The sequence below is a fragment of the Mesorhizobium yinganensis genome (assembly GCF_040081985.1).
GTDB classification, from domain to species: Bacteria; Pseudomonadota; Alphaproteobacteria; order Rhizobiales; family Rhizobiaceae; genus Kumtagia; species Kumtagia yinganensis.
Genome location: NZ_JBEBMH010000004.1, coordinates 226,325 through 283,995, shown reverse-complemented (window position 1 = coordinate 283,995; position 57,671 = coordinate 226,325). Strand labels below are relative to the sequence as shown.

At 64.0% G+C, this 57,671-nt stretch carries 44 protein-coding genes (2 of these 44 running past the window's edge); 26 read left to right on the top strand and 18 right to left on the bottom strand.

Features of this window, described 5'->3' with window-relative positions; genetic code table 11:
* The 4 genes from ABMA59_RS11400 to ABMA59_RS11385 form a co-directional block, all read left to right on the top strand.
* A protein-coding gene (locus ABMA59_RS11400; protein WP_349005465.1) for a Gfo/Idh/MocA family protein crosses the window boundary here: on the top strand, positions 1-182 show its 3' portion. The gene continues 886 nt to the left of window position 1, outside the view; 182 of the gene's 1,068 nt are visible here — the last part of the coding sequence; its start codon lies beyond the left edge, outside the window; it ends in the stop codon at positions 180-182.
* Between the two features lies 1 nt (position 183).
* Positions 184-648 carry a MaoC/PaaZ C-terminal domain-containing protein gene (locus ABMA59_RS11395; RefSeq protein WP_349005464.1) on the top strand — a complete coding sequence of 155 codons (465 nt, stop codon included), beginning with the start codon at positions 184-186 and terminating at the stop codon, positions 646-648.
* A gap of 147 nt (positions 649-795) precedes the next feature.
* Complete coding sequence (locus tag ABMA59_RS11390; RefSeq protein ID WP_349005463.1) at positions 796-1,527, top strand: SDR family oxidoreductase; 732 nt, start codon at positions 796-798, stop codon at positions 1,525-1,527.
* Positions 1,528-1,566: 39 nt separating this feature from the next.
* Positions 1,567-2,850 carry an L-fuconate dehydratase gene (locus ABMA59_RS11385; RefSeq protein ID WP_349005462.1) on the top strand — a complete coding sequence of 428 codons (1,284 nt, stop codon included), beginning with the start codon at positions 1,567-1,569 and terminating at the stop codon, positions 2,848-2,850.
* 322 nt (positions 2,851-3,172) lie between these two features.
* On the opposite strand, the gene ABMA59_RS11380 is transcribed toward ABMA59_RS11385, so the two are convergent.
* The gene (locus ABMA59_RS11380; RefSeq protein ID WP_349005461.1) at positions 3,173-4,330 is read right to left on the bottom strand and encodes a fumarylacetoacetate hydrolase family protein; all 1,158 of its coding nucleotides are present in this window, start codon (positions 4,328-4,330) and stop codon (positions 3,173-3,175) included.
* A gap of 329 nt (positions 4,331-4,659) precedes the next feature.
* Here ABMA59_RS11380 and ABMA59_RS11375 point away from each other — a divergent pair, with 329 nt between their 5' ends.
* The 8 genes from ABMA59_RS11375 (at position 4,660) to ABMA59_RS11340 (ending at position 14,762) form a co-directional block, all read left to right on the top strand.
* Positions 4,660-6,321, top strand: a complete 1,662-nt coding sequence (locus ABMA59_RS11375) for a N,N-dimethylformamidase beta subunit family domain-containing protein (protein WP_349005460.1) — start codon at positions 4,660-4,662, stop codon at positions 6,319-6,321.
* 19 nt (positions 6,322-6,340) lie between these two features.
* Positions 6,341-7,966 carry an aminotransferase family protein gene (locus ABMA59_RS11370; RefSeq protein WP_349005459.1) on the top strand — a complete coding sequence of 542 codons (1,626 nt, stop codon included), beginning with the start codon at positions 6,341-6,343 and terminating at the stop codon, positions 7,964-7,966.
* Positions 7,967-7,973: 7 nt separating this feature from the next.
* Positions 7,974-8,909, top strand: a complete 936-nt coding sequence (gene kce, locus ABMA59_RS11365) for a 3,5-dioxohexanoate:acetyl-CoA acetone transferase (RefSeq protein ID WP_349005458.1) — start codon at positions 7,974-7,976, stop codon at positions 8,907-8,909.
* A 234-nt stretch (positions 8,910-9,143) separates the two neighbouring features.
* On the top strand, positions 9,144-9,674 hold the full coding sequence (locus ABMA59_RS11360) for a GNAT family N-acetyltransferase (protein ID WP_349005457.1): 531 nt from the start codon (positions 9,144-9,146) through the stop codon (positions 9,672-9,674).
* A complete protein-coding gene (locus ABMA59_RS11355; protein WP_349005456.1) occupies positions 9,674-10,693 on the top strand; it encodes a histone deacetylase family protein in 1,020 nt (339 codons plus the stop codon). The genes ABMA59_RS11360 and ABMA59_RS11355 overlap by 1 nt, the downstream gene beginning before the upstream one ends.
* Positions 10,694-11,027: 334 nt before the next feature.
* On the top strand, positions 11,028-11,480 hold the full coding sequence (gene derI, locus ABMA59_RS11350; protein WP_349005455.1) for a D-erythrulose-4-phosphate isomerase: 453 nt from the start codon (positions 11,028-11,030) through the stop codon (positions 11,478-11,480).
* A 146-nt stretch (positions 11,481-11,626) separates the two neighbouring features.
* On the top strand, positions 11,627-14,272 hold the full coding sequence (locus tag ABMA59_RS11345) for a caspase family protein (protein ID WP_349005454.1): 2,646 nt from the start codon (positions 11,627-11,629) through the stop codon (positions 14,270-14,272).
* Between the two features lie 301 nt (positions 14,273-14,573).
* The gene (locus ABMA59_RS11340; protein WP_349005453.1) at positions 14,574-14,762 is read left to right on the top strand and encodes a hypothetical protein; all 189 of its coding nucleotides are present in this window, start codon (positions 14,574-14,576) and stop codon (positions 14,760-14,762) included.
* A 456-nt stretch (positions 14,763-15,218) separates the two neighbouring features.
* Here ABMA59_RS11340 and ABMA59_RS11335 read toward each other — a convergent pair whose 3' ends face one another.
* On the bottom strand, positions 15,219-16,676 hold the full coding sequence (locus ABMA59_RS11335; RefSeq protein ID WP_349005452.1) for a caspase family protein: 1,458 nt from the start codon (positions 16,674-16,676) through the stop codon (positions 15,219-15,221).
* A 410-nt stretch (positions 16,677-17,086) separates the two neighbouring features.
* On the opposite strand from ABMA59_RS11335, the gene ABMA59_RS11330 reads away from it, so the two are divergent.
* The 9 genes from ABMA59_RS11330 to ABMA59_RS11290 are packed head-to-tail and all read left to right on the top strand — an operon-like array spanning position 17,087 to position 34,993.
* The gene (locus ABMA59_RS11330) at positions 17,087-23,968 is read left to right on the top strand and encodes a hypothetical protein (RefSeq protein WP_349005451.1); all 6,882 of its coding nucleotides are present in this window, start codon (positions 17,087-17,089) and stop codon (positions 23,966-23,968) included.
* Positions 23,969-23,970: 2 nt separating this feature from the next.
* Positions 23,971-24,489, top strand: coding sequence for an invasion associated locus B family protein (locus tag ABMA59_RS11325; RefSeq protein ID WP_349005450.1), 519 nt, complete (start codon positions 23,971-23,973; stop codon positions 24,487-24,489).
* A 20-nt stretch (positions 24,490-24,509) separates the two neighbouring features.
* Positions 24,510-24,698, top strand: a complete 189-nt coding sequence (locus ABMA59_RS11320) for a hypothetical protein (protein WP_349005449.1) — start codon at positions 24,510-24,512, stop codon at positions 24,696-24,698.
* Positions 24,699-24,725: 27 nt separating this feature from the next.
* The gene (tssK, locus tag ABMA59_RS11315) at positions 24,726-26,057 is read left to right on the top strand and encodes a type VI secretion system baseplate subunit TssK (RefSeq protein WP_349005448.1); all 1,332 of its coding nucleotides are present in this window, start codon (positions 24,726-24,728) and stop codon (positions 26,055-26,057) included.
* A complete protein-coding gene (tssL, locus tag ABMA59_RS11310) occupies positions 26,054-27,700 on the top strand; it encodes a type VI secretion system protein TssL, long form (RefSeq protein ID WP_349005447.1) in 1,647 nt (548 codons plus the stop codon). The genes tssK and tssL overlap by 4 nt, the downstream gene beginning before the upstream one ends.
* A 37-nt stretch (positions 27,701-27,737) precedes the next feature.
* On the top strand, positions 27,738-31,340 hold the full coding sequence (gene tssM, locus ABMA59_RS11305) for a type VI secretion system membrane subunit TssM (RefSeq protein WP_349005446.1): 3,603 nt from the start codon (positions 27,738-27,740) through the stop codon (positions 31,338-31,340).
* Between the two features lie 6 nt (positions 31,341-31,346).
* The gene (gene tagF / locus ABMA59_RS11300) at positions 31,347-32,018 is read left to right on the top strand and encodes a type VI secretion system-associated protein TagF (protein WP_349005445.1); all 672 of its coding nucleotides are present in this window, start codon (positions 31,347-31,349) and stop codon (positions 32,016-32,018) included.
* A gap of 46 nt (positions 32,019-32,064) precedes the next feature.
* Positions 32,065-32,862 (top strand): PP2C family protein-serine/threonine phosphatase, encoded by a 798-nt coding sequence (locus ABMA59_RS11295; protein ID WP_349005444.1) that lies wholly within the window; start codon positions 32,065-32,067, stop codon positions 32,860-32,862.
* Positions 32,852-34,993, top strand: coding sequence for a serine/threonine-protein kinase (locus tag ABMA59_RS11290; protein ID WP_349005443.1), 2,142 nt, complete (start codon positions 32,852-32,854; stop codon positions 34,991-34,993). The genes ABMA59_RS11295 and ABMA59_RS11290 overlap by 11 nt, the downstream gene beginning before the upstream one ends.
* Here ABMA59_RS11290 and ABMA59_RS11285 read toward each other — a convergent pair whose 3' ends face one another.
* Genes ABMA59_RS11285 through ABMA59_RS11265 form a run of 5 tightly spaced genes read right to left on the bottom strand, consistent with a single transcriptional unit; the run spans position 34,994 to position 38,820 of the window.
* Complete coding sequence (locus ABMA59_RS11285; protein WP_349005442.1) at positions 34,994-36,754, bottom strand: hypothetical protein; 1,761 nt, start codon at positions 36,752-36,754, stop codon at positions 34,994-34,996.
* Positions 36,751-37,128, bottom strand: a complete 378-nt coding sequence (locus tag ABMA59_RS11280; protein ID WP_349005441.1) for a biopolymer transporter ExbD — start codon at positions 37,126-37,128, stop codon at positions 36,751-36,753. The genes ABMA59_RS11285 and ABMA59_RS11280 overlap by 4 nt, the downstream gene beginning before the upstream one ends.
* 50 nt (positions 37,129-37,178) lie before the next feature.
* A complete protein-coding gene (locus ABMA59_RS11275) occupies positions 37,179-37,622 on the bottom strand; it encodes an ExbD/TolR family protein (protein WP_349005440.1) in 444 nt (147 codons plus the stop codon).
* A 3-nt stretch (positions 37,623-37,625) separates the two neighbouring features.
* Positions 37,626-38,333 (bottom strand): MotA/TolQ/ExbB proton channel family protein, encoded by a 708-nt coding sequence (locus ABMA59_RS11270; RefSeq protein ID WP_349005439.1) that lies wholly within the window; start codon positions 38,331-38,333, stop codon positions 37,626-37,628.
* Positions 38,334-38,370: 37 nt separating this feature from the next.
* Entirely contained in the window at positions 38,371-38,820 is a 450-nt protein-coding gene (locus tag ABMA59_RS11265) for a hypothetical protein (RefSeq protein WP_349005438.1), read from the bottom strand.
* Between the two features lie 191 nt (positions 38,821-39,011).
* On the opposite strand from ABMA59_RS11265, the gene ABMA59_RS11260 reads away from it, so the two are divergent.
* Both ABMA59_RS11260 and ABMA59_RS11255 read left to right on the top strand, forming a co-directional pair.
* Positions 39,012-39,464 (top strand): DUF1036 domain-containing protein, encoded by a 453-nt coding sequence (locus ABMA59_RS11260; RefSeq protein ID WP_425475897.1) that lies wholly within the window; start codon positions 39,012-39,014, stop codon positions 39,462-39,464.
* Positions 39,465-39,497: 33 nt separating this feature from the next.
* Positions 39,498-41,858, top strand: a complete 2,361-nt coding sequence (locus tag ABMA59_RS11255; RefSeq protein ID WP_349005437.1) for a peptidoglycan DD-metalloendopeptidase family protein — start codon at positions 39,498-39,500, stop codon at positions 41,856-41,858.
* A 269-nt stretch (positions 41,859-42,127) separates the two neighbouring features.
* Here the strand turns inward: ABMA59_RS11255 and ABMA59_RS11250 are convergent, their stop codons facing one another.
* From ABMA59_RS11250 to ABMA59_RS11200, 11 genes are all read right to left on the bottom strand, one after another.
* On the bottom strand, positions 42,128-42,823 hold the full coding sequence (locus ABMA59_RS11250) for a LysM peptidoglycan-binding domain-containing protein (protein WP_349005436.1): 696 nt from the start codon (positions 42,821-42,823) through the stop codon (positions 42,128-42,130).
* 115 nt (positions 42,824-42,938) lie between these two features.
* The gene (locus tag ABMA59_RS11245; RefSeq protein WP_349005435.1) at positions 42,939-43,256 is read right to left on the bottom strand and encodes a hypothetical protein; all 318 of its coding nucleotides are present in this window, start codon (positions 43,254-43,256) and stop codon (positions 42,939-42,941) included.
* A gap of 201 nt (positions 43,257-43,457) precedes the next feature.
* Complete coding sequence (gene tssH, locus ABMA59_RS11240) at positions 43,458-46,181, bottom strand: type VI secretion system ATPase TssH (RefSeq protein ID WP_349005434.1); 2,724 nt, start codon at positions 46,179-46,181, stop codon at positions 43,458-43,460.
* Positions 46,182-46,207: 26 nt separating this feature from the next.
* Positions 46,208-47,245: a type VI secretion system baseplate subunit TssG gene (gene tssG, locus ABMA59_RS11235; protein ID WP_349005433.1), complete on the bottom strand. Its 1,038-nt coding sequence runs from the start codon at positions 47,243-47,245 to the stop codon at positions 46,208-46,210.
* Complete coding sequence (gene tssF / locus ABMA59_RS11230; RefSeq protein WP_349005432.1) at positions 47,242-49,194, bottom strand: type VI secretion system baseplate subunit TssF; 1,953 nt, start codon at positions 49,192-49,194, stop codon at positions 47,242-47,244. The genes tssG and tssF overlap by 4 nt, the downstream gene beginning before the upstream one ends.
* Before the next feature lie 19 nt (positions 49,195-49,213).
* Positions 49,214-49,762 carry a type VI secretion system baseplate subunit TssE gene (gene tssE, locus ABMA59_RS11225; RefSeq protein ID WP_349005431.1) on the bottom strand — a complete coding sequence of 183 codons (549 nt, stop codon included), beginning with the start codon at positions 49,760-49,762 and terminating at the stop codon, positions 49,214-49,216.
* A 150-nt stretch (positions 49,763-49,912) separates the two neighbouring features.
* Complete coding sequence (locus tag ABMA59_RS11220) at positions 49,913-50,395, bottom strand: Hcp family type VI secretion system effector (RefSeq protein ID WP_349005430.1); 483 nt, start codon at positions 50,393-50,395, stop codon at positions 49,913-49,915.
* An 83-nt stretch (positions 50,396-50,478) separates the two neighbouring features.
* Positions 50,479-51,975 carry a type VI secretion system contractile sheath large subunit gene (gene tssC, locus ABMA59_RS11215; protein ID WP_349005429.1) on the bottom strand — a complete coding sequence of 499 codons (1,497 nt, stop codon included), beginning with the start codon at positions 51,973-51,975 and terminating at the stop codon, positions 50,479-50,481.
* A gap of 41 nt (positions 51,976-52,016) precedes the next feature.
* The gene (gene tssB / locus ABMA59_RS11210) at positions 52,017-52,556 is read right to left on the bottom strand and encodes a type VI secretion system contractile sheath small subunit (protein WP_349005428.1); all 540 of its coding nucleotides are present in this window, start codon (positions 52,554-52,556) and stop codon (positions 52,017-52,019) included.
* A gap of 77 nt (positions 52,557-52,633) precedes the next feature.
* On the bottom strand, positions 52,634-53,971 hold the full coding sequence (locus ABMA59_RS11205) for a type VI secretion system protein TssA (RefSeq protein WP_349005427.1): 1,338 nt from the start codon (positions 53,969-53,971) through the stop codon (positions 52,634-52,636).
* Positions 53,972-54,073: 102 nt separating this feature from the next.
* On the bottom strand, positions 54,074-54,598 hold the full coding sequence (locus tag ABMA59_RS11200; protein ID WP_349005426.1) for an OmpA family protein: 525 nt from the start codon (positions 54,596-54,598) through the stop codon (positions 54,074-54,076).
* Between the two features lie 312 nt (positions 54,599-54,910).
* On the opposite strand from ABMA59_RS11200, the gene ABMA59_RS11195 reads away from it, so the two are divergent.
* The 3 genes from ABMA59_RS11195 to tagH form a co-directional block, all read left to right on the top strand.
* Positions 54,911-56,710: a type VI secretion system Vgr family protein gene (locus tag ABMA59_RS11195; protein WP_349005425.1), complete on the top strand. Its 1,800-nt coding sequence runs from the start codon at positions 54,911-54,913 to the stop codon at positions 56,708-56,710.
* A 16-nt stretch (positions 56,711-56,726) separates the two neighbouring features.
* Positions 56,727-57,275: a DUF6931 family protein gene (locus tag ABMA59_RS11190; RefSeq protein ID WP_349005424.1), complete on the top strand. Its 549-nt coding sequence runs from the start codon at positions 56,727-56,729 to the stop codon at positions 57,273-57,275.
* 138 nt (positions 57,276-57,413) lie between these two features.
* Positions 57,414-57,671, top strand: the 5' portion of a protein-coding gene (gene tagH / locus ABMA59_RS11185) for a type VI secretion system-associated FHA domain protein TagH (protein ID WP_349005423.1). It continues 1,152 nt past the right edge of the window; only the first 258 of its 1,410 coding nucleotides appear in the window; it begins with the start codon at positions 57,414-57,416; its stop codon lies off the right edge, out of view.

Genomic DNA, 57,671 nt, shown 5'->3' with positions numbered 1-57,671 from the left:
TGAAGGGCACATGGTTCCCGGATGGTTTTGTCGGCCGCATGGCCAATCTGCAGCGTTTTGTGGCCGGCGAAGATTCTGAATTGGTGAGTTCGGTCGAGGACGCCTGGAACACCATGGCGCTTGTCGAGGCGGCGTACCAGTCGAGTGCCGACCCGGCAACGCCCCTAGCTGAAAGGCCCTGAAATGGAGCAGGTCACCTATTTCGAGGACTATGAGATCGGTTTCTCGCGCACGACGCTGGGGCGGACGATCACCGAGACCGATTTTATCGTGCATGCGGGCCACACCGGCGACTTCTTCCCGCACCACATGGACGCCGAATACATGAAGACGACGCCGTTCGGGCAGCGCATCGCCCACGGCACCATGGTGTTTTCGATCGGCGTCGGCCTGACGGCGAGCGTCATCAACCCGGTCGCCTTTTCCTACGGCTACGACCGGCTGCGCTTCATCCGGCCGGTCTTCATCGGCGATACGATCAAGACGCGCGCCACCATCACCGCCAAGGAGGACGATCCGAAGCGCTCGGACGCCGGCCGCGTGATCGAACGCAACGAGGTCATCAACCAGCGCGGCGAGGTCGTGCTGGCCGCGGACCATATCTATGTCGTCGAGAGGCGGGAAAAGCGAATAGAAAGTAGCGAATAGCGAATAGGGAGTAGCGAGTAGGGACATAAGACTCGCGATTGTTGTCGCGCCTCAAGCATCCGTTACTTACTATTCGCTATTCGCTATTCGCTATTCGCTATTCGCTATTCGCTCACTACAACCCAAGACCACAGGAAGCTATTCCGCATGACAGACCTCACTGGAAAGATCGTCCTCATCACCGCCGCCGCGCAGGGCATCGGCCGCGCCTCGGCGCTCGCGTTCGCCCGCGCCGGTGCCACGGTGCACGCCACCGACATCAATGACCAGGCGCTGGCCGAGCTCGCGGGCGAGAAGAACATTTTTGCCCGCAAACTCAATGTGCTGGACGACGCCGCGGTCAAGGCGGCGGTCGCCGAGATTGGCCGCGTCGACGTGCTATTCAACTGCGCCGGCTTCGTCCATGCCGGTTCGATCCTGGAGATGCCGGACGCCGACCTCGATTTCGCCTTCGACCTCAACGTCCGCGCCATGGTCCGCACCATCCGTGCCGTGCTGCCCGGCATGCTGGAGCGCGGCGACGGCGCCATCGTCAACATGGCTTCGGTCGCTTCCAGCATGAAGGGCGTCCCCAACCGCTTCGCCTACGGCGTCACAAAGGCGGCCGTCATCGGGCTGACCAAATCGGTGGCTGCCGACTATGTCGGAAAGGGCATCCGCTGCAACGCCATCTGCCCCGGCACGGTCGAGAGTCCGTCGCTGCAGGACCGCCTGCGCGCCCAAGGCGACTATGACGCGGCGCGCGCCGCCTTCATTTCACGCCAGCCGATCGGCCGCATCGGCGCACCAGAGGAAATTGCCGACCTCGCCGTTTATTTAGCCGGCGCGACCTACACGACCGGCCAGGCCTGTGCCATCGATGGCGGCTGGACCATCTGAGCCCTTTCGACGATTCCCGGGCAGACTAAGGGACAAAAGATGACCCGCATAACCGGCCTGCGCACCCACGATCTCCGTTTCCCGACCTCGCAGAGCCTGGACGGGTCGGATGCCATGAATCCCGATCCGGATTATTCCGCCGCCTATGTCGTGCTGGAAACCGACGACGGATTCGAGGGCCACGGCCTGACCTTCACCATCGGCCGCGGCAACGACATCTGCTGCATGGCCATCAAGGCGATGACGCATCTGGTGGTCGGGCTCGAACTGGACTGGATCCGCGAGGACCCCGGCCGCTTCTGGCGGCATGTGACCGGTGACAGCCAATTGCGCTGGATCGGCCCGGACAAGGGCGCCATGCATCTGGCGACCGGCGCTGTGGTCAATGCGGTCTGGGACCTGCTCGCAAAACAGTCCGGCAAGCCGGTGTGGCGGCTGGTCGCCGATATGAGCCCGGAAGAGATTCTTAAGATCGTCGACTTCCGCTACCTGACCGACGCGATCACGCCGGACGAGGCGCTAGAAATCCTGCGTCGCGCAGAGCCCGGCAAGGCGGAACGCATCGCCATCCTCGAGCGCGAGGGTTACGCCTGCTACACCACGTCGGCCGGCTGGCTGGGTTACGACGACGCCAAGCTGCGCCGGCTCTGCCAGGAGGCGGTCGATGCAGGTTTCAACCATGTGAAAATGAAGGTCGGCCGCGATTTGCAAGACGATATTCGCCGGCTAACGATCGCTCGCGAGGTGCTCGGCCCCGACCGTTTCATGATGATCGACGCCAACCAGGTATGGGAAGTCGGGCAGGCGGTCGATTGGGGGAAGAAGCTTTCTTTCGCAAAACCCTATTTCATCGAGGAACCGACCAGCCCTGATGACGTTGCCGGCCACAAGGCCATCCGCGAGGCGGTCGCTCCTGTGAAGGTCGCTACCGGCGAGATGTGCCAGAACCGCATCATCTTCAAGCAGATGATCGCCGGCGGCGCCATCGACATCGTGCAGATCGACGCCTGCCGCATGGGCGGGCTGAACGAGGTGCTAGCGGTGCTGCTGATGGCCGCCAAATATGGCTTGCCTGTGTGGCCGCATGCCGGCGGCGTTGGCTTGTGCGAATATGTGCAGCACCTGTCGATGATCGACTATCTCTGTGTTTCGGGCACGAAGGAGGGTCGGGTGATCGAATATGTCGACCACCTGCACGAGCATTTTGTCGAGCCCTGCGTGATTGAAAACGCCGCCTACATGCCGCCGAAACTGCCGGGGTTTTCGATCGAGATGAAGCCGGACTCTATCGAGGCGTATGAGTTCGGGAAGGTGCTTGAATAGGTGCGTCCTTCGAGGCTCGCCTTTCCAGATTGTAGCTCGAATGATGGTCGCCGTGCGGGCTCGCGCCTCAGGATGAGGACCGGCTGGGCTGCAGCGTTCACCCGCACCGACGGCGCAGGCACATTCATCTGGTGCCGGCGGCTATGATTTCGGCAATGCCAAGTAACGAACCGTTCCGCGTCAAGGAATGAAGCGCTCTTGCCTCGGCGATTGGCGGCCCGGCTCCGCCCGTCCTCATCCTGAGGTGCGAGCCCGCACAACGTTCGACAAATGATAAAAACCTTTGCGGGCGAGCCTCGAAGGACGCACCCTCAGACAGCGCTCAGATCAACCCCGCCCCCGCCAGATCCCGCATCAGCCGGCTCGTCCCATAAGTCCACGGCGCGCATTCCGTCGAAAGCCGCACGCGGTTGGTCAGCGCACCCAGCCTTTCGGTAGAGATGGTGACCCGGTCGCCGCCATGATGGGTGAATCCTTTGCCGGCTTCGCCGCGGTCCTTCGACGGCACGAACATTGTGCCGAGATAGAGCGCCATGCCGTCCGGATATTGATGATGCCGGCCCATCGCGGCGGCGACGAGGTCTTCCGGCGAGCGGCTGATCTCGGCCATCGAACTCGCGCCTTCGAGGGTGAATCCGTCCTCGCCCTCGACCTTCAAGGAGACCTTGGCCGACTTCACGTCGGCGATCGAAAATGTTGCGTCGAACAGGCGGATGAACGGCCCGAGCGCGGCCGACGCATTGTTGTCCTTGGCCTTGCCGAGCAGCAGCGCCGAGCGGCCCTCGACGTCGCGCAGGTTCACGTCGTTGCCGAGGGCGGCGCCGACGATCTTTCCGCTGCTGGCGGCGATGACGGCGATCTCCGGTTCCGGATTGTTCCAGGTCGAGACCGGGTGCAGCCCGACATCCGCGCCGAACCCGACCGAGGCCATGGGCTGGCATTTGGTGAAAATCTCGGCGTCGGGGCCGATGCCAACTTCCAGATATTGCGACCAGGCGCCGCGCTCGATCAGCTTGCGCTTTATCTCCATGGCTTCCGGCGAACCCGGCTTCAGCTTCGACAGATCGTGGCCGATCAGCGTGGCGATGTCGGCGCGGATGGCGTCGGCCTTTTCGGGGTTGCCGCGCGCCTGTTCCTCGATGACGCGCTCCAGCAGGCTGACGACGAAAGTGACGCCGGACGCCTTCACCGCCTGTAGATCGACGGGGGAAAGCAGGTAGGGCTGCGCCGCGTCGCGGCTGGACTCGATGCTATTTTCGGCGATCGCCGCCAGTGAGCCGATGGCCCGGCCTTGCGCCGACCGCACATAGGCGGCAGGGTCGTCCATCTCGCAGACGTCGCGCACCAGGGGCGCGGCCTTGGAGGTGATGTCGACGACGTCGCCGCCACGCACCGTGACCACCAGCGGATGCGGCGTTCCGGCCATGCGAGCCCGGCCGACAAAGACACCCTCGCCGGGCAGTTGCAGCAGATCGGCCATGCCTTCCTCCGTCGTGGCTTGCCCGGCCCTTGGCCGGCGGAGCGCATACTACCCAGTTTCGCTTGGACCGCGAGTGGCTGGACCAAACAAAGATTGGCGGTTTCCACATTCGCCCCGCTTGACCGGCAGCCGGTTCGATCCCTAGCTTCCCGCCTCGCAGGTTCTGCCTCGCCGGAGCACTCCGCCACCGGTACGGCGCAGACCCTAGGATCCATGCCGTACCCGCAGCGAAGTGCTCCGGCGGCGGTAGGCCAAGTCGGGCGGGGCCGTGCGATCGGAGGCGCGTGGCCGGCATCGCTCTGAAAAACCTCGTCCGAGTTAGGTTATCCATGCCAGCCCTGCCCACGGAATACCCGGATTTCGGCCTGACGCCCGAGCAGCGGCGGCACGCCGTCTATGGCCATTATTACGAATATCCCGGCATGGACGGCGAGCGCGGCGAGATCTGGGGTTATACCGACCGCTTCTCCTATTCGCCGGGCGATGCCGTTACGCTGTTCGTCAGTTCGACGGCGGACCGCTTCGACATGGAACTGGCGCGCGATGGCGCGGTACTGGTAAAAGTGTTCGAAAAGTCAGGCCTTGCCTCGCGCTGGCAGGATACGCCCGACCAGTGTTCGGTCGAGGGCTGCGGCTGGCAGCCGACATTCGAATTCGCCATCGGTGCCGATTGGAAGTCGGGCGCCTATCGCATGACGCTGACCGCCGAGGGGCGCGACGGAAGCCCAATCGTCAGCCACCATCTTTTCATCGTCCGCCCTTTGCCGGGCAAGAAGCCCGGCCGCATTCTGCAGGTCGCCGCAACCGGCTCGTGGACCGCCTACAACACGTGGGGCGGGTCGAACCATTACCAGGGCATCACCGGCCCGGAGCGCAACCAGTTCGCGATCAGGGCGAGCACGCAGCGGCCCTGGTGCCGGGGTTTCATCATGCTGCCGCCGGAGGCGCCGCGTGTACCGATCGAGGTCAATCTGCCGCCGATGACCGAGCCGCGCTATCCGCATATGGAATGGGCATTTGCGACCGGCCATTCCAAGAAATACGCCTCCGCCGGCTGGGCGAGTTATGACGGGCTGTTCTTCAAATGGGCCGAGCGGCAAGGCTATGCTGTCGATCTCGTCAGCCAGCACGAATTGCATTTCTCGCCCGAGATTTTGCAGGACTACGACTGCGCGGTCTTCGTCGGCCACGACGAGTACTGGACCTGGGAGATGCGCGACGCGGTCGACGATTTCGTCGAAGGTGGAGGGCGGGCGGCCCGCTTCGCCGGCAATTTTTTGTGGCAGACCCGACTTGAGGACGAGGGGCGCGCGCAAATCTGCTACAAATACCGTGCCCGCGCCGAGGATCCTGTCTATCGCAGCGCCGACACCAGCCGCGCCACCATTGGCTGGGAGGCGCCCGAGGTCGGGCGCCCCGGCACCTCCACCTTCGGGCTGAACGCCATGGCGGGCGTCTATGCCGGCTGGGGCGGCTGCATCCCGCGTGGGGTGCGCGGTTTTCCGATCTACAGGCCGGAGCATTGGGCCTTCCGCAACACCGGCCTCTATTATGGCGACGTGCTCGGCCAGGAGAGCCACATCTACGGCTATGAGGTCGACGGGCTCGATTTCATGATGAAGCGCGGCCTGCCCTATCCGACCGGGGAGGGCAATCCGCCGGAAGGCATCCAGATCCTCGGCCTTGGCATGGCCTCGCTGGTCGAGGAAAGCGCCGACGTGCCGCCCGGCTGGCTGAACGACGAGGATGCCGTCTTCACCGCCGAAACGCTCTACGGCGAGGCGACCCCGGAAGCCATGGACAAGGTCAAGCGCGGCAACGGCATGATCGTCAATTTTCCCAAGGGCAAGGGCGACGTGTTCCATGCCGGCACCTGCGAATGGGTCGCCGGCCTGCTACGCAAGGATGCCATGGTCGAGCAGGTGACGAGGAATGTGCTGGACCGGTATCTGGGCAGGTCGTTGGAAAGCCCCAGACCCGGGTGTCTTTGAGATTACTTGGATCGCAGTTATGTCGAATGTTGTCTTCGATCTCTGGTATGTGCGCGAATACCCGGACAGGGAGGATACCGAGCTTCATATCGGCATCTATAGTAGCAGGATAGAGGCTGAGACGGCTATCGTCCGGCTCAAAGGGCAAGCAGGCTTTCGGGACTATCCGCAAGGCTTCAACATTCACGAAACCGAATTGAACAGGGACGGATGGACCGAGGGCTTTGCCACGGTACGCTACCCTTCCAAAACAGAGGACTCCGTCGCGGACGTGCAAGCTTCTCCATCGAATTCTTCACCCAACGTGCCTCGTCCCTCCAACCTCTTCTATCTCGCCAGCCTGCGACGGCCGGTGGTCGACCGCGCCGAGGGCATCTATCTCTGGACCGCTGACGGACGGCGCTTCATCGACGGCTCCAGCGGGCCGGTCGCCGTCAATCTTGGCTATTCCAATCCGGCGGTGCTGGAGGCGATGCGCCGGCAGATGGAAAAGACCACTTTTGCTTACCGCCTGCATTTCGAGAACGAGCCGGCTGAAGAACTGGCGACCAACATAGCCGAGCGGATGCCGGGGGGACTCGACCGCATCTTCTTCGTCTCAGGCGGCTCCGAGGCCGTCGAATCCTGCCTGAAACTCGCCCGCCAGTGGGCGGTCGCGACAGGCCAGGCCAGCCGCTGGAAGGTGATCGCCCGCATGCCGTCCTACCATGGCGGCACCTATGGCTCGCTGGCCGTCACCGGCGACGGGCTCCTGACCGACACTTTCGCCGACCAGATGCGCGTCATGCCGACCGTGCCGGCGCCGACCGCCTATCGCGACCGCGACAATCTCTCACCAGAGGAACGCGGCCTGCGCTATGCCGACATGCTGGAGGAAAGGATTCTAGCCGAGGGGCCAGAAAGCGTGCTGGCCTTCATCATGGAGCCGATCGGCGGCGCGGCCACCGGCGCGCTGGTGGCGCCCGACAGTTATTATCCGCGCATCCGCGAGATCTGCGACCGCCACGGCATCCTGCTGATCCACGACGAGGTGATGAGCGGCATCGGCCGCACCGGTAAGTTTTTGGGCGGCGACCATTGGAACTGCCGGCCCGACATCGTCTCGCTGTCCAAGGGCATCGGCTCCGGCTACGTGCCGCTGGGCGCATTGGCCGCGCCCGGCCGCATCGTCGAGCCGGTGCTGAAGATGGGCGGGTTCCAGCATGGCCACACCTATGCCGGCAATCCGCTGGCCTGCGCCGCCGGCCTGGCGATCATGGGCGAGATGGACCGGCTTGATCTCACCGCCAACGCCGCCGCCATGGGCGAGTTGGTGCTCGATGGGCTGCGCGGCCTGGCGAAACGTTTCCCCTTCATCGCCGACGTGCGCGGAAAGGGCCTGATGGCTGCGGTCGAATATGCCGACCGCGAGACGTTCGAGCCTCTGCGCGCCGATTGGAAGATCGGCCAGCGCGTGCTGGACGCCGCCTATGCGCGCGGGCTGATCGTCTATTCGCGCCGGGTAAAGGGCGGCGTGCAGGGCGACTATACGATGGTCGCGCCGCCGCTGATCGTTACGACGGACGAGGTTTCCGAGATCATCTCCATTCTCGGCGATTCCATCGAGGCGGTCGCCCGCGACCTCGGCTTGCCGGTCGAAGGCTGAGGTTCCCATGGCAAAGCCAGCCCGAAAAGTCGTCATCACCTGCGCCGTCACCGGCTCGGTCCACACGCCGACCATGTCGCCGCATCTTCCGGTGACGCCCGACGAGATCGCAGCCGAGGCAATCGCCGCCGCCGAAGCCGGCGCGTCGATCCTGCACCTGCACGCCCGCGACCCACGGGACGGCCGCCCGACCGCCGACCCTGATGTGTTCATGCGGTTCCTGCCGCGCATCAAGCAGGCGACCGCCGCGGTCATCAACATCTCCACCGGCGGCTCCTCGCTGATGACGCTGGACGAGCGGCTCGCCGCCTCCATCCAGGCCCAGCCGGAAATGTGCTCGCTCAACATGGGCTCGATGAATTTCGGCTTGTTCCCGATGCTCGACCGCCCGCGTGAGTGGAAACACGAGTGGGAGCCGAAGCTGCTGGAGGCGACGCGCTCGACCATATTCAAGAACACCTTTGCCGATATCGAGGATATCCTCGTCCGGCTCGGCAAGGGTTTCGGCACGCGCTTCGAGTTCGAATGCTACGATGTCGGCCATCTCTATTCGCTCGCGCATTTCCGCGACCGAAAACTGGTCGAGCCGCCTTTCTTCATCCAGTTCGTGCTTGGCATTTTGGGAGGCATCGGCGCCGATCCGGACAATCTCGGCCACATGAAACGCATCGCCGACAGACTGTTCGGCGACGACTACCGCTTCTCGGTGCTTGCCGCCGGCCGCGCCCAGATGCCGCTGATCACCATGGCGGCGACCATGGGCGGCAATGTCCGCGTCGGGCTGGAGGACAGCCTCTACGACGGTGCTGGTCTTGCCCGTTCGAACGCCGACCAGGTGCGGCGTATTCGCGGCATCCTGGAGGCGCTGTCCCTCGACGTGGCGACACCCGCCGAAGCGCGAAAAATGCTGGCGCTGAAGGGTGGGGACAGGGTGGCGTTTTAGTCATGATGATCAATTGATGTCTGCGTACCTTCGCACCCCCCTCTGTCCTGCCGGACATCTCCCCCTCAAGGGGGGAGATTGGCTGCTTCATACCCGGCGCTCGTCTTGCAAAGTTGCAGATTGGCGAAAGCTGACGCGAAGGCCAATCTCCCCCCTTGAGGGGGAGATGTCCGGCAGGACAGAGGGGGGTGCGAGGGGGCAGCGTACCCGACAACCGGCGGGGATTTTACGCGCATGAGCGGCTCGCAACCCAAAATCCACCTCCGCCCCGCCACCGTGGCGGATGCGCCCTATATCCATTCCGCGCTGCTCGGCATCGCGCGCACCGTCGACGAAGTCGACAAGGTGCGCTGCGAGGTTGCCGATCTCATCGAATACGGCTTTGGCCCCGCACCGCATTTTGAGGCGGTGATCGCCGAGGTGGAGGGTGCCCCGGCGGGCATGTGCCTGTTTTTCCCAAGCTTTTCCACTTGGTTCGGACGCCCCGGCGTCTACGTCCAGGACCTCTATGTCGAAGATGCCTATCGCGGCCTTGGCATTGGCGCGAAGCTGCTGCGTCGCGTCGCGGCGATCGTGCGCGACCGCGGCGGCGTCTACATGCGCCTGTCGGTCGACACGGAGAATTTCACCGCCCAGGGCTTTTACAACAGGCTCGAGATAAAATTCTCCGATACCGAGCAGGTGCATGCCGCCTATGACGACGCGTTCCTGAACCTTGCCGCAGCCGACTGCCCGCCGGGCGGAACCTTGCCGAAGGAGTTTTGATGAAAGCCTTCTACGCCTCGGAGCAGAAACGCCACGACCCGAAAGCCTTCCTGTCGAGCGGCGCGCCTCAACCGAACCCGGAACAGCCGGAGCGCGTCGAGCGCCTGCTGGCGGGCGCGAAGAAGGCTGGCTGTTCGATCGAACGGCCGAACGACTACGGCCTGGGTCCGATAGCCGCCATCCATACGCCCGAATATATCGACTTTCTGGAGCACATTTATGTGCGCTGGCGGCGCATCGAGGGCGCCTCGGAAGAAGTGATCCCCAACATCCATCCGATCGCGCGCGGCGGCTCTTATCCCGCCTCCGCAGTTGGCCAGGCCGGCTACCACATGGCCGACACCGCCTGCCCGATCTCGGCCGAAACCTTTGAAAGCGCCTGCTGGAGCGCCTGGTCAGCGGTAGCCGCCGCCGATGCCGTGCTCGCTGGCGAGCCCTCGGCCTATGCGCTCTGCCGCCCGCCCGGCCATCACGCTTTCGCCGATGTCGCCGGCGGCTTCTGCTTCCTCAACAACTCCGCCATCGCCGTGCAGCATCTGCGCCGCAGTGCCGCCCGCGTCGCCATCCTCGATGTCGACCTGCATCACGGCAACGGCACACAGGGCATTTTTTACGCGCGCCCCGACGTGCTGACGGTCTCGCTTCATGCCGATCCGGTGCGTTTCTATCCTTTCTTCTGGGGTCATGCGGACGAGCGCGGCGAAGGGCCGGGGCTGGGCTACAATCTCAACCTGCCGCTGCCGCGCAAGTCCGGCGACGACGCTTTTCTCGAAGCCTTGCAAACGGCACTCCGCCGTATTCAAGCCTTCGCACCGGAAGCGCTGGTGGTGGCGCTCGGCCTCGATGCTTTCGAGGGCGACCCGTTCGGCGGCCTGTCGGTATCGACTCCCGGTTTCGCCCGCATCGCCGAGGCGGTTGCCGGGCTGAAACTGCCGGCTGTCATCGTGCAGGAGGGCGGCTACCTCTGCGACGCGCTGGGCGACAACCTGACCTCGTTCCTGACGGGATTTGGCGGCTGAGTTCGACGCGCTTCCGCCAGAACGCCCGCCTCCATCTCCTCCAAGGTTTGCGGTTTGCCGCTGTAGGCAAGTGAGCCGAAAACTTCTTCCGGTCGTGTCTTGGCAAACGCCGGCCCGGCTTTAGCCTCCAATCGAACAATCGGCGCAGGTTTGTCCATTCGGGCCATGAGCTACTTCCTGAAATACGACATCTCATGCTCCAACCTATATAACATCTATCTATGTCCAATGCGTGCCTGTCGCCACTTGCCTATTGAACCGTGACACACAGAAGAATATCTCGAAATGCCGCGGGTCGCTGCGGAACGCCGATTTCAAAGCCTCGGAGAACCCCATGAAAGTCGTCATCGGAGCCGACAGCGCCGGAAAGCCGCTTCTCGACGTGATTGCCGCCCACCTGAAGACCAAGTCTGAGGTCGAACTCACCGACCTGAGCCAGTCGGGTTTCTATGCCGACCTTTCCGACAAGGTCGGCCACGAGATCGTCGACGGGAAATTCGAGCGCGGCATCCTGTTCTGCGGCACCGGCATCGGCGTCTGCATCTCGGCCAACAAGGTGCCGGGCATCCGTGCCGCCCTTACCCACGACACCTATTCGGCGGAGCGCGCGGCCAAATCCAACAATGCTCAGATCATCACCATGGGCGCCCGCGTCATCGGGCCGGAGCTGGCCAAGGCGATCGTCGACACCTGGCTGGCATCGGTGTTCGACCCGAAGGGGCCTTCGGCCGGCAATGTCGAGGCGATCGACCGGCTGGATACGAAGAAGGCCGTTCCCGCCTCATAAGCGACGGTTGCACCGAAGCTGTGGTGGTTTCAACAGTCTCCGAGGTTTTCGTAACAAGCCGCCTTCATCGCGACACCGTCCTGAATCATCTTTGTGCGATCCCTTGGATGGGCGTATAATCTCCAAGGGCTTGCCGAGGTGATCGGATGAAGTTCCTTTCTCAGTCGTTCGGACCGGCCACGGCGCTGCGGCGCTTGGTTCTGGCCGCGCTTCTTGTTGTGCTGTCGGCCGTCGTGGCCATCGGGTCGGCGGATGCGACGGAAAAGAGCGTGTCAGGCCGGCGCGCGGCGCTTGTTATAGGTAATTCCGCTTATGCAAACCTGCCGAAACTGCCCAATGCGGTGAACGATGCCGAGCGCATCAGCGCCGTGCTGAGCGACGCGAATTTCGAAGTCACGGTCGGCGAGAACCTCGACAAGGCTGGGCTGGAGAAGACCGTCAGGGAGTTCCTGCAGACGCTCAACGACGGCGACGTGGCGCTGTTTTATTATACCGGCCACGCGGTCCAGGTTGCCGACCAGAATTTCATCATCCCGGTCGATGCCAGCCTCTCGTCTTCCTACGATCTGGAAGTCGAAACCTACAACGTCAACAATCTGCTCGACTATATGCGTGCCGCCTCGGGCATGCAGATCCTTGTGCTCGACGCCTGCCGCGACAATCCGTTCCGCAATCAGTATTATTATCTCGGCGACAAGAAGGTCGACGTCGCGGGCTCGAAGGGACTCGCCTCGCTGACGCCCAAGCAGGGCTCGCTGATCGTTTATTCGACCGCGCCGGGCGAGGTTGCCTATGACGGCGGCGGCGACATCAGCCCCTTCGCCGGCGCCTTCGCCGACAAGGTATTGAGCCCCAACAAGGAAGTGCGCGAAGTCTTGACCATGGTCCGCTCGGCGGTCATCGACAGCACCGGCGGCCGCCAGGTGCCATGGGACGTCTCCAGCCTGACCTCTCAGTTCTATTTTATTTCGGAGCAGGAAATCCTGGTGCTTGGTGAAAGCGTCACCGAGGTCCGCGCGCCGGCCTCGGCCACGCGCGTCAACCTGAATATCCAGTCGCCCATTGCCTCTGGCGGGATGAAGCTGACGGCGAGCTTCGACAAGGCTCCGGCTTCCGGCATCCTGTTGCTCGACGACCAGGTCGTCCGTCCCGGCACACCAATCGATGCCAACCGCATCGGCGACATCGTCTATGCCGCTGACGCCGGCCAGAAGCCGGTGGAACTCATCCCCTATACAATCAATTCCGACAGCGGCCAGACCGCCAAGGGGGCGGTTGCCATTGTCTTCGACGCTTCCATCCCGAACGAGCCCGACACGTCTATCGTCGTCGCGTCCAACGATGGCGCCGGCATGACCAAGACGGTGACTCCGGTCAAGCTGACGCTCAATTCGGACGTCGGCACCGGCTTCACGCCGGTTCCGACGCTGGAACTCGGCGCCGGCCGTCCGACTGGCTGGCTGCGCGTGGACACGCGCGACCCTTCCGCCCAGGTGGCTGTCGGCCAGGACATGCTGGTGCTCGGCGATCTCGTGCGGGCCGAGGACATCGCGAAGCTCAAGGTGCGGCCGGCGATCCACAAGACGGATGGCGAGGCGCAGATCGTGCTCAATCCGGTAGTGTCCGCGCCGGAAGCCAAGCCGGTGGTCATTGCCATCGACGCCGAGGTCAACGCTTGTGACCGGTTGGCCGCCGAGCCGTTGGATATCCAGGCGGTCACGGAAGGAGTCTGGCCGAACTCCATCAAGATCGACGAGGCGCTCGCCGCCTGCGGCAAGGCCGTCGCCGATTTCCCCGACATTGCGCGCTTCAAGTTTGAATATGGCCGCGTGCTCTACGCCAAGGGCGACTTCCCGGCGGCGCTGAAGATGGTGCGCGAAGCACTCGACGGCGGCCATGTTCGTGCCGGCCAGTTCCTCGGCCGGCTCTACCAGCTTGGTGCGGCGGTCGAACTCGACCCGAAGAAGGCCATCCCGCTGTTCGAGGCGGCGGCGCGCAAGGGCGATCCCTACGGGCAATATTCTCTCGGCAAAGCGCTGATCGAGGGCAATGGCATCAAGCAGGACGTCAAGCGCGGCATCGGATTGATGAACAAGGCGGTGGATTCCGGTCACACCTACGCTTTGAACCAGCTCGGCGCCGAATATTTCTACGGCAACAAGGTGCCGAAGGACATGGAGCGCGCCTACGTCATGTTCCAAAAGTCGGCAGAGCGCGGCGACGTGTGGGGCGAGGTCAATCTCGGCATCATGTACCGCGACGGCGCCTATGTTAAGCAGGATGAGGCAAAGGCCTACCAGCTTTTCGATGAAGCGAACCGCAAGCTTCACCCCTATGCGGCCAGGCTGATGGCCCTGATGGACCGCAAGGCAGGTAAGAGCGATCAAGCGACACTGCTGAAACTGTTCCGCGAAAGCGCGGCGCGCGGCGATGGCTGGGGCGCCTTCTACGCTGCCGAGATCGTCAGCGCCGAGCCCTCGCTTGCCGCCGACCCGGAGGAGGCGGTGCGCCTCTATGCCATGGCCGTCGCCCGCAAGGCCGGCAAGGCGTCGCAGAATGCCCGCGAACGGCTTGCCGCTATGCCGAAGGCGCAACTCGTGACCGACACGCAGAAGGCGCTGATCCGGCTGGGCGCCTCTGGCGTCGATGCCGACGGCAAGCTTGGGCCGCGGGTCCGCACTGCCGCGACCGAGATCCTCGGCCGCAAGGCGCCGGCCGACCCGGTCGATCTCTATGTCGAGATCGTCCGCCATGAATGGATCGAATCGACGCCGCGGCTGGACATGCTGTGAACGGCATCGCGAATTGAACGGGAGACAGGTTTCATGCGCAGATATTTGACGTTGCTTATGATCGGCGTGGCGGCCGGAGCGCTTTCCAACTGCGCCAGCGTGGAGAACACCATGCTCACTCCCTTGAAATACGCCAACGGAATTCAGGGCTCGCAGACGACATCAGCCAGGAGACCTGCTGCGTCATCGCAGGAGGCGGCAGGGCCCACGGCGGGGCCTGCGCGCAAGCGCGTGGTCCGCCGAGTGCCGTCCGCCCAACCCGTCCAGGACGCGCCGCCGCGCGAGCGTGGAGGCGGGGGCGGTGGAATGGGCGGAGGCGGCCGCGGCGGCTCTGGCGGCGGTGGCAATGGAGGCTCCGGTGGCGGTGGTAGTGGAGGCTCCGGCGGCGGAGGCGGTGGCGGAGGAGGCGGCGGTGATGGTGACGGCCCGGGCGGCTGGGGCTGAGCACCAACCCTCAGGCCGCGAGATAGGCGGCCAGTGCTACCTTTGAAGTTCTGGCCGCGGTCGCATTTGAACGTCACAATTCGGCAGCGAACATCCTGTGGTCCCGTTGTGACAACATCCAAGTCTGCGCCGATGGGAGCGGTCTACTGGCGCTCAGGATGGAGCGGCTGAGGCATCATCGGTTTTCGCGATGTCCCGGCCCGCCGGCGTGCACGGCTGCATCGTCCGCGGCGCATTCTTCGCGGCGCCCACCATAGTCTCGGACGGACACCGGCGATCGGCGGGTCGTAGGGCCCTTGCTTGGGGTATAGGGTAGGAAGGTTTGGGGGTGTCACGCTCGTGGCATGGCTTGCGACCGCACCATCACCCCGAAACGCCCGAAAATACCATCGCGGCAAGCCCGCAAGGGATCAGCGTCAGTGCATTGACCGATTCTCGCCGCGCATTTTCCGGCAACCCTTTGAAATCGCAATGAGTTGCGCGCTTGACGCGGCGCCAGTTCTCAGAACACGCCGCCGATGCCGATGCCCGCGCCGATGTCCGGCGGTGGGGCGGCTGGCCTGCTGCGTGCCGTACCGCCGGAGGTTTTCTGCTTGCGTCCGCTAGCCTGACCAGTCGTCTTTGCCTTCGATTTTCCAGTCGATTCCATAGTCGCGGTCTTGACGGGCTTGGCCGGCGCCGGCTCGCGGCAGATGCGGCCGGAACGAAGGAATAGGTCGCCGAGCACGTCGACATTCGGCTCCAGCACGTCCCGGTTCTGTTTCGTCCGTTGCAGATACTCGCCGAGCGCCTTGCGTGAGCCTGGCCCCCACACACCGTCAATGGTCTGGCGATAGCAGCCGACGCGCGAAAGCTCTGTCTGGATGCGGTGGTTGAGGTCGAAGCCGGGCGCCTTGTCCTCGCCATCCTGAGATTTTCCCAGGACCAGCAGCGATTCGATGTCGGATGTGACGGTCTTGCGCGTGCCGCCCAGTTCAAGGCTGGCGACCTGCTGGCCGTCGGTGCCGACCTCGACTGAGCGCGTGCTGCTGGGCAGTTCCTTGCCGAGCAGCAAAACCGCGCTTTGCAGGTCGCTGTCGGCGGAAGCCAGTTGCACCAGCAGCTTCTCCTTCATGCTCGGCACTTCGAGGATGCGGTTCAGCGTGGCGCTCAGCTGCTGTGAATCGATCACCTGCTGTTCGGTGAAATAGAACTGCTCGCGCAGGTTCGATTGATCCCACGGAACCTGGTTGCCGACCGTAAGCTGCTCCGTCTCGTTGCGCACCCTAATCATCATGTCGGAGATGCTGAGGCCAGGGATTTCGAGGTTTTGCAGAAGGGCGGTGGTGAATGGGCTGTTCGAACCCGTGCCGTCCACGGTCACCTTGCCCGGCTCGGTGGCGAAGGCGACGAAGGTGTTTTCACCGGCCTCGATCTGCGCCAGACCGTTGCCGGCGCTGGGGTCGCGCGATCCCATCGGATTGTTTCTGCAGGCGTCGAGGAAGATGAATGTCTGCCGGTCGCGGCTGGTGAACCGGGCGATAACGTCGTTGAGCTTGACGGCTCGCTCGGTGAGCTTGGCGACGCTTTCGGGGTCGAGCGTATCAACGGGAAGCAGGTAATTCTCGCCGTTGAACTGAACGCCGTGACCGGCATAGAAGATCAGAACCGCGCTGTAGCTGTTGAGCTTCGGTTCATAGCTCCGGAACAAGTCGTTGAGTTGGACCGAGGTCATGTCGATGCCGGTCGCCACCTCGAAATTCAGGCGCTTCAGGGCTTCGGATAGGCGCGTCGCGTCGTTGGCGGCGTTGGCAAGATCTTCGTAGCGGGCGCTTTGGTAGTTGGAATTGCCGATGACGATGGCCAGGCGCCCGCGCTGGTCCTGCGCGTTGTCAGCCTCCGTAGCCGCCATCGCCGCGGGGCCGAGCAGCGTCATTGCCAACAGAATGACGGTTCTGGCGAGGCGCAGCAAAGGCGTCATGTCTCGACCGTTCCTTTATGCAGCCGTGGAGGCCGCATGGGTTGAACTCAAACTGCGTGCAGTATGCACGTCAATTCAGGCCGCGCGAACAGGGCCATTTTATGATGGGCGGCGATAATATCAATCTCCGGACCAGAAATTGCGAAGGTCGACGCCAAATCCGGCACAATGGGGAGAGGTTTTCGGAAATAGAGCATTAACCAGCGGCATGGATTGATGGTCTTATTGTTGCATTCGAATCACACGCGTGAACCGTCGGCATAGAGGACCGCCGGATTCCGTTGCGGAATGCCGCTGAGCGGACTACCAATTGTTGGTGGGATTTTGTGCCGGGAGAATGAGGGCTCCTGTCGTGTCATTGACGAGCGCTCGCGACGTGATCTGATTTCGCGGCGGGGCGAGGGGGTTTGATGAGGGACAGATCGAGAGCGGCGCGCCTGGCGGGGGTTTCGACGGCTGCCATACTGGCGGCCGGCATCCTGTCCGCCCCGGAGGCGCTGGCCTGCACCGCCACGCCCACCATCGTCGGCGATCCCGTCACCGGATATTCGGTGACGTCCGTGGCTGTCAATTGTGCGCCGGGCGATGGGGCGGACCTCTTCCTGACCAGCTTCGATGCCGTCTTCTTCGATGGAGAGACGGATAATAATTTGGATTACGGTGGCCAGGCCGCGGATATCATTACGATCGACGGCGGCACGATCAGCGACGCCAATCCCTTGCCGCCGGTGCTGACCACGACCGACAGCGACGGCGTCACCTATACGCTCGACCCGAACGATGTCGTGTTCTCGACGCTCCGCGGCAACGACGAGATCACGATTTCGGGCGGCGACGTGGTGGGTGGCATCGACGCCGGCATCGGCGCCGACCTACTCACGATGACCGGCGGCACCGTATCCGGCACGATCCTTGCCGGTGACGGCGCGGATGAGGTGAACATTCTTGGCGGCGTTGTCGGCACCGCCGCGGCTCCGGCGAACATCGACCTCGGCGCGGGCAACGATCTCTTCACGGCGAGCGGTTCGCTTGTCGCTGGAGAGGGCGGAACATTCCTGTCGGAAAGCCTCATCAACGGTGCCGTTTTGGGCGGTGACGGTGCGGACGACATTACCATCGGCGTCGGCACGACAGTCACGGGCGGCATCGCCGCGGGCGCCGGCGACGACGACGTAGCCGTTCTGGGCGGCGTCGTTGGTTCCGCCGCGGCGCCGGCGGATGTCGATCTCGGTCTCGGCAGCGACGAATTCGTCGTCGGCGCCGGCACCATATCCAATCCGGATGGATCCGAGACGCTCGATGCCGACGGCATCGTTCATGGAGCCGTTCTGGGCGGCGATGGCCGCGACACGATTTCGGTGGTTGTTGGCGGGACGGTCGAAGGCGGCATCGACGCTGGCAACGGTATCGATACGGTAAGCGTGTCGGGCGGGACGGTTGGTACCGCGACTGCCGCGGCCGATGTGGTTCTTGGCAGCGGCGACGACATTTTTTCGGCCGAAGGCGCCTTCGTCGATAACGGCGATGGAGGTTTTGTCCTGGCCGACGGCGTGGTTCACGGCGCTGTGCAGGGCGGTGCGGGTTCCGACGCCATCGCGATTGGCGTTGGCGGTGTCGTCGAAGCCGGCATCGACGGCGGAGATGCCGGCGATCAGGTAAGTGTGCTGGGTGGCGTTGTCGGCACCGCCGCGGCGCCGGCGAATGTCGATCTGGGGGCAGGTAGCGACGTCTTCTTGATCGGTGCGGGCTCGCTAACCAGCCCCGATGGCAGCCAAACCGTCAATGCCGACGGAACCGTACACGGCGCTGTGCTCGGCGGCGACGGCCGCGACGCGATTACGGTCAATAGCGGTGGTGTTGTCGATTTCGGTGTCGATGCCGGCACTGGCATCGACACTGTGACGGTTGCTGGCGGTTCAGTTGGGGGCTTCCTGCAATTGGGTGATGGCTACGACGCCCTCACGATCACCGGCGGCACGATCGACGGATTTGTCGACGGAGGTGCCGGCAATGACGGCATCGCGATGACTGGCGGGACGGTCACTGGATCGGTATTCGGTGACGGAGCTGCCCCGGTCCAAGGCAATGACACTATCGCCGTCTCCGGGGGGAGCATCGGCGGTTCAATTTTCGCCGGCGGCGGTAACGATACCGTCTCGGTTTCCGGCACCGCGCAGATCGGGATCGCCGGCGGACCGGGCGGCCTAGATTCCGTCGGCCTGGAAGATGGCGACGACAGTTTCACCATGACCGGCGGCACGCTGGACGGCGCCGTCAGCGCCGGCGCGGGCAATGACGTGCTTGCCCTCTCCGGCGGCCAGGTCGGCACCTTTGTGGGCGGCGGCGCCGGCAACGATACGATCGACGTCTCCGGCACCGCCAACATCCTCGGTCATGTGACGGCCGAGGATGGCGACGACGCGGTGACCATTCGCGGCGGGGCGATCGGCACATTCGTCGATCTCGGCGCAGGCGACGACACCGTCGCCATGACGGCCGGAACGGTCCAGCAATTCGTCTACGCCAATGACGGCAACGACACGATGACATTTTCCGGCGGGACGGTCGTCGGCGATGTCGGCGGCGGCGCCGGCGACGATGTCGTCGTGGTCGACGGTGGTGCGATCGGTGGATCGGTCCTGACGGACGACGCCACTGGAGCGCAGGGGGACGATTCCGTAGCGGTTTCGGCCAGATCGGTTAGCGGGTCTGTCGAAACGGGCGGCGGCAACGACGCCGTCAGCATGTCCGGGGGCGCCAGCGTCGGAACGGCTGTGGGAACGACCGTCTCCGTCGGACTGGGGGATGGTGACGACCAATACGCCATGACGGGGGGGACTATCGCCGGCGATGTCGACGGCGCCGCAGGCTCCGATGTCTTCGATATCTCAGGTGGCGTTACCGGTGGTTCCGTTCTCGCGGGCGACGGTGATGACACCATCGACATTGCAGGCAGCGCGAACATCGGCGGCGATGTCGCGGGCGGGGCTGGCATCGATTCTGTGACGGTTGACGGCGGCGCGGTCGGCGGTGCGATCGACCTCGGCGACGATGCTGATGTCGTTGCGGTCAATGCTGGAACGATCGCTGGCGACGTCGATGGCGGCGCGGGCGACGACGAGATGTCGTTTGCCGGAGGCACCGTAAATGGCTCGGCGATTGGCGGGGCCGGCAATGACGGCATCTCCGTTCTGGCCGGCGGGACCATCGATCAGTCGGTGGCTGGCGGCGACGGCAATGATGAGATTGCGGTCGCCGGTTCGGTGGGCGGCTCGGTGCTGGGCGAAGGCGGTGATGACGCCATCGACGTTGCCGATACCGCGAATATTGGCGGCGATGTCGCCGGCGGGGCTGGCATCGATACGGTGACGGTTGACGGCGGCGCGATCGGCGGCGCGGTGGACCTTGGCGACGATGCGGATGTCGTCGCGGTCAATGCGGGAACGATCGCCGGAAACGTTGATGGCGGCGCGGGCGACGACGAGATGACGTTTGCCGGAGGCACCGTAAATGGCTCGGCGATTGGCGGGGCCGGCAATGACGGCATCTCCGTTCTGGCCGGCGGGACCATCGATCAGTCGGTGGCTGGCGGCGACGGCAATGATGAGATTGCGGTCGCCGGTTCGGTGGGCGGCTCGGTGCTGGGCGAAGGCGGTGATGACGCCATCGACGTCGCCGATACCGCGAATATTGGCGGCGATGTCGCCGGCGGGGCTGGCATCGATACGGTGACGGTTGACGGCGGCGCGATCGGCGGCGCGGTGGACCTTGGCGACGATGCGGATGTCGTCGCGGTCAATGCTGGAACGATCGGCGGAAACGTCGATGGCGGCGCGGGCGACGACGAGATGTCGTTTGCCGGCGGCACCGTAAATGGCTCGGCGATTGGCGGGGCCGGCAATGACGGCATCTCCGTTCTGGCCGGCGGGACTATCGGCCAGTCGGTGGCTGGTGGCGCTGGCAGCGACCAGATCGCGGTTGCCGGTTCTGTCGGCGCTTCTGTGGCCGGCGAAGACGGCGACGACACCATCGACGTCGCCGATACCGCGAATATTGGCGGCGATGTCGTCGGCGGGGCTGGCATCGATACGGTGACGGTTGACGGCGGCGCGATCGGCGGCGCGGTGGACCTTGGCGACGATGCGGATGTCGTCGCGGTCAATGCGGGAACGATCGCCGGAAACGTTGATGGCGGTGCGGGCGACGACGAGATGTCGTTTGCCGGTGGCACCGTAAATGGCTCGGCGATCGGCGGGGCTGGGAACGACGGCATCTCCGTTCTGGCCGGCGGGACCATCGATCAGTCGGTGGCTGGTGGCGCTGGCAGCGACCAGATCGCGGTTGCCGGTTCTGTCGGCGCTTCTGTGCTTGGCGAAGACGGCGACGACACGATCGACGTTGCCGGCACTGCGAACATCGGCGGCGATGTCGTTGGCGGGGCTGGCATCGACAATGTAACGATCGACGGCGGCACGATCGGCGGAGCGGTCGACCTTGGCGACGACGCGGACGTCGTGGCGGTCAACGCGGGCACGATCGGTGGAGATGTCGATGGCGGCGCTGGCGATGACGAGATGTCGTTCGCGGGCGGGACCGTCAACGGCTCGGCGAATGGCGGGGCCGGCAATGATGGCATCTCCGTTCTGGCCGGCGGGACCATCGATCAATCGGTGGCAGGCGGCGCCGGCAGCGACCAGATCGCGGTGGCCGGTTCGGTGGGCGGTTCGGTGCTTGGCGAGGACGGCGACGACACGATCGATGTTGCCGGCACCGCGGATATCGGCGGCGATGTCGTCGGCGGGGCTGGCATCGATCGGGTGACGATAGCGGGCGGCACGATCGGCGGAGCGGTCGATCTTGGCGACGATGCGGATGTCGTTGCGGTCAATGCTGGAACGATCGCCGGGGACGTCGATGGCGGCGCGGGCGATGACGAGATGGCGTTCGCGGGAGGAACGGTCAACGGTTCGGCGAATGGCGGGGCCGGCAATGACGGCATCTCCGTGCTGGCCGGCGGGACCATCGATCAATCGGTGGCAGGTGGCGCTGGCAGCGACCAGATCGCGGTCGCAGGTTCGGTGGGCGGTTCGGTGCTTGGCGAGGACGGCGACGACACGATCGACGTTGCCGGCACCGCGGATATCGGCGGCGATGTCGTCGGCGGGGCTGGCATCGATCGGGTGACGATAGCGGGCGGCACGATCGGCGGAGCGGTCGATCTTGGCGACGATGCGGATGTCGTTGCGGTCAATGCTGGAACGATCGCCGGGGACGTCGATGGCGGCGCGGGCGACGACGAAATGGCGTTTGCCGGCGGCACGGTCAACGGCTCGGCCAATGGCGGGGCCGGCAATGACGCTATCAGCATAGCCGGCACGGCGGATATTGCTGGGACTGTCGATGCCGGGGCCGGCAACGATAATGTGCAGGTTGCAGGTGGTTCGATCGGCGGCTCGGTTAATCTCGGTGCCGGTACGGACGTGATGACAGTGGGCGGCGGCACGATCGCAGGTTCGATCGTCGGCGGCGGCGGCGAGGATTCCGTCACCGTTTCGGCCGGCACCATCGACGGCGGCATCCAGGCGGAAACCGTAACGCTGAACGGCGGGACAATCCGCGGCGACATAACCGGCCTGTCTGGCAACACGCTTGTCATAGATGCGGACGACCTAACGCTGCGCGACGGTGTCCTGTTCTCCGGGACAGATGCGGTCGGGACCATCACGGGCACCAATCTTGCAGGCGGCGGGCAGAGCCAGAACTTCGCCGGGTTCGAAAGGCTGACGGTGGGCGGTGCTTCGACATTGGCGTTCAACGAAGGCACCCAGCAGATCGACGCGCTGTCGGTGCTGACCGGTTCGACGGTGTTCGTCTCGGGCCAGGTCAACCTGAATTCACAGGCAGGTGGTGCCGGCCGCTTGATTGTGAACGACGCCACCATCGACATGGCCAACGGCGATCCCACGGACGTCTTCAACGTCGGCGACATCGCCCTTGACGGCGCGACCATCGCCATCGACGTCAATGCGCAACAGGGCGTGTCGGACTTGATCAATGCCGCGGGCACTTTCACGGCCGCGGGCGCCAACACGGCTTTCGTCAACCTTCTGGGCACGCCGCAACTCGCGATATCGAGCGTTATCGCCATCGCTCCGGTGGCCGGCGAGACCGCGCCGACCGGCGGTACAGCCTCGCCCTTCTTCACCGTCGACGGAATACCGTCGACGCCGAGCGATCTGTTTACCTATGACGTGATCACCGGCGCCGATGGCGGGCTCTATCTGCTGGTTTCGCCGGTCGACCCATCCGCGCCGCTGCTGCCGCGTGTCGCGGTCGATTCGCAGCCGCTCGAGACGGTCACCTCGGCCGTCTACGACATTTTGAACGACAGCGTTTTGACGAATTTCAACCTGTTGGTCAGCGGCAACCGCGCCGACGCGGCACCAAGCTTCGGCATCTATGCTTCGGGCCAGGCGGCGCGTGTCAACCATGACGGCTTCAGCATCACGGGCGGCGGCTTCTCCGGCGTGAACGGTCCGTCCTTCACGGCCGACGATTTCTCGATTGCCGCCAGCGTCGAGCTCAATGCGGCAGAGTATTTCGGGCTCGACAAGTCGATCGGTCTGGATGTCGGCCTCTTCGGCGGCTACACGACCTCGTCGGTCGATCTCGATTCCACCAACCTTTTCGCCGATGTCGGCGACGGCGAGAACAGAAGCTGGATGGTCGGCGGCTACGGCCTCTACCGAACCGGCACCACCTATGGGCTGGTCTCGGCGACCGGTTTCTTCGGCAACACCGACCTCAACAACGGCGTGCTGAACTCGACCGGCAGCTACGATACCGCGGGCGTGGCGGTGACCGGAAGCATCGGCCATGTTTACCAGATCGACGAGAACCTGCGCTTCGACCTGCGCGGCGGTCTGCTGGGCGTCGCCTTCCAGGGCGATTCCTTCGAGGACAGCCAGGGCGTCAATTTCGGCAAGTCCAACATCTCGTTCGGCGCGATCAAATTCGAGCCCGGCATCTTCGGTCTTTATCCGCTCGAAAACGGCAAGGTGTTCAGCCCCTATCTCCGGCTCGACCTGCAGCAGCGCTTCGCTTACCGCAACGAGAGCAGCGTTCAGGATGTCGAGTTCGATTTTGACGACGCCGACTTCTCCGCTGCCATCGCGGGCGGCTTCAACTATCAGATATCGAAGATCACGACGATGAGTGCGGAAGTTCGCGGCAAATTCTCCGAGGACAGCAGCACCTATGCTGGCAAGATCGGACTGAAGGCGAGGTTCTGACCATGTCCACGCGAGGGTCTCGCGGGCGGCTCACCGCCGCGCGAACGGTTTTGCTGGCTGGATGCGCGACAGGGCTCCTCGCCGTGCAGCCGTCGCTCGCGCAGGAGGTCGCAACGCCGCCCGCGCCGACCTGGACGATCAGTTGTTCGGGGGAGGCCAACCAAGCCAAGCTGGCGTGCACGCTGACCCAGACCCTCATCATGAAGGACAAGGGCCAGCGCGTCTTGACGGCGGTGGTGACCAACAATGACGGCAAGCCGCTGCTCAATCTCGGCCTGCCGCACGGGCTCAATCTGTCCAAGGGCGTCGACATCTGGATCGACGAGGCGGCAAGGCAGAATTTTCCGATCGTCACCGCCGACCAGAAGGGCAGCTACGCGATCATCGCGCTGAAGGACACGTTCATCAACGCGATGAAACAGGGCAAGTTACTCAACGTCGCCGTCACGGCATTCGCCGGTAACGAAATCATCCTTCAACTCTCGCTGAACGGGTTCTCGGCGGGCTTCGCCAGGCTTTGAGGCATGCAATTTCCGCCATAATGCTGCGTTCCGATGCGGCAGGGTTTGGCTTTGTCCGTTGCGTTGCGGGCGACACGATGGCGGGATTGGTTTCAGGCTTCGGCAGCGCGCTGGTCAGCCGGTTCGGGATGGGCCGTGAAGAACGGTTTTCATTGCAGGCGCATTGCTTTAGCATTCGTTTGCAAAAGCAGACGATACCTTGCCGATGACAAGGCCACCGGAGACCGACCGCTAAGATGTCATGGTACAGCAAGGTAGCGTGGTCGGAAGGGCTGTTTCTTCGCCAGCATCATTTCCAGCAGAACGACCGTTACTTTGAGCGGCTGCTCGAAAACCGTGTCCGGCAACTGGGTGCCTATCCCTGGGGATTCGCGCAGATCGAGATCGACCGCGATCTCGCCCAGCAGAACAAGTTCGCGCTGAGGCGCGCCAGCGGCATATTCCAGGACGGCACGCCATTCGACATGCCTGGCTCCAGTCCGCTGCCCGCCCCCATCGACGTGCCGGCCGGCGTCGACAAGCAGGTCGTCTGGCTGGTCCTTCCCGCGGCGGTGGTCAATGGCCGCGAAGTCGACATGGCGGAGGGAACCTCCGGCAGCCGCTATGTCCGCGACCTGGAGACGGTGATAGACTCTTCGTCCGGAATGCATGTCGAACAGGAGATCGAGGTCGCCCATCCGCGTGCCAGCTTCGAAGTCCGCAAGACGCCGAAGCCCGGCGCCAACTGCCTGCGCGTCGCGCGCATCCTTGAGGTGCGCGACAAGACGATCATCTTTGACGAGACCTTCGCGCCGCCGGTGATCGCCACGCAGGCGCATCCGGTGGTGGCCGGCTGGATTGACCGGGTGATCGGCTGGATGGACACGAAACTGGAGACGCTTTCGCGTTATGCGGCCGATCCAAGTTCGGGCGGCGGCCTGCAGACCTTCGACTATTTCATGCTGCAGATGCTGAATCGCGAGATCAACGTGGTGAAGCACATGCGCGCTTCGCAGTTCATCCATCCGGTCGAACTCTACAAGGAACTGCTGCGCATTTCCGGAGAGTTGTGGACATTTTCGCCGAAACGGCTGGCCCCCGAATATGCCGATTATGACCAGGATTCGCTGGACACCGTGTTTGAGCCGGTGCTGTCGGACATCCAGCGTTTGCTCAGCCTCGACATCGGCCGCGCCATCCGTCTCAACCTCGTCGAGAAGGCCCCGAACGCCTTCGTCGCCACGGTGCCTGACCGGGCACTGTTCCGCAACGCCACCTTCGTCATCGAGGTGGCGGCCAGCCGGCCGCTGTCTCAGGTGCAGCAGCAATTCCCCGCGCTCTGCAAGGTCGGCCCCAACACCAAGATGAACGAGATCGTGCAGACGCATCTGCCCGGCATCGAACTGGTGCATATGCCGACGCCGCCGCGCCAGATCCGCGCGGTTTCGGATCACGTCTATTTCTACCTCGACAAGTCGTCGGCGCTGTGGCCCGAATTCAGCGTGGCGAGTGGCATGGGCCTGCATTTCGCCGGCGACTGGCCGGGCCTCGTGCTCGACCTGTGGGCGATCGTGGAAGAGCGGAGATGAGCAGCAAGGACGACCCCTTCGGCTCGGGTGGGAAGACGGTCATTCGGCCGAACCCGGCGGGGAGGGTGCGTCCGACCCCAGGGCAGGCCGATGCCGGCGGCGCGCCCCCTGCCGGCACGGTAGCCGGCGTGCCGGCGCCTGGGGCGCCGCAGCAGCCTTTAGGCGCTCAGCCCTCGCAATCACCTTTCGGAACCCCGTCGCCTCAACCGCCGGCCTACAATGCGCCAGCGTCCGCCTGGGGAATCCCCGCCCGTCCGTCCTATCCGGCGCCCCAGCCCTATTCGCCGATGCCGCAGCAGAACGACGCCGCGCGCTACGGCATGCCCGGCAGCGACGACTGGATGCAAACCGGCCGCGGCAGCGTGTTCTTTCCCGGCCCGGCGGAGCAGCAGGCCCCATCCGCGCCGCGTGAAAAAATCCCTCTGGAGGTGGCGCTCAATGCCCGCGACGGCGGCGAATATGCCGCGTCGAACCCGCTGACCGCGGCCGCCGCACCCCTGCTCATCCTGCTCGGCCGCCTGCGCTTGATGATCGTCGACATGCAGGCCGTGCCGCTGATGAACCATGTCGCGCAGGAGATCCGCGACTTCGAGAAGAAGGCCGGCGAGGCGGGCGCGCCGCCCGAGGACGTGATGGTCGCCAAATACGCGCTCTGCGGCACGGCCGACGACATCGTCCAGAACCTGCCCGGCACCGACCGCCACGTCTGGATGCAATATTCGATGCTGGCGCAGTTTTTCCAGGTGCGCACCTCCGGCGTCGGTTTCTTCGAGGAACTGAAGAAGATCCTCGCCAACCCTGCGCCGCGTTACAATCTGCTCGAATTGATGCATGCCTGCCTGGCGCTCGGCTTCGAGGGCCAGTATCGCGGCGCGGCGGGCGGCGATGTGCAATTGCAGCGCTGGCGGCGCGACGTCTACCAGACGCTGCGCAGCCTGCGCACCCGCAGCGACGACGATATCTCGCCGCGCTGGCAGGGCATGGTGAAGCTGTTGCGCGACACCGGCGCGGCGATCCCGCTCTGGGTGATTGCCGGCGTGGTGGGAGCGGGCCTCGTCGGCATCTACTTCCTGCTGCGCTTCATCATCAGCGCCGATGGCGACGCGTTGGCGGCGCGGCTGGTTGCCCTCAATCCGACCGAACCGGTGACGATCGAGCGCGCGGCCTTCCAACCGATGCCGGACCTGCCTGTGACGAGCACGCAACTCGAGCGCATCCGCGCCGCCCTCAAGGACGACATTGCGGCAGGCGGCCTGGCGGTCGAACCGGTCGGCGACAAGATCGTGGTGCAGGTCAACAACCTGCTGCTGTTCGCTTCTGGGCGGGCCGACGTCCGCAAGGAGTTTGAACCCATTGCCGAGCGGATCGCCGGCGCGCTGGACAAGGAGCCGGGGCCGATCCACGTCATCGGCCACACCGACAATGTGAAACCCAAGGCCTCGAGCGCCTTCAAGTCGAATTTCGACCTCTCCGTGGCGCGCGCCAAGGCGGTGGAGAAGATCGTTGGCCCGAAACTGTCCGATCCGGCACGTGTGAGCGTCGAAGGCAAGGGCGAGGACGAGCCGATCGCCGACAACAAGACACCCGAGGGCCGCGCAAAGAACCGCCGGGTGGAAGTCATGATCCCGAAGGCGGAGGAGTAGCCGTGTCGGCGGGGCTCGGGTGGGGCGCGGACTGCGCATGAAGAAGTGGCTCCTCAGGGCGGCGATCGTGGTCGGCCTCGTGGCGTTCGCCGCGATCGTCTGGTTCGTCGGTCCGCTGATCGGCTATGAAGACATCCGTCCCTTCGATCCGGTCTGGATACGCCTGCTCATCATCCTCGTCGTCTTTGCCATCGTCGTCGGCTTCTACGGCATTCGCTACTGGCTGAGGCGCAGGGCTGCCAGGAAACTCGAAGCGGCTCTCGCCGAAAGCGAGGGCAGGCAGGGCGATGGCAAGGTGCTCGGCGAGCGCATGGCCGAGGCGCTGGAGACGCTGAAACGCTCCAGCGGCAAGCGCAACTACCTCTACGACCTGCCCTGGTACATCATCATCGGCCCTCCCGGCGCAGGCAAGACGACGGCGCTGGTCAATTCCGGTCTGAAATTCCCGCTGGCCGGCGCCGACGGCGGCAAGGCCGTGGCAGGCACCGGCGGCACGCGTTATTGCGACTGGTGGTTCACCGAGGAAGCGGTGCTGATCGACACCGCCGGCCGCTACACCACACAGGATTCCGACAGCGAGGTCGACAAGAAGAGCTGGCTGTCGTTCCTGTCTCTGCTGAAGGCGCAGCGAGCCAAACAGCCGATCAACGGCGTGATCCTGGCAATCAGCGTCGAGGACCTGTTGACCCTGGACGGCGAGCAGATCGCCGAGCACACCAACGCCATCCGCAAGCGCCTGCTGGAACTGCACCAGGAACTGAGGATCGATTTTCCGGTCTACGCCCTGTTCACCAAGGCCGACCTGATCGCCGGCTTCGCCGAATATTTCGGCAATTTCAACGAGACGCGCCGCCGCAAGGTGTGGGGCGCCACCTTCCAGACCGAGGACCGCAAGAAGAACATGGTCGGCGAGGTGCCGGGCGAGTTCGACCTGCTGGTGCGCCGCCTGACCGAGGAAGAGGCCGACCGCCTCCACGAGGAGCCGGACCCGATCGCGCGCATCGCCATCTTCGGCTTTCCGGCGCAGTTCGCGCTGCTCAAGGATCGAGTCGCCGATTTCCTCAACCGCATCTTCGAGCCGACGCGCTACCAGGTGAACGCCAACCTGCGCGGCTTCTATTTCTCGTCGGGCACGCAGGAAGGCACACCGATCGACCAGGTGCTGGGTTCGATCGGCCGCAGCTTCGGCGAAACGGCGCATGCGTCGCAACTCTCCGGCCAGGGCAAGAGCTTCTTCCTGCGCGACCTGCTGACCAAGGTGATCTTCGCCGAGGCGGGCTGGGTATCGCGCGACATGGGCGCGGTGCGCCGGGCTGCGATCCTGCGTTATGGCACGCTTGCCGCAATCGGAATTGTCGCGGTCGGGCTGCTCAGCGCCTGGGGCATCAGCTTCGCCAGCAACAAGGCGCTGATTGCGTCGACCGACAGCGCCGCCGAACAATACCGCGTCAACGCCGCCGACTACATGAAGAGCAACACCGTTGCCGACATCGATCTGTCGAACGTCGCCGGCGTGCTGGACATAGTGCGCACCATGCCGGTCGGCTACGACAATCGCGACCAGTCGACGCCGATGCGCGAGAGCTTTGGCCTGGCGCAGCGCGGGCGGCTGGTCTCGGCCACCGAGACGACCTACCGCCAGGCGCTGGAGCGCATGTTCCGCTCGCGCCTGATCCTGCGGCTGGAGCGGCAGATCGAGGCCGGAATGAACGACCCGCTGGTGCTGTACGAGACGCTGAAGGTCTATCTGATGCTCGGCGGTCAGGCGCCGAAGGTCGACGACAATCTGGTCGAGACCTGGATGCGCAAGGACTGGGAGGAAAACCTCTATCCCGGTCCCAACAACCGCAGCCTGCGCGAGGATCTCGTGCTGCATCTGCGCGCTATGCTTGACCTAGGTTCGAGCCACAAGCCGACCTTCGAACTGAACGGCCCGCTGGTCGAATCGGCGCAGCGCTCGCTGGCGCGCATGAACATGGCCGACCGCGCCTACGCGCTGATCAAGACCGCCTCCTATGCCGCGCCGATCGAGAATTTCTCGGTGATCGACCGCGGCGGCCCCGATGCCGCGCTCGTGTTCGAGACGGTCGACGGCACGGAACTCGACAAGCTGGTGGTGCCGGGTTTCTACACCTATGCCGGCTTTCAGGATTTTTTCATTCCCCAACTCGCAGCCGTCGCCGACAAGATCGAGGGCGAGAAATGGGTCATGGGCGAACTCGCCGAGCAGAAGGGGATCGAGGAGCAGTTCGGCCAGCTCGGGCCGGTCCTGATCGAGCGCTACGGCAAGGATTTTGTCGATGCCTGGAATGGTATGCTCGACAATCTGAAGCTCAAGTCGATGTCGGCCGACAAGCCGCAATATGTTTCGCTCTCAGCGGCCTCGTCGCCCAATTCGCCGCTGCGGCAACTGTTCGAGGCGGTGGCCCTGGAGACGCAACTGACGCGCGAGCCCGCCGAAGGCGAGCTGACAAGCGATCTGCCGACCATCAATGCGGACGCCGCTGACGCCGCGCAGACCATCGCAAAATACACCGCAGATCGCGCCGCGGCGCGCGCCACCGGGCTCGCCCGCATCGGTATCGAGCTGGCGATGAAGAAGTCCCAGAGCCGGGCGGGCGACACATTCGCAGGCAACCCCACGGCCCGCCAGATCCCGGGCGCCAATATCGAGGCGCAGTTCCGGCCGTTCCACGAACTGGTCAAGGGCGATCCGGGCAAGCGGCCGATCGATGCGCTGATCCAGAATTTCTACGAGGTCTATCAAAGCCTTGTGCTCGCCGCGACCAACCCCTCGCAGGCCGACCGCGCCAACGCCAATATGCAGATGCAGGTGGTGAATTTGCGCGCCAACGCCTCGCGGTTGCCGCGCCCGGTGGCGCGCATGGTCAACGCGGCGGTCGACGATTTCGAGGGCGACGCCGCCGGCAATTCGCTGGCCCAACTCAACCAGATGCTGAACAGCACGGTGACACGGGCCTGCGATTCCGTGATCTCGAACCGTTATCCCTTTGCCAAGGACAGCGAGCGCGACGTGCAGATGCAGGATTTCGCCCGCATCTTCGCGCCCAACGGCGTCATCGACCGCTTCTTCGCGCAGAATCTGGCACCGCTGGCCGACATGTCGGGCAACGACTGGGTCTGGAAGGAAGACACAAGGCTCGGCCGCGAATTGTCCAAGACCACGCTCAAGGATTTCCAGCGCGCCGCCGAAATCCGCGACGCCTTCTTCCCGCAAGGCGGCGTCATGCCGGCCGTCAGCCTGACGGTCACGCCTTTCTCGCTGAGCGGTGAGGCGGACATGGCGTTGATGAACGTCAACGGCCAGATCGTCCAGAGCCAGCAGGTCGGAGGCCTGCCGGTATCGATGCAATGGCCGGGCAGCATGGCCGGCGGCACGGTGAGCGTCACGCTAACGCCGGAGATTGCCGGCCGCGTTTCGGCTGTGCTCACCGAAGGACCGTGGGCCTTCATGCGGCTTCTGCTGCAATATGGCTCGCTGTCGCAGACCTCGGACGGAATGCGGGCGCGTTTCGTCATCGGCGGCCGCGATGTCGCCTACACGATCCAGGTCGGCTCGACCGCCAATCCGTTCTTCCTGCCGGCGCTGACGCAATTTACCTGTCCGGCGGGGCTGTGAGCGGCGATGGGTTTCGGGCTGTTCGGAAAGCTCCCCCAGAAACGCGACTTCATCTCGTTCGGCATTTCCGTCGACGTGCTGTCGCCGCTGGAGACCTGGCTGCAGACTGCGGTCGCCGCAAGCCGCAGCGAACTCGGGCGCGGCTGGGAAGAACTTTACCTGGTCGCGCCGATCTGGCGGTTCTGGATCGGCGCCGAAGTGCTGGGTACGAACTGCGCCGGCGCGCTGATGCCTTCGGTCGACGGCATCGGCCGGTTCTTCCCGCTGCTGGCAATGTATATCTGCGAGGCGGGCGAAAGCCTGCCGCCGCCTTCCTACGCGCCGCAGGAGAAATGGTTTGCGACAGTCGAGGCGCGGCTGCTGGCGGTGCTGGAGGATGGCGCGGCACCCGCCGTGGAATCCGTTCTTGCTGGCCTGCCTGCGCCGACGCTCGACAGGCTGGTTCCGAACGCCAGGCGTGCCGATTTCAAGGGTGGTCCTCTGTGGAATGCCGGTCAGGACACCGACACGCCGAGTTTTCTTGCGGCCATATTCGAGGATGACTATCGCCAGGTGGCGCGTGGCAGAAGTTACTGGTGGGTGCCCGGCAATGACCAGCGCGGACCGGTGCTGCATGCCAGGAACGGACTTCCCGATCCATATTTCCATACGCGCATGTTGCGTGTCGTGGCAGAATGAGGTTTGCGCCGGGTGTATGGCGCCGGTGAGGAGCGGGTGAGGAACAGTGAGCGACCCCGGCATTCGTTTCGAGAGTTTTGGCCTGAGCCACCCCGGCAAGGTGCGGGAGCTCAATGAAGACCGGATGTTGATGGCGCCGCGCAGCGGCCTGTGGCTGGTCGCCGACGGTATGGGCGGCCACGACGCAGGCGAGGTGGCCTCCTCCTGCATCGTCGATCATCTGGCGACGATCGGTGTGGCCAGTTCTGCGCCCGACCTGCGCGCCCGTTTCGAGGACCGCATCGGCCGCGCCAATGCCCAGATTTGGTCGATCGCCCAGTCTCGCGGCGGCGGTACGATCGGTTCGACGGTTGCCGCGCTGCTGACCTTCGAGCGCCAGTTCGCCTGCATCTGGATGGGCGACAGCCGCGTCTACCTCGTCCGCGACCGGGTGATCAGCCAGCTTTCGCACGACCATACCGAGGTGCAGGAATTGCTGGACCGTGGCGTGCTCACCGCCGACGAGGCACGCGTCTGGCCCCGCCGCAACGTGATTACGCGCGCGGTAGGGGTCGAAGACGAGATCGCGCTCGACATTGAACTGGGCCAAGCGCGGCCGGGCGACGTCTTCGTGCTCGCCACCGATGGGCTGACCGCACATGCCAGTGACCTGGACATTCTTGTGGCCGTCAGCGCTGCCGAGCCAGAGGCTGCCTGCCGTGCGCTTCTTGACAAGGTGCTGGAGCGTGGCGGCACAGACAATGTGACCGTCATTGTCGTCAAGTGCCAGACAGCCGCCATGGCCGGCGAGGGAGACCGCACCCTCGCGCGGGGCAGCGGCGTGGATTGGCACCATGCCCGCTGACGAAAAGACCATGCTGATGTCGCTGCCCGACCCGGTCGCGGTCGGCACGCAGCTCAGCGGCACCTATGAGCTGGATGAACGCATCGCCGCCGGCGGCATGGGCGAGGTGTTTCGCGGGCACAACATCCAGACCGGCGATCCGGTGGCGATCAAGATCGTGCTGCCGGAATTTGCCCGCGACGCGATGATCCTTTCGCTGTTCCGCAAGGAAGCGTCGATCCTCAACCACCTCTCGCACGCAGCGATCGTCCGCTATCACGTCTTTGCCATCGACCAGGCGATCGGCAGGCCGTACCTCGCCATGGAGTTCGTCGATGGCCTGTCGCTGGTCGACATGTTTGCGCATGGTCCGATGCCGCCGGCCGAAGCGCGCGTGCTGCTGGCGCGCCTTGCGTCGGGCCTGGCCGCGGCGCATGAGGCCGGCATCATCCACCGCGACCTTTCGCCGGACAACATCATTCTGCCCGGCGGCAAGGTCGAGCGCGCGAAGATCATCGATTTCGGCATTGCGCGCTCCGCGACGGTTGGCGGCGAGACGCTGCTTGGCGGCGTGTTCGCCGGAAAATACAACTTCGTGTCGCCGGAACAGCTTGGCATGTATGGCGGCGAGGTTGCCGAGCAATCCGACATCTACAGCCTTGGGCTCGTGATGGCGGCGGCGCTGCGCGGAGCGCCTCTCGACATGAGCGGCAGCCAAGTAGAAGTCATCGAGAAGCGCCGCGTCGTTCCCGACCTCTCCGCGCTCGACGCTGGCCTGCGACCGGTCCTCGAGGCGATGCTGCAGCCGGACCCACGCAACCGGCCGGGGGGCATGGCGGAGCTTGAGGAACTTGTCGGCCCGGCCCGGGCACCACATCGTTCGCCCGAGCCCACGCTGACGGTCCCTGTTCCGCCTGTAGCACCCACCGTGCGCATCGGCGTGCCGACGGAAATTCCATCGCTTGCAAAGGCCGGTCAAGCGCCGGAAGCGGCCGCGGCGGCGATTGCGCCGACGGCGATGGAGCCGCCCAGCGAGAGTCCGTTCGGCCCGTATCTCGGCCCTGCGAAGATTGCGATCCCCGAATTGCTGCCGCAGCCGCCCGTATCATCCTCAGGCGGCCAGCGGCGCGGTCGATCCGGCGGCCTCGCGGCAATCGCGCTTCTGGCGGTCGCGGCGACCGGCGCGGGCGGGGCGTGGTACGGCGGGCTTTTCGACCGGTTCATCTCCCGGCCGACCCCGCCGCCCATCGAGGACAGGACGAAGCAGCCGGACGCGACGCCCGACACCACCAAGAAGACCGACACAGATACCGTCACGCCGAAGGTTGACGATACGGCCGGGAAAAAGGCGGATGACGCAACCGGCAAGCCGGTAGACGACGGGAAACCGCCGGTGGCGGATGATGCCAACATCCAGAAGCCGGATGAGATCGAGGACAACCAGAAGACGGACACCGGTCAGAACAAGCTGCCCGACACCAAGCCGGATACCAAGACCGATGGTCCGGCCGGCGTCGACATCGCGGCCGAGCGGCTGGCCTGGTTGAAGGACTATTCCGGAGGTGGTTGCTTCTACGCCACCGCTACTTCGGTGAACGGCGACAAGACGGATATCGAAGGTTTTGGCGACAGCGTCGACGCTTTTAAGAGCCTGCTCAACGACTTCACCGGCCGTTTCCGCACCGAACCCGAGATCAGCGTTCGGCTGATCAGGCCGAAGCAATGCGCGGTGACCCAGTTTCTGAGCCACGTGGGGCGCGGCGCGGGCGATCCGCCGGATCTGTCGCTGGTCAAATACGAACTCGTCGACCGTGATCCGATGAGCGGCGAAGTGCAGATGCTGCCGTCACGAGAGACTTATCTGCTGCTGGTCGACCATGACGGCATCGCTCACAATCTCGACCGCATCCTGAAGAGATCCGGCGACAAGGCGACGTTCGACATCGCGCTCGGCTTGGGCACCGGCAAGGATGGCGACCAGGGCGCCGTACCGGAAATCCTGCTCGCCTTCGCCACGTCGCAGCCGTTGGAGGCGATGAAGGTCAGCAATCCGATCCCGGCTTCCGATCTTCTGCCGCGCGTCATGAACGAGATCAGCGCGAAGCAGTTGGATGTCGCCGCGACGGCTCGCTATTTCCGCATTCGCGGATAGCTATTGCACGACGAAAGAGGTGATGCCGTAGGCGATCGACCGGTTGCCGGCGATGATCTCCGTCGCCAGCCTCGAAAAATACTCTTCGGCTGACAGTCCGGGCCGCGTTGGAACCGTGCGCAGGGGGCCATCCGAAGCGATGGCGACAAGCAACTGCACCGACGAAACCGGGCCTGATGTCAGCGTCATCGGCTCCTTGAAGTTCATCCGCGCGGCACTCTGGCCGGCATAGGAGGTGACCAGCTTGGCCTTACCCTCATCGTCGATGACCATGAGATAAAGCGTATCCTTGCGCAGCCCGGAGACGACGCCGGAGAGTTCGCGCCCGCTTTCGATGGTGGATTGGTCGAGCGTCACGCGCAGCGGAAAATTCGGATATTGCGCGAGGCTCCTGGCGAAGGCCAGCGCGCCGCACTGGTCCTTCGAGACCGTCTTCATGTCGGCCTTCAGCTTGAGCCCGGAAAGCCGTTCATATTCGGCACCGAGCCTGCCGACCGTCTCCGGCGCGGCCGTATAGGCCTGGATCGACGCCTGCGTCGGGTTGATGCTGGCCGGCAGCGCCAGCAGGCAATCGTCGCCTCTATGGGTGGCAAGGAATTCGGCGACGCGCAGCGTTCCCGACGTTGCCCCGTCGGTCGCCGATCCGTCGGTCAGGACGTCCGGCCTCGGCAGCAAGGCTGCGACCTGGGCCTCCTTCGCGACCGACACATTGTTCTGGCTGGGAGCCACGACAGCCGGTGCGATGGGCGAGGACGTTTCGACCGGGCGTGTCGATCCGGCAACCACGGCGTTGCCCGCGATATTGCCGGACGGCGACGTTACGACTGGTCTGGCAACGACCGGCGTGGTTGCGTCGCGCGTTCCGCTGCCGGCAGCGATCGTTGCCGATCTCGCCGGTTCGGCGACTGCGGGCAGGCTTGTCGACGCACCGCTCGGCGTGGTCGCGACGATGTTCGCGGCGGTGCCGCCAGTTGCAATTTTTGGCGTGGCGGGTTCCATCGAAGCCACGATCTCCACCGCCGTCGGAACCTCCGCTGCGATCTGGGGAATGGCGGAAAGCTGCGGTCCAACGGCTTCCAGGGACGTGGCGGCGATCGGCGATTGTGCGGTTGAGGTGGCGACCGGTGATTCCATGGCGGTCGACGCAATCGGTGAATCGGTTGTTGCCGCCGTCGACCGATCCGGCAGAACCGCTGATTGCGCCGCAATGACTGCGGCGTCCGATGGCTGGACGGGGGTGGACGCGGATATGCTGTCCGCGCTGAGATCGGGTTGGGTGGCTACGGCGACGGTCTGCTTCGCGGCGTTGGCTTCCGCGAGAACCTCGACCGGATTTGCCGGCATCGCCTCCGACGCGGTCTCAATCGCAGTGGCCGCGGCCTGCTTCTCCTCGCTGGGCTGAATGACATTTTGGCTGGCCGCGACCGGCTCGACTCCCGAGGACGCTTTTGCGGCAAGCATCTCGCTCGGCTGAAGTCGAGCCGCCTCGGAGACTGCACGGTCTTCCCTGGCCGCCAGCACCGAGGCCGGAGGCTGGACGACGATCGCCGGCCGCTCTGCTTCGATCACTGCCACGTTTTCGGGGACGGCAAGCTGCTGCGCCCCGCCGGCAGCAAGCGTGGCGATGTCGATCTCGGTGTGGCTGGGTTTCCTGGTCTCCGGCATCGGCATCGCGTAGAGGGCCATGCCGATTGCCCCGTGCAGCGCGATCGAACCGGCGACGGCGATGACCCAGAAACCGACCGGGGAAGCGGCGCTCATGGGGCGGCCGCGCCGGATCCGGCCGGCTCACGCAATGTGACGACCTGCAGCCCGATGCCGGCCGCCCGCAAGGTTTCGGCGACGTTGAGGAAACCGGCCGCCGCCATGTCGCGCTGCGCCAGAAGGTTGAGCGGCGTATCGGTGCGGCCCGTTGCTTCAATTGCCGCGCGGGCTGCTTCGACGAGGGCGTCCCGCGAAATGGCCCGGCCGTCGAGGAACAGGGACCCATCGCTTTCCATCAGCAGCAAGGGACGCGGCAGGCGCTCCAGCGGCAGGTTGCGGGTAAAGGGAATGGTCGACTGTTTTTCCTCGGGATTGATAAGGCTGCCGGTGGTCAGGAAGAACAACAGCAGCAGGAAGACGATGTTGATCATCGCAAGCGTGAAATCGTTGTGCCGCCTGGGCGCGGGAAGCGGAATGATTTTCATGGCGCCGCGTTCCGCCGGCCGAGCACGGTCACGCTGGCGATCTCGGCATCCTTGCTGGCTTCCAGCACCGTCACGACGTCCTGCACGGTCGCGGTCGCCGTCGGCGTCAGCAGGATCGAACCGGTGCCCTGCGCCCTCAGCGCTTTCAGCCGGGTCGAGACGTCCGCCATCGACACGTTCTCGCCGCCGATCGTGACCCTGCCGGCGAGGATGCGGACCGCGATGGGCGGGGCGGTGTTCTCGGGTGGGGGAGGTGTCGCCGGTTCGCCGCTTTCCGCCGCCAACGGTCCCAGCGGCAACAGCGAATAGGGCACGATCTGCGACGACACCATGAAGAAGATGACGAGCAGGAAGATCACGTCGATCAGCGATGTCAAGACGAAGGACGGGCGCCGGCGTCGGACATGTTTAGGCAGGATGGAGCCCGAATGGTCGGCCAAAGCCTATCCTCCGAGCGACGCCGGTACGGTGGCGCGGGGCAGGCCGTAGGAAAACTCGGCGACCGGCTCAACCTCGGTCGGCTCGATGGGCGCTATGCTGAACAGCGCCTTGGCGATTGCCGCTTCCATGTAGGAGCGCTCGTGGTCGACACGCGCCTCGAACCACATCGACAGGAAATAGACGGGGATCGCCACCGAAAGCCCGGCGGCGGTGGTGATCAGCGCCACCCAAATGCCTCCGGCCAGCGCCGACGGATCGATGGCGCCGCCCTTGGCCGACAATTCGCCGAAGGCCGAGATCATGCCGATGACGGTGCCGAGCAGGCCGAGCATGGGAGCGGCCTGCGCGACAGTTTCCAGGAAGCGTAAGGACTTCGACATGACGTTGAGATGATGCAGGGCAACATGCGCGGCGACCTCGCGCGCCCGGTCGCGGTCGGACGGATAGTTGAGCAGCGATACCATCGCGCCGGCGACGGCCGCCGAGGCCGGAGAGCGGTCGGCCCGCGCCCGGCGCACGGCGTCGTCGAACTGGCCCTTCGCCCAGCGGTCCAGCGCGTCCTCCGTGCCGCCGGTCCGGCCGACGCCCATGCGCGCGAATTGCAGCGCCTTGAAGATGGAGATGGCGATCGCTGCGATAGAAACAAGCAGAAGGGCGATCAGGACCGGACCACCGGACGACGACAATTGTTCGGTCAGCACAGTGATCATGCGCCGTACCCGCCGTCATTTTCGGCTGGACGAAAGCTCACAGCAAGAACTCGATCTTGGTGCGGGTCGTCGTCGCCAGCGCGTCGATGCAAACGTCGGAAGCCTTGCCGTCCACGGAGCATTCGGACACGTCGTTGACCAGAAGCCGCGAGATCGTGTCGCAGGCCTGTCCCGGCAGGTCGAACTGCACAACCTTGGTCTTGCCCACCGGCAGCCGTCCGAACTGGAAGGTGAGCGACTTGCCGACCTTGCCGGCTGCGTCGAACGTCACGACGTCGTAGGAGGTCTTGTCGAGCAACACGCCGCTCTTGTTGACGGCCACGAACACGAGGCGGCAGGCGCCGTCGACATTGCTCGCGTCGTTGAGTTCGATCGCGATGGCCTTGTCCTGTGCCCAGCCGGCTGTCGGAGCCGATAACGTCAATACCGCCGTCAATGTCGCGGCCGACCGCGCCCATGCCCATACCATTGATTTTCGTCCCGCCATTCTGTTCGCCTTTCGCTTCGGCCCATTCGCGAAACTAACCTGTCGCATGGATTAGTCCAGCGTTGCGCGTCGGAGAGCCAAGCCCGAACAGATGAAAGATTAGACGGCGCTCCATGTCAAAAAAAAGTCCGGCCGATTGGATATTCCTGCACCGGCTTGTAGGGTTGCCGTGTGTTGCTGCGAGGCTGCAGGTGAAACGGTATCGCGTGGGGAAGGCGAACTGGCTGACGGCGCCTTTCCTTGCCGTTTTCCTGACCCTGTTCCTGGGTGGTGCCGCGCGGGCAGAATTCACCGTGTGCAACCAGACGCTCGATGTGGTGAACCTTGCCGTCGGGCAGGAGGTGCGCGAGGCGGCCGATGCCTTCTGGCAGACGGAGGGCTGGTGGACGGTCGGAGCCAACCAGTGCGTCAACGTCATCCGCGACGAACTGACAAACCGCTACATCTACATCTACGCGACCGATGTCTTCGGCCAGCCGCTGCTGAATGGATCGACCTCGATGTGCGTGGGGACGCGCCGGTTCGTCATCCGCGGCGACAAGGATTGCTGGACGCGCGGGCACAAGGAGGCGCCGTTCTTCGAGGTCGACACGCAGAAGACCGAGCGCTGGACGCTTTTCCTAGGGACGGGCGGGCTGCAATGACCGCATCGTCCGCATCCGGCGCTTAGTCTCGCCATGCACACGATCGACTCCAGCTTTCGGGAGAAGAAGGAGGCGGCCGCCGCGAGGCGACGACGGCTGCGTCTGATCAAGTTCAGTGGCGTTGCCGGCGCATTGGCGGCGGCCGCAATCGCGTTGGGCTTCTATTTCACCTCAGACAAATGGACGATCGAAGGGCTCGACAATGACCTTGTCGAGGTCGACACCGGGGAGACCGACGCCGACGTGCCGGTCTTCGTTCCAGCCGTCGTCGACCTTGCCGGCGATCCGATGACCATCAGCATCGGCAGCGATCCGTCGCAAATGCCACGTGTCAAGGAAGTGCCGAAGCCCGCCGATCTCGTCGAACCGGGCGTGCCGGACAAGATCCAGATTCTGTCGGACGTCATGCTGTCGAGCAGTGAAAGGCTGATGACCACCATCCCTTCCAGCCCTGAGGACTTTGCGTTCTTCCAGGCGCAGCGGACCGCCTATGTTCCGCCCGGTTCGGCAGCCGGGGTTCCACCGGCGGATGCTTCCGGTTCCACTGACCCCGAACCATCCGAGCCGCCGCCGGATGTCGAGACACCGGCGGACGAGGCGGCATTCTCCGATCCGGCTGCCGGCTGGGGAGAGACGATCAGCGACGGCGAGGAGAACCTGCCGGCCTTCAAGAAAAATCGCATCGAGAACAATACGATGGTGGCCACGGTGACGCCGGAGAGCCAGCGCGCCGCCGCCACCGAGGATTTCGTCGACAAGGTGCTGGGTCAGCGCACGCTGGACAGCCTGGTGCTCGAACATCATTTCACGCCGGACGACGCCAAGCTCGCCGGCGAGGCCCTGAAGGCGTTGTTCAGCAAGGAGCAACTGGACGCAGGCTACGTCGTCGCCATGCGCGGGGCGAGGCCGTCCCCCAAGGCTACAAGCCTCTCGCTCGTGCAGGTCTCCGTCTATGCCGACGCGCAATATATCGGCACCTTGGCGCGCGCCGACGACGGCAAATTCGTCGCCGGCACGGACCCCTGGGTCCGCGAGGATTTGCTCCACTATTCAGGGCAGGAGGAGCAATCCGCCGTGCAGCGCCAGTACCGGCTGCTCGACGCGATCTATTCGACCGCCATCCGCAACAACGTTCCGACCGGCGTAATCGGCGAGGCGATCATGTTCCTGTCCCGCGGCCAGGACCTGAATGCTTTCGCCACGCAGGGCGACCGGCTGGTCCTCGTCTATTCGGCGAACGGTCGCGGAGTGGATGGGGCGTCGGGCCGCGTGCTCTACGCGGCGGTGCGCGGCGATCAGAAGAACATCGAATGTTTCGTTTTCAAACCGTCTGGATCGGATGATTTCGCCTGCGTGACAGAGGAGGATCAGGTCTATTCGCTGACGGTGACCAACGGCATGGTGACGCCGGTGAACGGCGTCATGACCTCGACCTTCGGTCCGCGCAAGCATCCGATCCTGGGCGAGGTGCGCATTCACAAAGGCGTCGACTGGGCCGCACCGGTTGGCACACCGGTTTTCGCGGCCTTCGACGGCACCATCGCCTATTATGGGGACGGCAAGGACTACGGCAACGTGGTGCGGATCACCCATTCCGGCGGACGCGAGACCCGGTATGCGCATCTTTCCCGCTTCGCGGCCAATCTGGCGCAGGGCATGGCTGTCAAGGCCGGCGAGGTGATCGGCTATGTCGGCACGACCGGCCTTTCCACCGGGCCGCATTTGCATTTCGAGCTTTATGCGGGGACCGAGGCGATCAACCCGTTGGAAACGCCGGCAATTGCAGTCGCCGCCGGCACCGGCGACGCGGCAGTGGAGCTTCTGGTCGACCGCATCATCCGGGTCGAGAGCGGCGGCAGTGCCACCGCCAAGAATCCGCTGTCCTCGGCGACCGGCCTCGGCCAGTTCATCGACAGCACGTGGATCAGGATGATCAGCACCTATCGTCCTGATTTGGCTCGCTCTTTGTCGCGGGCAGAGGTGCTGGCGCTGCGCTTCGACCCGACCATTTCGCGCGAAATGGTGCGGCGGCTGGCGCAGGAGGGCGAGGCCTATTTGCGCGCCCGAGGGCACGAAATCACGGCGGGAAGGCTCTATCTCTGCCATTTCCTGGGCATGGAGGGGGCAAGCACCGTGTTGTCCTCGGATGACGGCGCGGCGCTGGTCGATGTGTTGGGACAGGGCGTCATCTCGGCCAATCCATTCCTGACGGGCAGGACGGTGAGCTACGTCAAGCTGTGGGCGGAGGCCAAGATGCGCGGCAAGGGCGCGCCCGCACCGTCCGCGCCCGCCGTCGAAACCAGGAACGTGGCGAAGAGTTCTCCCGAATTCGTCGCCTACAAGGCTGCAATCACTGCACTTTTGGCCGCGATCGTTACCTCCGACCAGACTTGAACGGCTTGGTCGACGACGGTCGCACAGTCGCTCGGCAAGTTCAAAAGAACGAGCGATTTCATAGGGTTGCCGCAAAATCACGTGGCGCCGAGAACCTTTGCACTGACGCCGACCCCTCGTGAACATGACGCAAAGGCGTTTCGGTGCGTTTCCAACTGCCGGTGGATCGGCTTGGAGCGGTGGGGCATGACGTGCTCCGGAGGGTCTCCGGTATCGCTTCGAGCGCTCCGGTCGACCGATTTTGTAGGACGCCAAAAACGGCCGCCGGTTCACGGAGTCCGGAACGTCCACCCCGCCCTGCCGAAATCGATCGGTCCGGTGCCGACGCCGGTGCGCAACAAATGGAGGTGCCCGCTGACCTCGAAGCCGGTGGCGTCGCGAGGACCGATCATCGACATTTCTTGCGTGGGCGTCATGTCCCAGCCCCAGACCTGGGAATCCCAGATGGTGACGCGCTTCTCGGTCACGACGGCGATGGAGACGATGGCGCGCCATTTGGTCGTGCCTTGCGCCGCAGTGGGAGCGTTGCGGCTGGAATAGTCGTAGAAGCGCTTGCGCCGGTTCGGGTCGGCCTGGATTTCGGGCGCCGTCCAGTAGAAGGGCAGGTCGTCGTCCGGCGTGCAGGCATCTACGCAGAACGGATTGGGATTCGGCCCGATCGGCTGGTTGTGGCGGTAGACGGTCTGGACGAAAGACAACTGCTTGCCGAGTTCGCCGTCGCGCTCGACGATCATCTCCGCGCCGTCGCTCTTCAGCGTCAGGCTGGTCGATACCGCGGTCCATGGGATCGGGATCATCAGCGTGTCGCCGGGCTGGATGAGTTCCGGTTTCGTGCGTTTCGCCACCAGCCCGGAATTCTTCGGGTCGTCCCAGATCTTCTTCCAGTCCTTGCCCTGATAGCCGTAGGCAATGGCGATATTCCAAAGCGTATCGCCGCGCTTGATCTTGTAATCCTCGTAAAACATTGCACCCTCCGCTCAGGCGATTCAGGAGCCCTACGGTCGCATGCTATCCGGCCGGTCAGGGCTCCCGACCGGCGGATGCCGACAATGTCGGCCTAATTCTGGGTGTCGCGAGCGGTCAGTTCTCGCCGAGCAGTTTTGCTTTCCCGCTCTTCAGATCGATCTCGACCGATTGGCTCTTGCCGACCACGATCGAGACCGTGCCCGGAGCCGTCACCTCGACATAGCGGATAACGGGGAAGCCCGTGTGCGGCTTGCCTACCTGTTTTACGACGTCGAGCGACCACAACTGCTTGCCCGCGCCGTCCTTTGCCGCGAGCGACGTTCCATTGGGTTCGACGGTCACGGTGATGCCGGAACTTTGGTCCGTCGCGGTCAACACCGCATCCGGGTAGGACTGTAGGGACGCATGCTCGCCGGCGTTCGCATTGCTCATCGTAAGACCTCCGTGGGTGTCCGTGCAGACCAGCAGGACCGAACAAAATGCCGCGATCGCCAGCCATGATCTCATGTCAGCCGCTCCCGGGCGCCGTTGTTCAGACGTGCGCCGCTGTTCTCTATCCATGACGGTGCCGTCCGCGCTTTTCGCGCGGGTCACATTCCATGAATGCTCGAAAACGTGTCCGAAGTCGGATTGTCACCCGACCTCGTAGGCGAAGGCGCCATCCTTGATGTCGACGGCGGCGCGCGAAATCTCCAGCTTTTCCATCGCGCGATTGAGGAAATGCCGGGACAGTTCGGGCAGGAGCGTGTTGGTGATGATGTTATCGATCATGCGTCCGCCCGAATCCGGGTCCCTGCATTGCGATACGATATGCTCGACCACGGCGTCCGTGTAGGTGAAGTCCGCGTCGTGGTTTTCTTCGATCCTCTTTTTTATGCGATTGAGTTGTAACCGAACGATGCCGCCCAGCATGTCTCCAGATAACGGGAAATAAGGGATTGTAACCAGACGACCGAGCAGCGCTGGCGGGAAGACTTGCAGCAGCGATGGCCGCAGCGCCTGGTTCAAGGTTTCCGGGTCGGGGCGCGTCTTGCCTTCCTCGGCCATCTGCATGATCACTTCGGTGCCGACATTGGATGTCAGGATGATCAGCGTGTTCTTGAAGTCGATGCGCCGCCCGGTGCCGTCCTCCATCTGGCCCTTGTCGAAGACCTGGAAGAACAGTTCGTGCACGTCCGGATGCGCCTTCTCGACTTCGTCGAGCAGCACCACGCTGTAGGGTTTTCGTCGCACCGCTTCCGTAAGCCTTCCGCCTTCGCCGTATCCGACATAGCCGGGAGGCGCGCCCTTCAGAGCGGAAACGGTATGAGCCTCTTGGAACTCGCTCATGTTGATGGTGATCATGTTCTGCTCGCCGCCGTAAAGCGACTCCGCCAGCGCCAGCGCCGTCTCGGTCTTGCCGACGCCGGAGGGGCCGCAGAGCATGAACACGCCGATCGGCTTGTTCGGATTGTCGAGTTTTGCGCGGTTGGTCTCAATGCGCTTGGCGATCATCGAAAGCCCGTGCGACTGGCCGACGACGCGTCGGCCCATGATCTCGGCAAGCTGCAGGATTGTCTGCACCTCGTCCTTGACCATGCGGCCTACCGGAATGCCGGTCCAGTCGGAGACGACCGACGCCACCGCCTGCTCGTCCACATGCGCATAGATCATGCGGCTGTCGGGATGGATTTCGTCGAGCTGCGAGAGTTTTCCGCCGAGTTCCGCTTTGGGATCGGCGGGTGGAGCGGCTGAGGAATCGTCGTTCGCGGCGACAGCTTCGGCGTTGTCGTTGGCAGAGATTGCCGGCCCAACGTCGCTGCCCTCCGGCGCAACCGAGGCGGCCAAGGTTTTCCTCAGCGCCATGATCTCGTCGACGATGCCTTTTTCGCGTGCGAAATGCGCCTCGAGATCGGAAAGCTTCGCCTCGGTCTCCCTGATCTCTTCCTTCAATTCCTCGATGCGCTCGGCATCGTTGCGGCCGAGTTCGGCCTCGCGCTCCTGCGCGACGAGTTCCTTGCGCAGCGACTCGATCGACGCCTTCATATCGGAGACGGCGGCCGGCGTCGTCGACTGGCTGATGGCGACGCGCGCACAGGCGGTGTCGAGCAGGCTGACCGCCTTGTCAGGAAGCTGGCGGGCGGGGATGTAGCGCGCCGACAGCGACACCGCAGCCATGACCGCCTCGTCGGAGATGCGCACGCCGTGATGCTTTTCCATCGGCTCAAGAATGCCGCGCAGCATATAGGTGCATTTCTCGATCGAAGGCTCGTCGACATTGACCGGCTGGAAGCGCCGCGTCAGCGCCGGGTCTTTTTCGAAATACTGGCGGTATTCGGCCCAGGTGGTCGCGCCGATGGTGCGCAGCGTGCCACGCGCCAGCGCCGGCTTGAGCAGGTTGGCGGCATCGCCTGTGCCCTGCGCGCCGCCCGCGCCGATCAGCGTGTGGGCCTCGTCGATGAACAGGATGACCGGCGTCGGCGACGCCTGCACCTCGTCGATGACCGAGCGCAGGCGCTGCTCGAACTCGCCCTTCATCGACGCGCCGGCCTGCATGAGGCCGATGTCGAGGGCGCAGAGCCGAACGCCCTTCAACTGCGGCGGCACGTCGCCGTCGGCAAGCCGCTGGGCAAAGCCTTCGACCACCGCCGTCTTGCCGACGCCGGCCTCGCCGGTGAGGATCGGGTTGTTCTGCCGTCGGCGCATCAGCACATCGATGATCTGCCTGATCTCGTCGTCGCGGCCGACCACGGGGTCCATCTTGCCGGCCGCGGCCGCCGCCGTCATGTCGACGGAGAAACGGTCGAGCGCCGTAGTGCCGCGAGAGGCCGGCGTGTCGCCGGCGGGTGCGCCGGCCGGCCGCGCCGAAAGGCCCGAGCCATCCATCGGCCGAAGGTTCTCCTCGTCCGACTGGCCCCAGATCTTTCGCGATTCCGCGGCGATGATGTCGTCGTTGAGCTGGCTGAGCTGCGCCGAAAGCTGCTGCAGGGCGCGGCGCAATTCGCGCGACTTGAGGATGCCGATCAGCAGATGGCCGGTTCTGATCTGCGTCTCGCCGAAGAACAGGGTGGCGTAGTACCAGCCGCGGTCCAGGCTGTCGGTGATCTGCGTCGAGATGCCGGGCATCTCGGTTTCCTGCTTGCGGAAACCGTCGATGGTCGAGGCGAGGTCCTTCAGCAGCTTCGCCTTGTCGAGCTTGAAATGATCGACGGTCAGCGAGATGTCCGAGCGGTCGTTGGCGAGGATGTGATAGAGCCAGTGCGCCAGTTCGAGGTTGCGGTTGCCCGCGCCCTTCGCCTGACGCAAGGCCTGCATGAAGGCGTCGTAGCCGACCCGGTTGAGTTTGCCGGTCACCGTTTCAAGGCTGATGTCGCTCACTGGCGTCCTCCCGTTTCAAGCAGGCCCTATGTCCGCGCGGCTGCCTTGGCTTCTCTCGCGATCGTCTCGCGCCGCCGTTCCATCGGATCGAAACGCGCGTCGCTCAGGTAAATCTTTTCGCCTTCGGGCGGCCTTTTCGGCGTCATCCACGAGGTCCAGCCCAATTCGCCGGACACACCGAGACGGACTGGCGGCGCCAAGGCCGCGTCAAGGCCCAATTCTACGTCGAAATCGAAGCGGTGACCAAGATAATAGAAGACGAGGTCGGTGAGGATCTCGGAAAGCTCGCCGGCCGGAAGCAGCCTCTTGTATTGCTCGAGGCTGGTGGCTGATATCCTGATCCGAATCTTGTCGTTGATCGAATAAGCGCGCACGCCTAGCGCGGCATCGACACCGAGCCCGGAATGGCGCGAGCCCAGCGCCATCTGGTCGGAGGGTTCGAAGACCAGCCAACTGCCGATGCGCTCCTCGATCTCGGCCTTGACCTGCAGGATGCTCTCGATCAGTTGCCGCAGGCGCACAGCACTCTTGATGCGCGATCCAGTGAGGCCGGCGAACGACACTTTTGCGATGTCCTCGACCGAATCCCGGCCGAGGAAAGCTTCCGTTCCGACGCCTGTCAGGGAGCCTACATAGTTGAAGAAACGGTCGTCATCCGGCCTGTCTGCCTGGGCGATCGGCCGCGCATCCGCCCACACGCGGAAGAACAGTTGCAGGAAGCGGTTCGAGATGATGTCGGTGAAATGCACGTAGGACTGGTCGCGCTGTGACGACCAGTGATGCGCCTCGACGGTCGTGCTGAGCGGTAGGGCTCCCTGCGGGCCGAAATAGCCGAGGAAGCGGGTGCGGACCTTCGGCGGGCCGTTTGGAGCGTCTTCGTAGCCGCTGAGGTTGGAGGCCGGAAATTCGAGGAAAGGGTCCTGCCCCAGGCTGACGATCTCTTCCGCGAGCACCCGGTTTTCGCCGATGCGCGGCTTGTCCGGGCTCGACCGCTCGAACTCGCGCATCGTCCCGAAAAAGTCGAAGCCGTAGGGATCGGCGCGCAGGTCGTCGCGATAGCTCATAGCGTTTCGCCATTGCCGGCGCGGGGCGGCCAGCGCTTGACGATGCCGCGCTGCGCGGATTCGATCACCGTCTCGGTGAAACTGTTGATCGAGCTGTATTCGGCGAAAAAGCGGTCGAGCACGGCTCCGAGCAGCATGATGCCGTTGCCCTCGAAGGCGCGCTCGTCGAATTTTACGGTGATCTCGACGCCGCGCGCCGCGTTGAAGCCGTTTGCCTGCCTGAGCCGCCTGGTGATGGGTCGGCTCGAAACACCCATGACGCCGCGGATGCGCCGCTCTGTGACCACGTCGGAGAAATCGGCGAACAGACCGAGCAGTTCACGCAGGCCGCCGGCGCGGTCCTGCGGGCCACGGTCGGTCAGGCCGAGATGATTGAGCGACAGGAGGTTGATCAGCTTCCAGGCGATGGCGCCAGGAGGCGCGCCGGTGCGGTGGCGGCGCTCGGCGGCGAGCACGGATTCGCGCGGGGCCGTCGGGCCGGCCAGACAGCGCAGCGGCAGCGACGTGTCGTCGGCCAGATGGAAATCGGCACCGGCCTCACCGACGGGTAGCTGCTCGGTCAGGTGCCGGTTGGAAACCAGCGCGCGGACGCTGAGTTCTCGCACGCGGTCCTTCTCGTCGATCTTGACCGGCTCGCGCAGCGACAGGAACACTTCCGAGCCGACATAGCTGGTGCGCGCCCCGATGCGCTGTTCCTGGACGGTCTCGCGGCGCGGCAGGCGGCGCGTCGTATGGAACAGCGCCTCGTTGAGCGGCGTGTTGTCGGTCGGCAGGCTGTAGAGCGGGAAGGTGCGCACCTTGTCGCTGCTGCCGCTGTAATGGGCGAAGACGTCGAGCACGCGGTAGATCTCGTAATCCATCCAGCGGCTGCGGTCGGCCACGACGTGATGTTCCGCCTCGTTGCGGCGGATCGGCACGCGGCTGCACTGCATCTCGAACAGGTTTGCGATGGTGGCGGTGTAGAGCGAGAAACTGCGCGGCTTCACCACGGAGGCCAGGCGCGGGATCGAGGCGTCGAATTCGAACAGCAGGTCGAAGGCGTGCGCCTTGACCTGCGAAAGCGCCTTGCGCAGGCCTTCGAGGCGGAAGCCGAGGAATTTCTGTGGGAAGGCGAAGAAATCGCGCAGCAGCGAGAAGCCGGCGAACACGCGGGCGTGTTCTCCAAAGAGGGAATCGCCTTCCTCGAAACCGATCTGCTGGATGAGATCAGGCGGCAGCGGCACGAAACGCGGGTCGCCGAACTCGTCGAGGTAGCGCAGCGTGACGCGCCGGCAATTGGCGAAGATCTGCTCGTAGACAGCCACCGAATCGACCTCGGTGCCGACCAGGTGGATCGGCAGGACATCGAGAGGGAGGTCGCTCACTCGGGCGCCGGGCGGCGTGACGTCGGGCCGATCATCGGTGAGTTTTGTGGTCCGGCGGCGGAACCCCAGCCTGAGGCCGGCGGCGATGCCGGGGAGGATTTCGAGGCCGAGCGCCTGCAAGGGCGGCGGGGCGGCGAAATATTGCGCGGTTTCGAGATGCAGCGGCCAGATGGTCAGCGCGTTGCAGAGGCGGAAGCGGCACGAGATGCGCTTCTGCTGCTCGACATAGACGGCGTCGACATAAGAGCCGGCGGGAAAGCCGATGCCGTCCTTGAGGTTGCCGTCGTCGAAGGCCGGCTGCACCTCGACAAGGGCGGCGGACGGGATCGGCGAGAGGTAGTCCGGCATCACCTGGTCGAGCAGGGCGGCCGTGAATTCGGGGAACTCGCTCTTGAGCTTGAGCTGGACGCGCGCCGCCATGAACGCCGCGCCTTCCAGCAGGCCGGCGATGCCGGGGTCCATCTTGTCCTCGATCAGCCCGCCGAGCCGGCGCGCGACGCCGGGATACTCTTCCGCGAACTGCCTCGACTTCTCGTAGAGCTGCTTGAGTTCGAGCTGGTAGAGATCGAGGAAATCGCGGTTCATGCCGACAGCATCCGGGGCGCTAGATCGGCAGCCGGGTCAGGTTGACCTTGCCTGAGCTGATCTCCAGTTCGGCGACGAAATTGACCGCGACGTCGACCGGCGTGCAGAACATCTCGCCGGAGACGGTGAACTGCACCCGCTGGTCGACCTCGTTGTGGCGGATCTCCTTGTCGACGCTGATGGTTTCGGAGATCAGCCGCGGCTCGTAGGTGGTCAGCACATGCGCGAGCTGCGCGCGTATGCCGTCGACACCGACTTCCTCGCTGGTCAAATGGGTGATGTCGGGAAGGCCGTAGTTCAGGACGGAATCGCGGACATAGTCCAGCCCGTCGAGCGGAACGGTCGAGGCCATGTTGATGGTGTTGAGCAGGGCGACGAGATCGACCGACAGGTCGCGCTTCAGCGCCGGCTCGTCGCTGCGCCGCTGCCGCGAGTTGCGGCCCTCGATGACACGCTCGCCGTCGACGACGCGAACGGCGTTCTCCTTGGCGTCCCGGGCCTCGAAGGCTTCGCGGAAGGCCGACATCAGGGGCGCCTGGTAATGCCCCTCGTTTCTGGGTTTTCGCATACCGTTCATCCCTGTGGGCAGACGGCTTCAGAGATGGGTTGAAAACAGCCTCTCATTGCCAAAATGGCAACTGCCGGCCCTGGCGAGCCGGCAGTTTCGCCCATCGAAGGCAATCCGAACAGTCGCGCGTGGCGATGTGACTGAAAAGTCCTACGCCTGCGTGTTCTGGGCGATGTCGAAAGCAAAGTCGTCGCTCGCCTCGAGGCCACCGCTCTTCGACTGCTGATTGTACTTCTGTTTGAACTTCTTGAAGTTCAGCGTGACGTTTTCGGTCGTACGGTCTTCGCCGCCGCTGCCGCCCGTCGAAACGCTGGTGACGATCACGTCTTCCATCTTGATCTCAAGGTACACGAACGGCTTGCCGCCGGCCTTGCGTGCCTTGAACTCGACGACGTCGTAGTGTTCGCCGGTGCACATCTTGCCCCAGAGCTTGGGGGAGACGATGTCGGTGTACTTGGTGAAGGAAAAATCCTGCAAGCTCACCTTGCCGCCGCCCATGCCGCCGCCCTGGCTGGCCGTGCCGCTCTGCGAACCGCCGAGCGACCACGCCAGGACGTCGATCCAGGCTGGAAATTCCTTGTCCTGGCCTTCGCCCTTCAGCGTGCCGATCTTGATAAACATGTCTTGCGCCATAGCAGTCCTCCTGACAGTTGAAACAGCGCATTAGCTGCTGTTCGTTGTTGTGAGTGCTCTGAATCCCGGCCAAGGATTCGCTGTCATCCCGCCTTTGCGGGTAGCCGCGAAACCAGACTCATGCCGATATCCATGCCTTCCAGTTGGAAATGCGGGCGTAAATAGAAACGTGCCCCGTAGAATCCGGGGTTCTCCGCATCTTCGAAAACGTCCACGCGGGCTGCCGCGAGCGGCTTGCGCGCTTTCGTTATGTTCGACGAGTTCGCAGGGTCGGCGTCAACATACTGGTTGATCCAGCTTTGCAGCCAGCGCTCCAGTTCCAGACGCTCCTTGGTCTCGCCGATCTGATCGCGCACCATGCACTTGAGGTAGTGGCTGAAGCGCGAAATCGCGAACATGTAGGGGATACGGGCCGATAGATTGTCCGATGCCGTAGCCTCTTCCTTGTCGTATTTCTTGGGCCGGTACAGCGACTGGGCGCCGATGAAGGCCGCCTTGTCGGTGTTCTTGCGGTGGATCAGCGGCAGCAGGCCGGACTTCGAGAGTTCGTTCTCGCGCCGGTCGCTGATCGCGATCTCGGTCGGGCATTTGAGGTCGACGCTGCCGTCGTCCGTGGGGAAGGTGTGGGTCGGCAGGTTGATGACCTCGCCGCCCGACTGCACGCCGCGGATGCGGACCGTCCAGCCATATTCCTTGTAGGCCCGGTTGATGTTGGCCGCCATCGCATAGGCGGCGTTCATCCAGGAATACTTCTGGCCGGTATGGCCGTCGGTCTGCTCCTCGAAATTGAACTCCTCGACCGGCAGCGACTTGGCGCCATAGGGTTGGCGGGCCAGAACGCGCGGCATGCACAGGCCGACATAGCGGGAGTTTTCCGAGTCGCGCAGCGACTTCCAGGCCGCGTAGTCCGGCGTGTCGAATATCTTGCTGAGGTCGCGGGGGTTGGTGAGCTCTGTCCACGAATCCATGCCCATCAGGCCAGGGGCCGCGCCGGAGATCATCGGTGCATGCGCCGCGGCCGCGATCTTGCCGAGGTCGCGCAACAGCCGGATGTCGACAGCCGAATGGTCGAAATGATAGTCGCCGACCAAGGCGCCGTAGGGGTGCCCGCCGAGCTGGCCGAATTCCTGCTCGTAGACGGACTTGAACAGAGGGCTCTGGTCCCACTTGGCATCCGGATAGAGGCGCAGGTCGCGGTAGAGTTCCTGCTTTGAGACGTTGAGCACGCGCAGCTTCAGGCTGGCGTCCGTCTCGGAATTGTAGACGATGTAGTGCAGGCCGCGCCATGCGCTCTCGATCTGCTGGAAAGTGTCGTTGTGCAGGATCTCGTTGACCTGCTCCGACAGCTTCTCGTCGAGCCGCGCGATCATTTCGTCGATCGTGTCGAGCACGTCGTCCTTGATCACGCTGGTGTCGGCCAACGCCTGCTGGACCAGCGTGTTGACGGCGTTCTCGACTTCCGTCGCCGCGCGTTCGCTGCGCGGCTTGAAACTCTGTTTCAACAGAGCCGAGAAATCCTCGGTTTCCTGAACCGCGGGTCCGCCACTTGGGGCTTTTTCGAGGGTAGGTTCGGTCGCCACGGGTATTGCCTCCGCTATGTTTCGCTGCCTTGCGACAAACGCTAAGCGTTGTCTTCGCTGTCGGCAGGCGGATTGGCCGCAACGGCGGCATCGCGGCGCTCTTTAAGCGCCTTCATGAGTTCCGGATCGGCGAGCAGTTTCTTGAGCTGGTCCTCGGCCGCGACCTTACCGTCCATGTAGCGCTGGAGGTTGGCGAGCTGTTCGCGTGCTTCGAGAAGCGCCCTGAGGGCGGGCACCTGCCTCGCAATCGCGCCGGGCGTGAAGTCGTCCATGCGCTTGAAGGTGAGGTTGATGCCGAGCTGTTCCTTGCCATCGCCGGAGAGCCTGTTCGGCGTCCGGAAAGTCACGGCAGGCTCGACGCTCGCCATGTAATCCTCGAAATTGTCCATGTCGACATTCGAGAATTTCCGTTCCGCCATAGGCGCTTTCGTGACTTTCGAAGCGTTGCCCGAAAGATCGGACAGTATTCCCATCACGAAAGGCAGTTCGACCTGCTTCTCGGCGTTGTAGGGATCCTCATACGAGATTTGAACACGAGGAGGACGATTGCGCTTGATGAACTTCTGACCGCTGTCCGACATCGTTCAGTTCCTCTTTATGCCGCATGGAACACGAATTCGCGGCGCCTTGTCAAACTGTTTCATGCCCGTTTCTTCGCTCATTCCGAGGCCTTTTTGGGCATCAGATCGGCGATGATCGACTGGAAATTCTGGCTGGTGAAGCGTTCTGCCCGGCCAAGCACCATGGGTATGGGGCTGGAGGGCTCGACACTGCGAAAGAAGCCCGCGACGCCGCTCAGCAGCGCCACCGCCTGGGGCCGGCTGTCAGCCTTGAATTCGGGTAGCGCGTCGGCGTCCTGCACGGCTTCTTCGGCGGTTGCCGCATAGTCCTCGGTGATCGCCCGCATCTTGGTCATGTTGAACTCGAAGCCGACTGAGGAATCCACGACGATCGAGGCGTATTCCGCGTGGTCGGGCAGCAGCGCTTCGAGCGCCGCCACCAGCGGCTTGCCGACAAGCAGCCGCGCCTGATGCACGAGGATCAGCGCCGGCGAAGAAGGTTCGGAACGGCCGAAATACTGCTCGGCCGCCAGAAGCGCGGCCGCCGCCGCCGCGTGATCGGCGATGGTGATCCCATCGGCGCGAGCGGGAGCCTTGCCGTTGGGTACCGTGACGGAGCCTTCCGGCGCTCCGTCGTCATCCGGCGCGCCGGCGGCCGGCGCCTGTTCCGGTTCGGCGCCGCGGCCGCCCAGGTCGGGACGGGCGCTCTCGATGAATTTCAGCAACTGGTCGAGCACGCCGCGCAACAGTTCGAAGTTCGGCGAATATTCGTAGTTCGTGCCCTGGTCGAAAGACGACTGGATCGAAGCCAGTGCGCCGCGCGCCGCCGATACCGATGCGTGGACGGCCTCGATGTCAGCGCGGTGCGATTCACTCCGCAACGTCTCGATGATCTGGTTGATATCGAGGCTGCGTTCTTCCTCGCGCGCCGACGCCGTGCCCATGGCGACAGCATGATTGCGCAGGCTGATCGGTCCGGCCCGCTGGTCACGCACGATCGGGGCATATTGCAGCGGCAGCACCACGGTCGTGCGGTCTTCCAGCACGCCGATCATGTTCTGCCTGAGCGTGAAGTCGCCTTCGTAGCCGCGCGGATGAACGTCGTCCCAGTATTTCTCGAGCAGCGCGGCAATGGCCTGCAGAGATTCGGAAAAGCCCGTCAATTGTCCCGCCAGCGCCTGGAAGCGGGCTTCCAGCGTCAGAAGCCTGAGGTCGCGGGTCTGTTCGAGGAATTCGCCGATCGATTTCGTTTCGGCCTTGAGATCGATGGCGGCGCGGTCGAAGGGCGCCCCCGTCTCGGCGTCGAGATAACGGGTCGGCATCCGGTTGTCGGCGCCGAGCATGTAGTTGAGATATTTGTCGTCGCCAACCTCATCGAGATCCGGGCCGCAAGGCTCGGTCTCTGAAACGGGGTTGAGGAGGCTGTCGAATCGCATCGCGGTCTTTGATCTCAATACGGGCGCTCATCGAACGGAGCGCCTGTATTGACCATACTGCGCGTTGCGTTTCCGCTTCGTGTCGCTGTTTCGACGCCGCGGTTACTGAATCTTGATTCTCATCTCGACACGGCGGTTGACCGGGTCATAGGGGTCGGCGACGCGAGGGTTTTTCTCGCCCAGCCCGATCGCCTCCACCTTGTCCCGGCTGATACCGTTGGCGAGGAGGAATGCCGTCACCGACTGCGCGCGCCGCGTCGACAACTCGTCATTGTAGAGTTCTCCGCCGGAAGCATCGGTATAGCCCTCGACGACGAAGGTCGCGGCACGCAGGCGGTCATCCTTCAGCGCCTTCGCGAACTCGTTCAGGTTCTCGCGCGCCTGCTGCGTGAGATCGGCCGAGTTGAGATCGAAATTGATCAGCATGTCCAGTCCGGTCGGAGCCGGCTGATCCTTGTTGCATTCTTCCGTGGTGCCGATACAGATGCCACGTTTGGCACCCAGATCGGCGGTTTCGCCGAAATATTTTACGATCTGGTCCGACGTCATTTGCGGGCCCGCGGCGGCGACGCCCAATCCGCAGAAGCTTGTGACGGCGAGGATCGATGCGAACATTGCCTTGCGCATAGCACCTAGACCTCATCTAACGAATACTAGTGAGAATGTTGAACGAAAATGATAGGAGCGGCGGAACATTGTGTCAACGAAACTGACGAAGCAACTTGGCGTGACGCTTTCCCGCGCCATTCGTTCAGCCAATTGTTGAAGACTTTCGACGCCTTATAGAAGATCGGTTTGGATACGAATCGCGGGCCGTGAGACATAGGCTGGAAAAGAAACAGCCGTATCGTCCAAACTGCGCGTGCTTTCTTCTGCGTCCGTCGGCTGGGAGGAAGCGCTGGGAAACCGGTGCTCCGGCTCCAAGGAGATTTCGCTGCCATGGCCAGTTCCTACACCCAAGACAAGCGGAAGGGACGACTTGATACCCCTCTCGGCGAAGATCGTCTGGCGTTGATTTCCTTCGAAGGTAGCGAGGGCCTCAGCCGATTGTTCGAATACCGCATCGAGGCCGTCAACAAGGAGGAAAGACTCCTCACCTTCGACGACGCGATCGGCAAGCATTGCACCGTGACGTTGACCACGGTCGACGATGACAAGCGAATCTTCGACGGCATGCTGGCCGAGGCGCGCTGGATCGAAACACGTGTCGAGGGAAACATCTATGAACTGATCCTGCGGCCGTGGCTATGGATGCTGTCCAAGCGCGTCAACTCGCTGATCTTCCATGAGAAGACGGCGCCGCAGATCATCGAGCAGGTGTTTGGCGACCATGGCGGGCTCGCGGATTTCCAGCCCTCGCTGTCGCGTGGCTATCCGACGCTGGAATACTGCGCGCAATATCGCGAGAGCGATATGGACTTCGTCTGCCGGCTGATGGAGGAACACGGCATCAGCTACCATTTCCGGCATACGGCGGGCGCCCACAAGCTGATCATGGGCGATGGCAATTCGGCCTATCTTCCCGTCCCCCGGGGGACCCGGCCTTTCATCGCCGTCGACGCCCAGCATCGCCGCAACACCGAACACCTCGCGCTCTGGCGCCCAGAGCGCAAATTCACCACCGGCAAGGTCGCGCTCAACGACTACGATTTCAAGAAGCCGTCGGCCAATATGAAGGCGGAAAAGACCGGTGACGCGAAATACGAGCATGGTACGCTTGAAAGCTACGTCTACCCCGGCCGTTACGTGGAACAGTCGGACGGCAACGATTATGCGCAGGTGCAACTCGACCGCGATCGCGCTGAGGATTGCCATTTTCATGCCCAAGGCGACTGCGCCAGCTTCTATCCCGGCGCGTTGGTCAACCTCGTCGAGCATCCCGAGGGCGACCAGAACGAACAATATCTCGTGCTTCAGGCCTCTCACAGTTTCACGGGCGAGAGTTACCGCTCGGGGACGGGCAGCGGTGAACCCTACAAGGGTGCTTACGAGTTTATGCGCTCCGACCGGCCTTTCGCGCCGGCGGCGGTGACGCCGAAACCCTTCATCCGCGGGCCGCAGACGGCGAAGGTGGTCGGGGACGGGGAGATCGACTGCGACAAATACGGCCGCATCCTCGTGCGCTTCCATTGGGACCGCAAATCCGACAAGTCGCGGCGCGTTCGCGTCGCGCAGGTCTTCGCCGGCCAGAATTTCGGCGCGATCTTCACGCCGCGTGTCGGACACGAGGTGCTGGTCGAATTCCTGGAAGGCGATCCCGACCAGCCGATCGTCGTCGGCAGCGTCTACAACGCCGACAACATGCCGCCCTTCGATCTGCCCGGAAAGAAGAACATCTCCGGCTGGAAAACCAACTCGACCACGGGGGGAGGCGGCTACAACGAACTTGTCATGGACGATTCCAAGGGATCGGAACTCGTCCGTTTCCACGGCCAGAAGGATCTCGATTCCACGGTCGAGAACGACGAGAAACGGCTGGTCAAGAACGACCGCGAGACCACCATCAAGAACAACGACACCCTGGATGTCGGCAACGAACTCAAGATAACGGCCAAGACCAAGATCACAATCACCTGCGGCAAGAGCGTCATCACGATGGATCCGATGTCCATCAAGATCGAGTCGCCCAATGTCGAGATTGCCACCAGCCTGCAGTTCAAGTCGAATTCAAAACTGTTGTCGCAGCACGAGGCCGGTGCGACGATGATCATCAACGGCACCATCGTGAAGATCAACTGAGCGAAGGTCCGGACAGATGAGCAGCCGTCTCCGCTTCGCCACCGCTCGAGAACTTTTCGAGACGTTTCCCACCGTCGCCGAGGACATGGCGGCGGCGCCTACCGAGCGCCCGTCCATCGAATATCTGCGCGACCTGGTCACCAGCCCGACGCCGGAGGATGCCGTCACCTTCTGCGCCTATCTGCTGCCGAGGCGGGTCGCCGTCTGGTGGGGGCACCAATGCCTGAAGAATCTGCCGGAAGGCTTGACCAGCCAGGACCCCAGCCTGCTCTCGGCGGCGGAGGACTGGGTGCGCGAGCCGGAGGAGGACCGCCGTTACGCAGCACTTGACGCGGGAATGGCCGCGCCGGTGAAGACGCCGGGCGCCTGGATCGCGCTGGCTGCCGGCTGGAGCGGCGGGTCGATGGCGCCGTCAGGCATGGCGCCCGTCGTGCCGCCGCCCTTCCTGACAGCGCGCGCCGTCAACGCCGCAATTCTCAGCGCGATTGCCCGCGTGCCCTTGAAGCAGCGCGCGGTGGTGCTCGAGGCATGTGTGTCGATGGGCATCCAGATGACGGAAAATTGAGAGCGGCCGCCGGCAGGGCAGCCATGCTTCAGCGCTACGATTTCGGTTGTACGCTATTTTGTTGCGCGCTCTCCGCGATGGCCGATAGTCTTTTCCGCGTTGCGCATGGCGCGGAATTGAGGCATTTGCAGCGGCCTAATGACGATCACGCTTACGATCGACAGTGTCGATTCCCTGCCCGATGGCGGCCCGATCCGGTACCAGGCGCGCAACCGCGGGTTCGAGATCGGCCGCCAGCAGCATCTCGACTGGACGTTGCCCGACCCCAGCCGCTACATTTCCGGCCTGCATTGCGAAGTGCGGTTCGAAAAGGGCGGCTACTGGCTCTACGACGTGTCGCGCAACGGCACGTTCCTGAACGGGTCGACGGCCCGGATGAAAAGTCCGTACCGGCTC

What these genes read in the sequence shown, in the direction of transcription:
- ABMA59_RS11395 (WP_349005464.1), top strand. Translation starts at nt 184, where the DNA reads ATGGAGCAGGTCACCTATTTCGAGGACTATGAGATCGGTTTCTCGCGC.
- ABMA59_RS11390 (WP_349005463.1), top strand. Translation starts at nt 796, where the DNA reads ATGACAGACCTCACTGGAAAGATCGTCCTCATCACCGCCGCCGCGCAG.
- ABMA59_RS11385 (WP_349005462.1), top strand. Translation starts at nt 1,567, where the DNA reads ATGACCCGCATAACCGGCCTGCGCACCCACGATCTCCGTTTCCCGACC.
- ABMA59_RS11380 (WP_349005461.1), bottom strand. Translation starts at nt 4,330, where the DNA reads ATGGCCGATCTGCTGCAACTGCCCGGCGAGGGTGTCTTTGTCGGCCGG.
- ABMA59_RS11375 (WP_349005460.1), top strand. Translation starts at nt 4,660, where the DNA reads ATGCCAGCCCTGCCCACGGAATACCCGGATTTCGGCCTGACGCCCGAG.
- ABMA59_RS11370 (WP_349005459.1), top strand. Translation starts at nt 6,341, where the DNA reads ATGTCGAATGTTGTCTTCGATCTCTGGTATGTGCGCGAATACCCGGAC.
- kce (WP_349005458.1), top strand. Translation starts at nt 7,974, where the DNA reads ATGGCAAAGCCAGCCCGAAAAGTCGTCATCACCTGCGCCGTCACCGGC.
- ABMA59_RS11360 (WP_349005457.1), top strand. Translation starts at nt 9,144, where the DNA reads ATGAGCGGCTCGCAACCCAAAATCCACCTCCGCCCCGCCACCGTGGCG.
- ABMA59_RS11355 (WP_349005456.1), top strand. Translation starts at nt 9,674, where the DNA reads ATGAAAGCCTTCTACGCCTCGGAGCAGAAACGCCACGACCCGAAAGCC.
- derI (WP_349005455.1), top strand. Translation starts at nt 11,028, where the DNA reads ATGAAAGTCGTCATCGGAGCCGACAGCGCCGGAAAGCCGCTTCTCGAC.
- ABMA59_RS11345 (WP_349005454.1), top strand. Translation starts at nt 11,627, where the DNA reads ATGAAGTTCCTTTCTCAGTCGTTCGGACCGGCCACGGCGCTGCGGCGC.
- ABMA59_RS11335 (WP_349005452.1), bottom strand. Translation starts at nt 16,676, where the DNA reads ATGACGCCTTTGCTGCGCCTCGCCAGAACCGTCATTCTGTTGGCAATG.
- ABMA59_RS11330 (WP_349005451.1), top strand. Translation starts at nt 17,087, where the DNA reads ATGAGGGACAGATCGAGAGCGGCGCGCCTGGCGGGGGTTTCGACGGCT.
- ABMA59_RS11325 (WP_349005450.1), top strand. Translation starts at nt 23,971, where the DNA reads ATGTCCACGCGAGGGTCTCGCGGGCGGCTCACCGCCGCGCGAACGGTT.
- ABMA59_RS11320 (WP_349005449.1), top strand. Translation starts at nt 24,510, where the DNA reads ATGCTGCGTTCCGATGCGGCAGGGTTTGGCTTTGTCCGTTGCGTTGCG.
- tssK (WP_349005448.1), top strand. Translation starts at nt 24,726, where the DNA reads ATGTCATGGTACAGCAAGGTAGCGTGGTCGGAAGGGCTGTTTCTTCGC.
- tssL (WP_349005447.1), top strand. Translation starts at nt 26,054, where the DNA reads ATGAGCAGCAAGGACGACCCCTTCGGCTCGGGTGGGAAGACGGTCATT.
- tssM (WP_349005446.1), top strand. Translation starts at nt 27,738, where the DNA reads ATGAAGAAGTGGCTCCTCAGGGCGGCGATCGTGGTCGGCCTCGTGGCG.
- tagF (WP_349005445.1), top strand. Translation starts at nt 31,347, where the DNA reads ATGGGTTTCGGGCTGTTCGGAAAGCTCCCCCAGAAACGCGACTTCATC.
- ABMA59_RS11290 (WP_349005443.1), top strand. Translation starts at nt 32,852, where the DNA reads ATGCCCGCTGACGAAAAGACCATGCTGATGTCGCTGCCCGACCCGGTC.
- ABMA59_RS11285 (WP_349005442.1), bottom strand. Translation starts at nt 36,754, where the DNA reads ATGAGCGCCGCTTCCCCGGTCGGTTTCTGGGTCATCGCCGTCGCCGGT.
- ABMA59_RS11280 (WP_349005441.1), bottom strand. Translation starts at nt 37,128, where the DNA reads ATGATCAACATCGTCTTCCTGCTGCTGTTGTTCTTCCTGACCACCGGC.
- ABMA59_RS11270 (WP_349005439.1), bottom strand. Translation starts at nt 38,333, where the DNA reads ATGATCACTGTGCTGACCGAACAATTGTCGTCGTCCGGTGGTCCGGTC.
- ABMA59_RS11265 (WP_349005438.1), bottom strand. Translation starts at nt 38,820, where the DNA reads ATGGCGGGACGAAAATCAATGGTATGGGCATGGGCGCGGTCGGCCGCG.
- ABMA59_RS11255 (WP_349005437.1), top strand. Translation starts at nt 39,498, where the DNA reads ATGCACACGATCGACTCCAGCTTTCGGGAGAAGAAGGAGGCGGCCGCC.
- ABMA59_RS11250 (WP_349005436.1), bottom strand. Translation starts at nt 42,823, where the DNA reads ATGTTTTACGAGGATTACAAGATCAAGCGCGGCGATACGCTTTGGAAT.
- ABMA59_RS11245 (WP_349005435.1), bottom strand. Translation starts at nt 43,256, where the DNA reads ATGAGCAATGCGAACGCCGGCGAGCATGCGTCCCTACAGTCCTACCCG.
- tssG (WP_349005433.1), bottom strand. Translation starts at nt 47,245, where the DNA reads ATGAGCTATCGCGACGACCTGCGCGCCGATCCCTACGGCTTCGACTTT.
- tssF (WP_349005432.1), bottom strand. Translation starts at nt 49,194, where the DNA reads ATGAACCGCGATTTCCTCGATCTCTACCAGCTCGAACTCAAGCAGCTC.
- tssE (WP_349005431.1), bottom strand. Translation starts at nt 49,762, where the DNA reads ATGCGAAAACCCAGAAACGAGGGGCATTACCAGGCGCCCCTGATGTCG.
- ABMA59_RS11220 (WP_349005430.1), bottom strand. Translation starts at nt 50,395, where the DNA reads ATGGCGCAAGACATGTTTATCAAGATCGGCACGCTGAAGGGCGAAGGC.
- tssB (WP_349005428.1), bottom strand. Translation starts at nt 52,556, where the DNA reads ATGTCGGACAGCGGTCAGAAGTTCATCAAGCGCAATCGTCCTCCTCGT.
- ABMA59_RS11205 (WP_349005427.1), bottom strand. Translation starts at nt 53,971, where the DNA reads ATGCGATTCGACAGCCTCCTCAACCCCGTTTCAGAGACCGAGCCTTGC.
- ABMA59_RS11200 (WP_349005426.1), bottom strand. Translation starts at nt 54,598, where the DNA reads ATGCGCAAGGCAATGTTCGCATCGATCCTCGCCGTCACAAGCTTCTGC.
- ABMA59_RS11195 (WP_349005425.1), top strand. Translation starts at nt 54,911, where the DNA reads ATGGCCAGTTCCTACACCCAAGACAAGCGGAAGGGACGACTTGATACC.
- ABMA59_RS11190 (WP_349005424.1), top strand. Translation starts at nt 56,727, where the DNA reads ATGAGCAGCCGTCTCCGCTTCGCCACCGCTCGAGAACTTTTCGAGACG.